Annotated in this window: 42 protein-coding genes and 1 pseudogene; 25 read left to right on the forward strand and 18 right to left on the reverse strand. The window is 51.6% G+C overall.

The genetic code is table 11. The features are described 5' to 3' along the window. Window positions 1-139: 139 nt before the first annotated feature. Complete coding sequence (locus tag ACN0YN_RS29125) at window positions 140-1,435, reverse strand: hypothetical protein (protein ID WP_145187069.1); 1,296 nt, start codon at window positions 1,433-1,435, stop codon at window positions 140-142. Between the two features lie 125 nt (window positions 1,436-1,560). On the opposite strand from ACN0YN_RS29125, the gene ACN0YN_RS29130 reads away from it, so the two are divergent. Continuing rightward, window positions 1,561-1,782 (forward strand): helix-turn-helix domain-containing protein, encoded by a 222-nt coding sequence (locus tag ACN0YN_RS29130; protein WP_145187067.1) that lies wholly within the window; start codon window positions 1,561-1,563, stop codon window positions 1,780-1,782. A gap of 6 nt (window positions 1,783-1,788) precedes the next feature. Here ACN0YN_RS29130 and ACN0YN_RS29135 read toward each other — a convergent pair whose 3' ends face one another. The 4 genes from ACN0YN_RS29135 to ACN0YN_RS29150 all read right to left on the reverse strand — a co-directional run bounded on the left by ACN0YN_RS29135 (window position 1,789) and on the right by ACN0YN_RS29150 (window position 6,810). Continuing rightward, on the reverse strand, window positions 1,789-2,103 hold the full coding sequence (locus tag ACN0YN_RS29135) for a hypothetical protein (RefSeq protein WP_145187065.1): 315 nt from the start codon (window positions 2,101-2,103) through the stop codon (window positions 1,789-1,791). 210 nt (window positions 2,104-2,313) lie between these two features. Next, the gene (locus tag ACN0YN_RS29140) at window positions 2,314-2,505 is read right to left on the reverse strand and encodes a hypothetical protein (protein ID WP_145187063.1); all 192 of its coding nucleotides are present in this window, start codon (window positions 2,503-2,505) and stop codon (window positions 2,314-2,316) included. A 154-nt stretch (window positions 2,506-2,659) separates the two neighbouring features. Beyond that, window positions 2,660-5,062, reverse strand: a complete 2,403-nt coding sequence (locus ACN0YN_RS29145; RefSeq protein WP_194242561.1) for a recombinase family protein — start codon at window positions 5,060-5,062, stop codon at window positions 2,660-2,662. Window positions 5,063-5,460: 398 nt separating this feature from the next. Then, a complete protein-coding gene (locus tag ACN0YN_RS29150) occupies window positions 5,461-6,810 on the reverse strand; it encodes a winged helix-turn-helix domain-containing protein (protein WP_145187059.1) in 1,350 nt (449 codons plus the stop codon). A gap of 375 nt (window positions 6,811-7,185) precedes the next feature. On the opposite strand from ACN0YN_RS29150, the gene ACN0YN_RS29155 reads away from it, so the two are divergent. Further along, the gene (locus ACN0YN_RS29155; protein ID WP_145187057.1) at window positions 7,186-7,488 is read left to right on the forward strand and encodes a helix-turn-helix domain-containing protein; all 303 of its coding nucleotides are present in this window, start codon (window positions 7,186-7,188) and stop codon (window positions 7,486-7,488) included. A gap of 104 nt (window positions 7,489-7,592) precedes the next feature. Here ACN0YN_RS29155 and ACN0YN_RS29160 read toward each other — a convergent pair whose 3' ends face one another. Together ACN0YN_RS29160 and ACN0YN_RS29165 are read right to left on the reverse strand one after the other, a co-directional pair. Further along, window positions 7,593-8,726 carry a tyrosine-type recombinase/integrase gene (locus ACN0YN_RS29160; RefSeq protein ID WP_145187055.1) on the reverse strand — a complete coding sequence of 378 codons (1,134 nt, stop codon included), beginning with the start codon at window positions 8,724-8,726 and terminating at the stop codon, window positions 7,593-7,595. A gap of 15 nt (window positions 8,727-8,741) precedes the next feature. Then, entirely contained in the window at window positions 8,742-9,989 is a 1,248-nt protein-coding gene (locus tag ACN0YN_RS29165) for a tyrosine-type recombinase/integrase (RefSeq protein ID WP_145187053.1), read from the reverse strand. A gap of 122 nt (window positions 9,990-10,111) precedes the next feature. Between ACN0YN_RS29165 and ACN0YN_RS29170 the strand changes: the two genes are divergently transcribed. The 3 genes from ACN0YN_RS29170 (at window position 10,112) to ACN0YN_RS29180 (ending at window position 16,128) form a co-directional block, all read left to right on the forward strand. Then, window positions 10,112-11,776, forward strand: a complete 1,665-nt coding sequence (locus ACN0YN_RS29170) for a sulfatase family protein (RefSeq protein ID WP_417388414.1) — start codon at window positions 10,112-10,114, stop codon at window positions 11,774-11,776. 315 nt (window positions 11,777-12,091) lie between these two features. Further along, entirely contained in the window at window positions 12,092-14,701 is a 2,610-nt protein-coding gene (locus tag ACN0YN_RS29175) for a DUF1553 domain-containing protein (protein ID WP_417388415.1), read from the forward strand. A 2-nt stretch (window positions 14,702-14,703) separates the two neighbouring features. Then, a complete protein-coding gene (locus tag ACN0YN_RS29180; protein ID WP_417388416.1) occupies window positions 14,704-16,128 on the forward strand; it encodes a DUF1501 domain-containing protein in 1,425 nt (474 codons plus the stop codon). Between the two features lie 15 nt (window positions 16,129-16,143). Here ACN0YN_RS29180 and nrdR read toward each other — a convergent pair whose 3' ends face one another. The 3 genes from nrdR to ACN0YN_RS29195 form a co-directional block, all read right to left on the reverse strand. Beyond that, the gene (gene nrdR, locus ACN0YN_RS29185) at window positions 16,144-16,599 is read right to left on the reverse strand and encodes a transcriptional regulator NrdR (RefSeq protein ID WP_417388417.1); all 456 of its coding nucleotides are present in this window, start codon (window positions 16,597-16,599) and stop codon (window positions 16,144-16,146) included. Window positions 16,600-16,781: 182 nt separating this feature from the next. Next, window positions 16,782-16,952, reverse strand: a complete 171-nt coding sequence (locus ACN0YN_RS29190; RefSeq protein WP_417388418.1) for a hypothetical protein — start codon at window positions 16,950-16,952, stop codon at window positions 16,782-16,784. A 22-nt stretch (window positions 16,953-16,974) separates the two neighbouring features. Next, window positions 16,975-18,510: a sodium:solute symporter family protein gene (locus tag ACN0YN_RS29195; protein WP_417388419.1), complete on the reverse strand. Its 1,536-nt coding sequence runs from the start codon at window positions 18,508-18,510 to the stop codon at window positions 16,975-16,977. A gap of 300 nt (window positions 18,511-18,810) precedes the next feature. Between ACN0YN_RS29195 and ACN0YN_RS29200 the strand changes: the two genes are divergently transcribed. Together ACN0YN_RS29200 and ACN0YN_RS29205 are read left to right on the forward strand one after the other, a co-directional pair. Further along, window positions 18,811-19,014: a small basic protein gene (locus ACN0YN_RS29200; protein WP_291176382.1), complete on the forward strand. Its 204-nt coding sequence runs from the start codon at window positions 18,811-18,813 to the stop codon at window positions 19,012-19,014. A 103-nt stretch (window positions 19,015-19,117) separates the two neighbouring features. Continuing rightward, window positions 19,118-20,803 (forward strand): GH3 auxin-responsive promoter family protein, encoded by a 1,686-nt coding sequence (locus tag ACN0YN_RS29205; protein ID WP_417388420.1) that lies wholly within the window; start codon window positions 19,118-19,120, stop codon window positions 20,801-20,803. A 6-nt stretch (window positions 20,804-20,809) separates the two neighbouring features. Here ACN0YN_RS29205 and ACN0YN_RS29210 read toward each other — a convergent pair whose 3' ends face one another. After that, complete coding sequence (locus tag ACN0YN_RS29210) at window positions 20,810-22,315, reverse strand: hypothetical protein (RefSeq protein ID WP_417388421.1); 1,506 nt, start codon at window positions 22,313-22,315, stop codon at window positions 20,810-20,812. Between the two features lie 392 nt (window positions 22,316-22,707). Here ACN0YN_RS29210 and ACN0YN_RS29215 point away from each other — a divergent pair, with 392 nt between their 5' ends. Further along, entirely contained in the window at window positions 22,708-23,280 is a 573-nt protein-coding gene (locus tag ACN0YN_RS29215) for a GNAT family N-acetyltransferase (RefSeq protein ID WP_417388422.1), read from the forward strand. A gap of 3 nt (window positions 23,281-23,283) precedes the next feature. Here ACN0YN_RS29215 and ACN0YN_RS29220 read toward each other — a convergent pair whose 3' ends face one another. Next, entirely contained in the window at window positions 23,284-24,711 is a 1,428-nt protein-coding gene (locus tag ACN0YN_RS29220; protein WP_417388423.1) for a N,N-dimethylformamidase beta subunit family domain-containing protein, read from the reverse strand. A 133-nt stretch (window positions 24,712-24,844) separates the two neighbouring features. After that, a complete protein-coding gene (locus ACN0YN_RS29225; protein ID WP_417388424.1) occupies window positions 24,845-26,011 on the reverse strand; it encodes a substrate-binding domain-containing protein in 1,167 nt (388 codons plus the stop codon). A gap of 184 nt (window positions 26,012-26,195) precedes the next feature. Between ACN0YN_RS29225 and ACN0YN_RS29230 the strand changes: the two genes are divergently transcribed. From ACN0YN_RS29230 to ACN0YN_RS29255, 6 genes are all read left to right on the forward strand, one after another. Further along, window positions 26,196-27,497, forward strand: coding sequence for a TIGR03364 family FAD-dependent oxidoreductase (locus ACN0YN_RS29230; RefSeq protein ID WP_417388425.1), 1,302 nt, complete (start codon window positions 26,196-26,198; stop codon window positions 27,495-27,497). Then, window positions 27,494-28,852, forward strand: coding sequence for an MFS transporter (locus ACN0YN_RS29235; RefSeq protein WP_417388426.1), 1,359 nt, complete (start codon window positions 27,494-27,496; stop codon window positions 28,850-28,852). Before ACN0YN_RS29230 ends, ACN0YN_RS29235 begins: the two co-directional genes overlap by 4 nt. Next, window positions 28,839-29,423 (forward strand): phosphonate degradation HD-domain oxygenase, encoded by a 585-nt coding sequence (locus tag ACN0YN_RS29240; RefSeq protein WP_417388427.1) that lies wholly within the window; start codon window positions 28,839-28,841, stop codon window positions 29,421-29,423. The genes ACN0YN_RS29235 and ACN0YN_RS29240 overlap by 14 nt, the downstream gene beginning before the upstream one ends. Window positions 29,424-29,431: 8 nt before the next feature. After that, window positions 29,432-30,226, forward strand: coding sequence for a phosphonoacetaldehyde hydrolase (gene phnX / locus ACN0YN_RS29245; RefSeq protein ID WP_417388428.1), 795 nt, complete (start codon window positions 29,432-29,434; stop codon window positions 30,224-30,226). Between the two features lies 1 nt (window position 30,227). Further along, complete coding sequence (phnW, locus tag ACN0YN_RS29250) at window positions 30,228-31,358, forward strand: 2-aminoethylphosphonate--pyruvate transaminase (RefSeq protein ID WP_417388429.1); 1,131 nt, start codon at window positions 30,228-30,230, stop codon at window positions 31,356-31,358. A gap of 216 nt (window positions 31,359-31,574) precedes the next feature. Further along, window positions 31,575-32,627 (forward strand): zinc-binding dehydrogenase, encoded by a 1,053-nt coding sequence (locus ACN0YN_RS29255; RefSeq protein ID WP_417388430.1) that lies wholly within the window; start codon window positions 31,575-31,577, stop codon window positions 32,625-32,627. Window positions 32,628-32,661: 34 nt separating this feature from the next. Here the strand turns inward: ACN0YN_RS29255 and ACN0YN_RS29260 are convergent, their stop codons facing one another. The 3 genes from ACN0YN_RS29260 to obgE form a co-directional block, all read right to left on the reverse strand. Beyond that, complete coding sequence (locus tag ACN0YN_RS29260; protein ID WP_417388431.1) at window positions 32,662-33,864, reverse strand: hypothetical protein; 1,203 nt, start codon at window positions 33,862-33,864, stop codon at window positions 32,662-32,664. 411 nt (window positions 33,865-34,275) lie between these two features. Further along, window positions 34,276-34,545: a hypothetical protein gene (locus ACN0YN_RS29265; protein WP_417388432.1), complete on the reverse strand. Its 270-nt coding sequence runs from the start codon at window positions 34,543-34,545 to the stop codon at window positions 34,276-34,278. Window positions 34,546-34,547: 2 nt separating this feature from the next. Beyond that, window positions 34,548-35,549 (reverse strand): GTPase ObgE, encoded by a 1,002-nt coding sequence (gene obgE, locus ACN0YN_RS29270; RefSeq protein ID WP_417388433.1) that lies wholly within the window; start codon window positions 35,547-35,549, stop codon window positions 34,548-34,550. 601 nt (window positions 35,550-36,150) lie between these two features. Between obgE and ACN0YN_RS29275 the strand changes: the two genes are divergently transcribed. From ACN0YN_RS29275 to ACN0YN_RS29325, 11 genes are all read left to right on the forward strand, one after another. Next, the gene (locus ACN0YN_RS29275; RefSeq protein ID WP_417388434.1) at window positions 36,151-37,194 is read left to right on the forward strand and encodes a KpsF/GutQ family sugar-phosphate isomerase; all 1,044 of its coding nucleotides are present in this window, start codon (window positions 36,151-36,153) and stop codon (window positions 37,192-37,194) included. A gap of 66 nt (window positions 37,195-37,260) precedes the next feature. Further along, window positions 37,261-40,404, forward strand: coding sequence for a hypothetical protein (locus tag ACN0YN_RS29280; RefSeq protein ID WP_417388435.1), 3,144 nt, complete (start codon window positions 37,261-37,263; stop codon window positions 40,402-40,404). 125 nt (window positions 40,405-40,529) lie between these two features. Further along, a complete protein-coding gene (locus ACN0YN_RS29285; RefSeq protein WP_417388445.1) occupies window positions 40,530-42,161 on the forward strand; it encodes a DUF1570 domain-containing protein in 1,632 nt (543 codons plus the stop codon). A gap of 267 nt (window positions 42,162-42,428) precedes the next feature. Next, a complete protein-coding gene (locus ACN0YN_RS29290; protein ID WP_417388436.1) occupies window positions 42,429-43,367 on the forward strand; it encodes a DUF1559 domain-containing protein in 939 nt (312 codons plus the stop codon). Between the two features lie 27 nt (window positions 43,368-43,394). Beyond that, window positions 43,395-43,811, forward strand: a complete 417-nt coding sequence (locus ACN0YN_RS29295; protein WP_417388437.1) for a carboxypeptidase-like regulatory domain-containing protein — start codon at window positions 43,395-43,397, stop codon at window positions 43,809-43,811. Between the two features lie 188 nt (window positions 43,812-43,999). Further along, window positions 44,000-45,199 (forward strand): SGNH/GDSL hydrolase family protein, encoded by a 1,200-nt coding sequence (locus ACN0YN_RS29300; RefSeq protein ID WP_417388438.1) that lies wholly within the window; start codon window positions 44,000-44,002, stop codon window positions 45,197-45,199. Then, window positions 45,192-45,515, forward strand: coding sequence for a hypothetical protein (locus ACN0YN_RS29305; RefSeq protein ID WP_417388439.1), 324 nt, complete (start codon window positions 45,192-45,194; stop codon window positions 45,513-45,515). Before ACN0YN_RS29300 ends, ACN0YN_RS29305 begins: the two co-directional genes overlap by 8 nt. Before the next feature lie 286 nt (window positions 45,516-45,801). Next, a complete protein-coding gene (locus tag ACN0YN_RS29310) occupies window positions 45,802-46,764 on the forward strand; it encodes a DUF1559 domain-containing protein (RefSeq protein ID WP_417388440.1) in 963 nt (320 codons plus the stop codon). Window positions 46,765-46,873: 109 nt separating this feature from the next. Next, window positions 46,874-47,311, forward strand: coding sequence for a carboxypeptidase-like regulatory domain-containing protein (locus ACN0YN_RS29315; protein WP_417388441.1), 438 nt, complete (start codon window positions 46,874-46,876; stop codon window positions 47,309-47,311). Between the two features lie 231 nt (window positions 47,312-47,542). Further along, window positions 47,543-49,960 (forward strand): cytochrome oxidase, encoded by a 2,418-nt coding sequence (locus ACN0YN_RS29320; RefSeq protein WP_417388442.1) that lies wholly within the window; start codon window positions 47,543-47,545, stop codon window positions 49,958-49,960. After that, entirely contained in the window at window positions 49,954-51,519 is a 1,566-nt protein-coding gene (locus ACN0YN_RS29325) for a hypothetical protein (RefSeq protein ID WP_417388443.1), read from the forward strand. The genes ACN0YN_RS29320 and ACN0YN_RS29325 overlap by 7 nt, the downstream gene beginning before the upstream one ends. Before the next feature lie 126 nt (window positions 51,520-51,645). Here ACN0YN_RS29325 and ACN0YN_RS29330 read toward each other — a convergent pair whose 3' ends face one another. Together ACN0YN_RS29330 and ACN0YN_RS29335 are read right to left on the reverse strand one after the other, a co-directional pair. Continuing rightward, window positions 51,646-52,179 (reverse strand): hypothetical protein, encoded by a 534-nt coding sequence (locus tag ACN0YN_RS29330; RefSeq protein ID WP_417388444.1) that lies wholly within the window; start codon window positions 52,177-52,179, stop codon window positions 51,646-51,648. 60 nt (window positions 52,180-52,239) lie between these two features. Beyond that, window positions 52,240-52,771, reverse strand: a pseudogene (locus ACN0YN_RS29335) (hypothetical protein); the annotation flags it as partial.

The raw sequence follows: 52,771 nt of genomic DNA on the forward strand, positions 1-52,771 counted from the left end.
TTTCTCAAAAGATTTCAAGTTCTGTAGCTGGAACTTAACCCACCTAAACCTGAAATGGATCACGTTTTCGTGGAACTTTATGTTCAAGAGACCATATTAAAGGTTGTCTGAGCGATTGAATGAAATTTTGAAGGGGAATTCATTTACCAGATTCCGTATCGACATTGAGCGTCGTTTTATATTTGTAATTAGTGTGGGGAAAAGAGATTTCGAAGTCGATCCTGTCTGGATCGAAATCCAGTCCTCCCTTTGGTGTATTAAAACTCTTTGTTTCTCCTTTCATCCAGGAATCATGATTCCAGAACCAGACTTTCGATTGGTCACCTTTTCGAAATGCAACATCAACTCGACATTGGGGAAGCAAGGAAACTCCGTTTAAGGTAAGTTGAACGCCACGCTGAGTGTCCCAGACTATTCCCGCTTGATACGGTTGGTAGGAACCTTGAAAACTCAGGTCTTTACAGATTTGAGCAATGTCTTTGTCTTTTTCCGCTCCCTGATAAACATAATGAATCTGCGTGGCAAACTGCGGTGAATAGATTGTAATGTCCAATTCTTGCACGTGTGTGACAGTCGTCTTTTCCACTGTTCGTCCCAAGACTTCCTCTCCGCTTTGATATCGCCCCCACATGCTGGTATTAGCTGGCCATGTTTCTAGGAAATGTACGTTTTTTCGAACCTTTCCGCTTGCCCCAGTCAATTGCACCACAATGGTACAATCTTTAAGTGTTTCCCCACGGTTCTGAAGTACAAGCCAATCATTTGGTCCGGAGTCTCCCCAGGACTCATTAAAATCGACTACGATACGACCAGCCGAATCACTTAAGGTTGCCGAATACTTTTCAGCAACTTTGGGAAGCAACAGTAGCGCTGCTTCAAGTTGATCGACTGCGGCAATAGCTGACTGTAATTCTACATTTAAAGCGTTCTGCTTCGCCTCTGCATCAAGGCCACGGTGATAGCTACCCAAAAAATTACCAAAGAATCCATCAAGCATCGAACCTACAAACAGTGTTCCCTCATCGGCAGGCTTTGGCAGGGCGTTCAAATTGTTAATACATTTCAAGAATAAGGTATTCGCATTTTGGACTTGATCAGAAAGATACATAATCTCTTTATCGTTCGATTTGATCTCACGTAAGTCTAATAAGGTGGACTGTACATCCGCCATAATTTCCGCTATCTCGCGATTATCCCGAAAATGGCCTGGATCAGATTTCATCTCCATACTGAGGTGTGAAGCAAGCACTCGGTATTCTTCAGGCAAGGGTTTACTGGAGGGGGTTGAGTTTTTAGGGAGGTTACTTGCTGTTGTGTCGCCGCCACATCCCGAAAGTGTGAGAGCCAACGGTATCACGTATACAAATGCAATTATTTGATTCACCGAAATGATGCTTTCGATGGTGTAGCTGATTCTCCTTGATAGTTGCAACATTGATTTTCTCCTCTTTTAATGGCGAATGTTTTTGAATACCTGCACTCTGATTGTCCAAGTTTACACTCAATAATGATACTTATAATCCGTGGTGTTATCGTCATTGTCAAGTGTTAAATGCTCGTATGACTAAACGAGCAGACATATTGATGAGATTTGGAAAGCGAGTCCGCAAACTGCGCAAAGAGCAAGGCTACTCTCAAGAGAACTTTGCTTATGCCTGTGAGCTGGACCGGACTTACGTCGGCGGGATCGAACGGGGGGAACGAAATCTTTCATTACGGAATATCGAACGGATCGCCGATACACTCGAAATCAGCCTGGCAGAACTGATGGATGGGGTTTGAGGGAGTTTAGACCTCTGGTTCAGCAACCAGGACGACTCCCAGTTGGTCAGAGTCGTCGTTTTTTTCCAGTATTGCATCTGCCGGGTTTTCAAACAGACGGGGATTCTTTACCGTTGTCGCATCATGCTGGCATACAGCATACCGTAGTCGCGCTGTCAGAAGCTGAGTCTGCAGCCGTTGGATATCTTCCTGCTCCCATTTCTGATTTACTGCGGGATCACCGGCATAAATTGTGAGCAGATTTGAATCTTCGAGATCCATTTCTTCACACCAGAACTGCAGGGCAGCTCTGATCAACATGATTTCTTGTCTCGTTAGCATTGATCTCCTTTCTTGACTTTATCAATTCGATCAAAGAGGATTTGTGTGTTTTCCCCTGGAATGAACTGGGAGGCTGGCTGCCACAATGATGAAGTTCGGATTTGCCGATGGCTGGTATCAATGCATTGGATTTTACAGTTGTTTCCACTGACCCTAAGTTTTGACATGTTTGTTGCATCGTCAATACACCTTAGTTTCGATTTGCTATTTTTAGATCGGCTTATCCGCTGAACCTGTGGCATCCCTGGCATCAAAATCTGCTGGATGTTGGTTTTTCAACCAGATACGAGCAATCAGGTGCCCAATCAACTGAGCCAGTTCTTGACGCCTGTCAACAAGATCATTCTTGACTCCCGGCTCTGCAGATTTGACTTGGGATGTAGAATGTATCTTCTGTTTCATTCACATCTCCTTTTTACATGAATACATAAAAAAAGCCCGATAAGAAATGAAATCCAATATCGGGCAAGTTCAACACGAAATGTCACAGTGCGACCAGCGGCCGCAAAAACATCTTTCTATAAATTCTCCTTTCTAAGAATCAGCTGGGCACATATCAGTTTTTAGAATTGCCATTCACCGGCTCACCAGACCGTGCATTACCGCGTCGTGAGCGACCGTCTGGCATGGTTTCTCCCAATTCGGCGTAAAACTTCCTCAGCGCTAGTGTCAGGCCTCGTGGGCCGTAATCAAAGTCGGGTGCCATATCCTTAATAAGTATACCTTGTTCATAAAGCTCCTTTGCTTTTGATAATGTTTTTTTACGACGGTCGTCCGCCGTGGGAACGGGAAGGTTTCGTGAAGTATGCCACCATGAAATCGCTTTACCGATGATAGTATCATTCGTCTTCAGTTTTCTGGCGATCACAAGGTAAGGCAGCCCCTGATCTGCCAACTGCACAGCTTCATCGGCCAGTTGCCGGTAAAGCGGCAACGATTCCTGTTTATTAGGCAGTTGCTTACGACGTCGACGTCCGTCAGGGACAGGCAGTCCGCGAGACCGAAACCAGTGCTTGATAAGAACCGTAATGTAACTACGTGACTTACCCATCTCTTTGGCTATCTGCTTACAGAGCAGCCCCTCATCAGATAGGGCTTTTGCTTCTTCAGCCTGTCTATCGATCAGCTTTTCTGCTTTATAGTCGATAATCACTTCTTTGCCCTGCCGCTGTCCTGCATCGGCAGTCAGACCTGTGAGCTGACTGGAGACGGCAGAAACTACATCCACAACGAACCGGCCCTGTAACCACCCTTTATTCTGTCTGCGCTCCCCCATCTGATATAGGTCTATTTGACCCCCAGTCAGCAGATCGATGATACGGCGGGCGATTCGAAAATCAGTTTCATCTTCAGAAAATGAAGCAGATGCGATTAAATTGCCAAACTCATCAAGTAAAGCAGTTACTTCCTCAGCTGTCGGTATAACGACACCTTGACTTTGTGCAGTTTCCAGGGAAGTCAGTTCTACTGAAACGGCAGCGTACTGTCCCCGTAACTCTTTCAGAAGCAGCTCTGTCTGTTTTTGCTCTGCATCCGATTCACCTGGAGAACGACGATTGAACTCAATTTTACTCATCAGCTTTTTCGCTTCAGAGCGTAATTGACTTAAACGTTCTGGATCAGGCTTTTGAACCGATTCAGCCGCCTGCTGACAGGCAACGATGATTTCCAGCACCAGCTCAGAATCAGATCGGATCAATTCTACAAGTTTTTCACACGTTAATTGTAACGCAAGCTCCCGGTTGAGATGCGTATATAGGGGGCGATCCTCAGCTTTAGTAGCACGACATAATGGACAAAGCAGGCTCCGGCCGTATGGGCCCCCTACGACGAGCTTACGACCATGCTCAGGGCAAACAAAAAGTTGCCGTAACAAACGCGGCCTTGCCTCTTGAACTTTATCCAAGGGCTTTCGACCGGATTTTTGCTTTTCGTTTGCCAGAAGGTCCTGGACCCGGTACCACTGCTCGTCTGAAATGATCCGTAGATATTCAAACTGCTGTGACTTGAGGGGCTCATCGCGTTCGACCTGTTTGGCATAATCCTTTTTGCTCAACCATTCGGTCTCTTTTGCACCATAACACCAAAATCCCCGGTAGGCTGGACGCATCAAATGCTTTCGTACCAGCTCATGCGTCCAGATGCCTGTTAAGGATTTATTGGGAGCAGGTGCATTGGGATCACCATTCAGGTCTTGAGCAATACGGTCCATACTTTTACCTGCCACATACCAGTCAAAGATCTTTTTGATCCAGGGTGCCGTTTCTGGATCTATGACTATCTTCTGTCGCGGTCGCTTTTGTTTGGTAAATTGACCTGGAACATCTTGCCCCGTATAACCCAACGAAAGTGAAGTACAGACCATCCCTTGCAGAAACAAAGTCTCATGTGCTGCCTGTATATGAGCGCTATGCATTCCTGCATAGATTTCATCCAGAAAAGAGTACATCTGGAGCATCATTCTCCAGTTATCTCCATCTGCTGTGTCCAGTCCCGACTTCACAAAAATGGCACGAAGCCCGCGTTCTACCAGTTCTTCTTCAACAAACTGCATTGATTTGTAGTTTTTGCGATACAGCCGGGACGTCGTAAATACCAGGAGAACTTCGAACTCTTTATTTTCAATGGCCTCTTTTAGCTGGTTAAACCCGGAACGGCGTTCTTTCTTGCCGCTCACAGCCAAATCATAGAAGATTTTTTCGCGTGGTATGAAAATTCCAGCTTTGATCGCTGCCTCAAAGATAACGCGAATCTGATCAGCAATCGATTCCTGAAAGCGGGAAGAAAATCTCGCATAAGCGGCCCCTATCGATTCTGCTTGTTTGCGAGGAAGTTTGGCGTGGTATTCTGCCACGATCGCATCAATTTCTCCCGCTGTCTTAAGTACTAAATCCTCGCGTTCTTGAGCAATCTGCTCACGTGTCCGAGTTACCTTAGTTTTGTAGTTTGGCTTTAACATGAAAGCACTCCTTAAAAGAGGTTTTGCCACCCAGCCAACAGACATATTTCTTCGAACGTCGAAGACTTCAAATACAAGTCGCAGGTGGTACGAGTGCTGAGCATAAAAATGGAATGTCGCACAATTGTCGCAGCGTGCGACATTGAAAGAAAAAATGGCGGGACCGTAGAAAATTTTTCGAAAACCAGAAAAAGCCCGTACTATCCTTCACCGATGGGAGCGGTTTTCGCTAACGGGCGCCCTGTAATCGAGCAGTCAGGACGATGAAATGGCCATAGAATAGCGTCCTGAATGCTAAATATTCCCTACTTATTATGACACAAAAAGCGTATTAATTTAGCCTATGATGCGGTTAATGCCAGCACATCAAGAGGAGAGACTGCCGACTGAAGCTTACTTTAAGAATTAATACTTCTAGATTTTCTGGTAGGAACTCTGTTTAAACCTCCAAGTCCATCAGACTGCAGTAAAATAATGTTGTCACTATCTAATTCCAGACGATATCCTTGGCCGCGAATAGTTTTAATCAGTTGGTTTAATGCTTCGCACCCGTTGAGCAATTCTTTGAGACGAGTACGTCGCGAACTAATTTTCTGACCCTGAGGCTTATATAGCATCTCTTTATCAACAGTTCTTCCCGGGTTGCATGCCAGAATCCATAACAAATTCCATTGAACAGTTTCAGTGTCCCATTTTTGGACAATAGGTTCTCCATCCCAAAAGACCTGTCGCGGTGAATGATCAACTAAAACCAGACGGGATTGAGAGCAAGCCCAGTCGATCAAATCCTCAGGGCTATCCGGAACTTCATAAATAGGCTTGATGTCCATCAAAGCTTGAGCAACTTTTCGGATTACTGCAGGATTACATAATGAAGCAGGCTCTTTCTTTATAAGTTTGAAAGTACCATCTAACTGCTTCTCAACATGTTGGATTTCTCCGGGAGGTCGTACGACACATCTTCGAAAAGATCGTGATCTCACTTCTACTTCACTTGAATCTTCCACGAGCCAATTCAATTCAGGACGATCCGCGTAAGACAAATAAATTAATGATAAAGTTGTGCAAGCATCTCGGAGAGTTTTTTGCTTGGATTTCAGACATACTTTTTGTAATTCCTTGACTGAGGAATCTAATTGCGTCACACAATCCATAAGAGAAGAAAAATCTTTCATACTTTGCTCATCATCTATCCGTATATTCGCAAAGAAGAGTCTATATATTTGATCTAAAATTTCTTTCCAATATTTTATGCGGGCAAACATGCTGTCACAGACATGATCAGCTGGTGTTTTATTCTGCTTGTAATTTCGAAAATTATTTGTGTGCTGATTATTGAAATCCTCTAATAACAATTGCTGTGTCGGCTGATAAAAATCCTCTGCATGGACAAGGTCGAACCAGCGTCTCTGAGCAATGAAACGTATATCATTAATGTGGTGTATGGGAATCCTAGCCTGATAAACGTAGGGAAAGCAGGCTTCCAATTGAACTGCAAATTTAACCAAGCAATCATCGACATACTCCACAAGTTTGCGTTCTCGCGTCTCCGTACCTTTACTTAAGTGTGAAGCAGACCAAAGAGTATTTGACTGAAAAGTCGTTAAATCGACCAACTCTTCTACAACAGGACAAACACTCTCTTTTAACCACGCTTCAATAAGATCTGATTTCTCCTCCGTCATATTTATTTCTTGAAGCGGACCTAAATCCTCAAACCCCTGTAATGCCAACAATAATTTATTCATCAAAGTATCAGCTCAAAATTAAGATCGAGATAAAACGGATCACTTACAACAGAATCCGGTTCCATTCCAACGCATATTAGTCCAATCGAGATCATTAGACAGCAATATTTTTCTATCGAACCTAGTTCGTTCCTTGATATCTATGCCCACTGTTGAAAGGCAAGGGTTCATATTTACAGTGAGGAAGTTTTTTAATGCCCGGCTACACGAACGCTTATCAGGCAAATTATTTAACTTTTTTCTCAAAAATCTTCCCCAAGCAGTCAATTGTCGCGTCATGCGACAATTGTGCGACCCTCAATTGCGACAATCTGATGATCGAGATGACCACTGGGTCAACAATATCATCACTTTGTATCGACATTCGGGTCGGACATGGCAACAGACTGGTTAACAGCACAGCAGGCAGCAGAAGAACTCGGGATCTCAGTCCTGACGTTTTACGACTGGCTTGCGCAGTCAGACTGTGGTGAGTTTGTACTACGCGGAACCGCTGTGGAAATCAAATACTTTCAGGGAGGCCGGAGAGGACAGGGGCGGATTCGTATCGAAAAGAGTGAAATCGGACGCATCAAAGAAGAAATGCGTGTCAAACCTCAGACTAGGATACACCGTCACAGGGCGACAAATTCCAAACAGTTTCCAGGCATTACGGTACCATTGGGGCGACCAGATTAGCTCAAAACACTTACGTTGAGTCCTATTCTTGTCTACAGAGGCGGCAGATACTGAGTATTTTCAGCTGAGTAATATTCAAACTAAAGCTGATTTTGGAGCGTGGTTTACATTCCAATTGCCGTCCACAGAGGCTCCTGATAATGCTGTCCCCACTCACGGCCATAATGATCAAAGGCCACTTTGGGAGTATCCCCCATCAACTCTGCTAAAACTTCAATGGAACATCCCTGTCCCTCATTCCAGTAGCCGGCGAGCATCCGATGCGCGAATGTATGACGGCAGGTATAAGTCGAATACTGCTTGCGGACAGGATCATTGAGCCATCCTAGGTCCTGTCGTATTTTACGGAAACGTTGCACGCCAGCCACTTTCGTCCAGGCACCTCCTCGCGAATTCCGAAAAAGAGTAGTTGTGGGATCAGCTCCCACTTCCTCAATCATTTGTCGTGTCAATTCAGCGACCTCAGACCGCACAGGAATGGTACGTGTCTTCCCAGTCTTGCTGGCATAGACCCGCCATTGCATACCCCGCTCAGATTCAATGACATCATTGGCAGTAACACGGGCCAGTTCACAAAAAGGACGTAGTCCTGTATGAATTCCAGCAAACAGGAAATTGCCAAAATAATCATCGGTAGCAGAATACAGCAATTGCTCATCTTCTTCACTGAAAGAATGGAGTCGTGGGCACTGCGGTGGTTTTTGCATTCCCACCAGGGGATTGTGAATGGAGCCGACTTCCTCTGTGTAAAAATTAAAGGCTGCCATCACGATACTCATCGCATTCCGCTGTGTCGCCGTCGACTTCCAAGTAGGATGGCTTTCCACCCAATGTTGTATGTGCCCTTTCTGTAATTCGTCCACGGCCAAAGCACCACAATAGGCGCACAGTTCATTCAGATACCGTGCCACTTCAGCATGGTAATCCGAGCTGAGGTTTCCATGTTTAAATCGAGCTTCACAATGTTCAAGATACCGCGAGCACACCATGGCAACTTGTATCACCACCTTACTCTTCTGTTCTGGAGTCGGCAACCAGTCCCCATCAGCTTTCACCCGGGCCAGTGCCAGTTCTGCAAGTTGACTGTTCTCTTTCCCGCGAACAGGACGCCCTGTGGTATCAACAAGACGCAAACGTTTTTTCGTTCCCGGTGGCGTGAAATACCAGGAATCCGTCTGTTCCCAATACCAGGCACGTCCGCGGGAACGCCTTTGACGGGATTTTGATTTTTCTGCCATTGATCAACATGGTCCTTATTTTGTCTTCGTTGAAGCAACTTTACGTCTCGAGTTTGTACTACCTGACCTGCTCGTTTTCTTAGTAGCTTTGGTCTGCTTTCGTTTTGTTTTAGACTGACTGTCTTTGGGTCCAGTAGAACTTTCACCAATGGCATTCCATAAGGGGTCCTGGTAGTTCTGAGCCCATTCTCGACCATAATGCCGAAAGGTGGTCGTGGGTGTGTCACCGATGAGTTCAGCCACTGTTTCGATTGAGGCACCTCTTCCATCCGTCCAATACCCGGACAACATTCGATGTACGAACGTGTGACGGCACGTATAGCAGGAGTACTTGCCTTTGACTGGATCATCATTCCATTTCAGTTTTTTCTTTAATCCGATAAACCTCAGCACACCATTCATGCGTTTCCAGGGATTTCCTCTTGTATTTCTGAAGATGGGTTTCCCTGATCCCTGAGGGGCAGTTTTCATCAACTGACGAGTGAGCTTTGCTATCTCCGGTCGGACAGGGATTTTCCGCGTCTTATCAGTCTTACTGGCGTACACCCTCCACATCATGCCGCGATCGTGTTCCTCAATATCATCGGCCGTCAAACGGGCCAGTTCACTAAAAGGACGAAGTCCAGTATGAATCGCAGCAAAGAGGAAATTGCTGAAGCAGGGCTCACAAATATCGTATAGTGCCTGCTCTTCTTCGGGGGAGAGAGAAGCCAAGCGTGGATTTTCTTTCGGCTTCTTGAGCCCTTTAATCGGATTGACTACTCCGAACATCTCTTCAGCGCGGTTAAACGCGGCATTCACAATCGAGATAACACTCCGACGTGTGGCCGGGCTCTTCCAAGTCTCGTGACTATCAATCCATTCCTGCACATGTCCTTTTTTGAGATCAGAAACTGGAAGCGCTCCACAGTAGCCACAAAGGTCATTCAGCCAGGCAACTGAGTTAATACAATGCCCTTTGCTCATTGTGTTTTTTTCCAGACTGCGTTCACAGTACTGCAGATATTCAGAACAAACCCGTGCTACCAACCAGGGACCATGATTTGCATGAATAGTTGTTTCATCAGACCAGGTTAGTTTTTCTCTGGCCAGTGCGATTTCGGCTTCGCGTTTCTGTTTTTTACCGCGAAGTCGCTCGCCTTTTTCGTCGAACAGCGCAATCCGTTTTTTGGTACCTGGCTGGGTATAGTACCAGCAGTCCGTCTGCTTCCAATGCCAGGCGGAACCATGTGTTTGACGTCGTTTTGTGCGTTTTTGTTTCATGCTGTTCCGCTTCATCAAAAATGATTCGGGTAATGATTTGCTTGACCCGCTGGTTCCATTGGCTGATACTAAAAGGTAATAACTTGCAATCCCCGAGAAGAATCACTTTGATTGGAGCCATTATGCAACCTGCAGCAGTAATTTCCGGGCTTGATGAAAAATCATCAAATAGATATTTACTACATAATATTACTACACTCATCCTTACAACACTGACATTATACATTGTGTTTGGTTCGCTTAATATAGCATATTCCTCTGAAAAGAAGAGTGTACCTAATATTGTATTTATACTTGCCGACGATATGGGTTACGGCGACATTCGGGCGCTCAACCCGGAATGCAAAATTGCGACGCCGCACCTCGATCAACTCGCGCATGGCGGCATGATTTTTACCGACGCCCATTCCAGTTCGTCGGTCTGCACTCCCACACGCTATGGGATTCTTACCGGTCGCTATAACTGGCGCTCACGTCTCAAAAGTGGCGTGCTCTGGGGATTGTCCCGAAGGCTGATCGAGCCGGATCGCGAAACCGTCCCCTCCATGTTGAAAGGACATGGCTACTACACGGCAGCGGTGGGGAAATGGCATCTGGGCATGGACTGGTCTCTCAAAAAAGGGGGCTTCGCCACGGAAGCCGGCTACGATAAAAAAACCAATCCGGGCTGGGACGTCGATTATTCCAAACCAATCCAGAACGGACCGAACAGTGTGGGCTTCGATTACTTCTTTGGCATCAGCGCCTCACTCGACATGCCCCCGTATGTTTATATTGAAAACGACCGCAGTCAGGGTATCCCCACAGTCACCAAGGCTTTCTTTCGAGATGGGCCCGCACATAAAGATTTTGAAGCCATCGACGTCCTGCCTCGCATCACCGACAAAACCGTCCAGCTCATCGACGAACACGCCGCCTCTTCCAAACAGGGCAAACCGTTCTTCATTTACTTTCCCCTCAACGCACCGCATACGCCTATCCTGCCGACTCCCGAATGGCAGGGCAAAAGTGGCATCAACGCTTACTGCGATTTCGTCATGCAGGTGGACGACACTGTCGGTCAGGTGATGCAGGCACTCAAGAAACAGGGCATCCATGAAAACACACTGGTCATCTTCACCGCCGACAATGGCTGCTCACCCGCTGCCAACTTTAAAGAGATGACCGATAAAGATCATCAGCCCAGTTACCGGTTTCGCGGACACAAGGCCGACATCTATGAAGGCGGACATCGGGTTCCTTTCATCGCCAACTGGCCCGCGCGGATTAAAGCGGGCACGCATTCGGATCAGCTCACCTGCCTGACCGATCTGTTCGCAACCGCCGCCGACATCGTAGGCGCGAAGGTTCCCGATAATGCCGGCGAAGACAGCGTGAGCATGCTCCCGGCGATGGAAGGCAGAGCAGACACGCCTCTCAGAGAAGCCGCCGTCCATCATTCCATTCGGGGTGCGTTCTCGATTCGCAAGGATCACTGGAAGCTCGAACTCTGTCCGGGATCGGGAGGCTGGAGTTTCCCCAAGCCAGGCAAAGACGATCTGAGCGACCTCCCTGCCATCCAGCTGTATGACCTCAATGCGGATGTCGGCGAGCAGAAAAACGTGCAGGCCGAACATCCCGAAGTTGTCAAAGAACTGACGGAATTACTGCAGAGCTATGCCGATCGCGGGCGCTCCACGCCGGGCAAACCGCAGCAGAATACGGGCGAAGTGGATATCTTCAAAGCGGGAAAATCGGCGCAGACCATGAAAAAGCCCGCAAAGAAATCCCCAAAGAAGAAATCTTAAGTCATACTATGTCAGGACTTTAGCAAACCGGCGGTTCCACAATTGCCGGTTATGCGAATGTCCGGCGTGCATCTGAAAAAACTTGAATTTTATCAATGCGTCCGTTATTCTGAAGTATTGATTTTTTCCGATAGGAAAAGAAGAACATCGAACGACTCTCCCCAAAATGAATTCAGCCCGTCAGACAATGGTGTCTGACTACCGTCCCCCGAATTCGGCGGTTCTGACGGACCGGCATTACTTTCAATTATCTCACCAGGTTCCCTCTTGAGATTCTTAAAGTCTTACGGGTGGCCTGACAGGGATTGAACGCGTATGTATGGTTCTCAAGTTCCACGCACTGTCTACAGCAGCATCGCGGTTCTCTGCTCGCTTTTTTTGAGTACGTCCGCTGATTCATACGGTGCACCTGCGACGACAGAAAAACCGGCGGCTCACAAAATCGACTTTGAAAAATCGATCCGGCCTCTGTTTGTCAAACATTGTCAGGACTGCCATGGTCCCGATGCCCGCGAAGGGGGACTGCGATTAACCAGTCGTAAAAATATTCTGCTCCGCAACGATTCGGGTGAGCCGGCCATCATTGTCGGTAACAGTAAAGAGAGTCAGCTCATCCATCGCGTCTCCACAAAAGACGAGAGCGAGCAGATGCCTCCCGCGGATGCCGGCACTCGATTGACCGCGCAGGAAATTCAGACACTCAAACAATGGATCGACTCTGGTGCAGACTGGCCAACCGAATCGGAAGAACCGAAACACTGGGCCTACATCCCACCAGTCAAAAGTCCGTTACCGCAGGTTGACTCTGCATTTCGCATCAACAACGTTATCGATGCGTTTGTCACTGAGAAATTATCTCAACAGGAACCGCCACTCGCTCAGTCTCCACAGGCCAGCCCCGCCCGACTGCTGCGACGCGTTTCTCTCGATCTGATTGGACTGCCCCCTTCTCCCGAAGATGTCATCGCGTTTGAAAAAGATCCTTCCCCCGCCGCTTATGAGAAATATGTCGACAAACTCCTCAAGTCACCCCGCTATGGTGAAAAATGGGCGCGGCAGTGGCTCGATCTGGCCCGCTATGCCGACTCCAACGGATTTCAGGCGGACCAGCTGCGCGAGATGTGGCTCTATCGTGACTGGGTCATTAATGCACTCAATGCGGATCTGCCCTTCGATCAATTCACCATTCAACAGATTGCCGGCGACCTGATTCCCCAGGCAACCCTGGAACAGAAGATCGCGACCGGCTTTCATCGCTGCACCACCTGTAACGTCGAAGCGGGTGTTGATCCTGAAGAGAATCGCGTCAACCAGATCTTCGACCGCGTCAATACCACCGGCCTCGTCTGGCTTGGTTCCACTTTCGAATGCGCCCAGTGTCACAATCACAAATACGATCCCTTCTCGCAGCAGGACTACTACCAGATCTTTGCCTTCTTCAATAACACGCCACTCGAGGTGGAACAGGTAGGCAAGAGTGTCACGTTCGAAGTGACCGGCCCCAAACTGGCGGTTCCGCTGGCGAAAGAAGAACTCAAAACCAAAGATCAACTGACGGCCGAACGCCTGGCACTGCAGAAGCAGATCAATCAGCGTCAGAAAGATCTCAAAACCGCCTGGTCCGAATGGGAAGAGACCACCCTGGCACTGCTGGAGAACAGCGAAGAAGCCGGCAAAATTCCCGCCGACGTCCGGAAGGCACTGCAGACCGAAACAGAAAAACGAACCAAAAAACAGAACAATGCGTTAACCCAGTTTCAACAGCAGCAGGATGCGGAGTACGCAGAACTGGACAGGAAACTGAGCCGCGTCCGCCAAGAGCTGACGGCGCTCGAACCCGATTCCACACTGGTGATGGTGGAAATGCCGGAACCGCGTATGAACAACATCTTCAAGCGTGGCGATTTCCTCAGCAAAGGGGCCGAAGTCACACCCCACACACCCGACGCCCTGCATCCCCTCAAAACCAAAGACCAGCCCAGCCGACTCGAATTTGCCCGCTGGCTTGTCGCGCGTGAGAATCCACTGGTCGCGCGGGTCACAGTGAATCGGTGGTGGGCCCAGTTCTTCGGGCAGGGCATCGTCGCCACCCAGGAAGATTTCGGCAGCCAGGGTGATGCCCCCACGCATCCCGAACTGCTCGACTGGCTGGCAGTAGAATTCATGGACCACAACTGGTCGATGAAACACGTTCACAAACTGATCGTGATGTCGGCCACCTACCAGCAGTCAGCCCGCATCACGCCGGAACTGCTCGAAGCAGACCCATACAATAAACTCTACACCCGTGGCCCGCGTCTGCGACTTTCAGCAGAAGCGATTCGCGATAACGCGCTGACCATCAGCGGCCTGCTTTCGACGAAGATGGGAGGCCCGCCAATCTATCCGCCTCAACCGAACGGACTCTGGAGACACGTGGGACGCAATGCACCCAAGTATCTGACGTCGACTTCCGAAGACCGCTACCGTCGTGGCGTCTATGTCATCTGGCGACGCAGCGCACCCTATCCGAGCTTTACGAATTTCGATGCGCCCGACCGGGGAGCCTGTGTGATCAACCGTTCGCGCACGAATACCCCGCTGCAGGCACTCACGCTGCTGAACGATCCCGCTTATGTGGAGATCGGCGTTGGCCTTGCGAAACGTCTGGCAACCCGCGGCCTGAATTCCGAGATGACCGACCGCGAACGCATCGCGTATGCGTTTCGGCTCTGTGTCGCCCGCGAAGCGAAGCCTGTGGAAATCGATCATTTAACCAGAGTCTTCGAACAGGAACTGAAATATTTTCAGGATCATCCCCAGGCAGCTCAGAAGCTGATTGCAGCGGACGACCGACCGGAAGGGGTCGGTGCTTCACGCATGGCAGCCTGGCTGTATGTGGCCAACATCCTGTTGAATTTAGATGAAACCATCACGAAGGGATAATCATGAACGCGCATCTGCAACAACTGTTGAATTATACCCGACGTGAATTTTTCCAGCGGGCCGGCATGGGGGTCGGAGGCGCGGCGCTCACCACGCTGCTGGCCAACGACTTACAGGCGGCACTCCCCACAGCCGCCAACCCGATGGCGGCCCGCAAATCACATTTCGCCCCCAAAGCCAAAAATGTGATCTTCCTGCATATGGTCGGCGCACCGTCGCATCTCGACCTGTATGATGCCAAACCGAAACTGCAGGAACTGGACGGCGAACTCGTTCCCGACAAACTCTGGGAAGGACTGCGGCTGGCGTTCATTCGCGAACAGCCCAAACTGATGGGCAGCCCGTTCGCGTTCCGTCAGCAGGGAGAAGCCGGCCTCCCGATCTCGGAACTCATGCCTCACCTGGGCTCGGTTTCCGATGAACTCTGCATGATCCACTCCCTGAAAACCGATCACTTCAATCACGCGCCCGCCCAGCTCTTTTTCCAGACCGGCTTCTCGCGCTTCGGACGTCCTTCGCTGGGCTCGTGGGTCAACTATGGCCTGGGATCGGAAAACAGTAACCTGCCCGGCTTTGTTGTTTTGATTACCGGTAACGTCGCAGGCGCCGGCAACAGCCTGTGGGGCAGCGGCTTTCTGCCCAGCATTTATCAGGGGGTCGAATTCCGTTCGTCCGGCGATCCCGTTCTGTTTCTCTCCAATCCCAAAGGCATGACCGGCGAAGACCGCAGACGGATTATCGACAGTGTGAATCATCTCAACCAGGTCCAACTGGCCGACGTGGGAGATCCGGAAATTGCCACACGCATCAATCAATACGAGATGGCTTATCGCATGCAGTCCGCTGTGCCCGAGTTGATGGATATCTCCAACGAACCGAAACACATTCACGAACAGTACGGCACACAGCCGGGCAAAGCCAGCTTCGCCAACAACTGCCTGCTGGCACGACGACTCGTGGAACGGGGCGTGCGATTCGTGCAATTGTTCGACCAGGGCTGGGATCATCACGGCAGCATCGTCAAAAGCCTGAAGAATAAATGTCGGCAGGTCGATCAACCCATCGCCGCACTCATTAGAGATTTAAGACAGCGTGGCCTGCTGGATGACACGCTGGTCGTCTGGGGTGCCGAGTTCGGTCGGACTCCCATGGTCCAGGGAGATCGCAAGGCCCCTGGTCGCGATCACCATAAAGACGCCTACACGGTCTGGATGGCAGGTGGCGGCGTCAAACGCGGATTCGCCTATGGAAAGACCGACGATATCGGTTTCAATGTGGCGGAAAATCCGATGCACGTCAACGATTTTCACGCGACGCTGCTGCATCTGCTGGGCATGGACCACGAACGGCTGACGTTCAAATTCCAGGGACTCGACATGCGGGTCACGGGAGTCGCCGGCAATGTAGTACCGGACATCATCGCCTGATCTGCAGACACTCGATCAGTCGTCGGCTCGCAGCATCGGTTGAATTTCAGTCACGAAGTCGTTTGCATCGGTGAAATTGCGATAGACCGAGGCAAACCGCACGAAAGCGACCTGATCGACGTCCTTTAAGACTGTGGAAACCCGTTCGCCAATAAAACGCGAGGGAACTTCACGGTCAAAGTTCTCGTAGATTTCTGCTTCGATCTGCGCGACGATCGATTCGATCTGATCGGGACTCACCGGTCGTTTATAGCAGGCGGTTTCAATCCCGGTGACCATTTTCATACGGTCAAAGGGAACCCGTGCACCATCTTTTTTGACGACTTTGAGAGGCGACTCTTCGATTTTTTCGTAAGTCGTATAGCGTTTTCCGCAGGCCAGACACTCTCGTCGTCGGCGCACACTGAAAGGTTGACTCAAACGTGAATCAATTACTTTCGTCTCACCATCACGACAAAAAGGGCACATCATAAACGACGCGACTCCTGTACGGAACCAGCAGAAGGGCCTCTTCACATTCAGAGAGTTTCTGCAGACTGATGTTTAAAAATAGCATGATCGAAACTGTGGCACCAGTCTATTGTTCCGAAATCCGCAATTTTTATCGCTTTACGACGCGTGATCGTAAACAGCAATCTTGACCATTTCGGCATCTATTCCACGGGACGATCCAGAATTTCCTGATGGGCCTCCGATTCATTCACGTCGGCTTTCAAATCATTGAGCGTGTCGCGCAACTCGGCTTTGACGCCGAAGGAAACGAACGCGAGCACCGCCAGAAACGCTAACCCGCTGATCAACAGCAGCAAGATCCAGATGGTCATCCAAAAATACATGTTTCACCTCTCATACATCGGCGACAGGATTGAGCGGAGTTTCGTTCGTCCTACGAGGCTGATCCGGAAGAAGCAGCGACCCCAGCACATACACAACCGCGGAAAAGGTAAACGTAATCAACGTCAGATGGGTCCCATTGAGGTTTGATGAAAACCAGCCATTGATCCTGTCGACACACGGTCCCATGGCAGACAGTCCCAGCAGGCCTCCCAGAATCGCCGCCAGTGCACCGGCCTGACTGCCTCGTGACCAGTACAAACCGCCGACCACTGTAGGAATCGCTCCTGCCAGATAGACGGTACCTGTCACCGCCAGATAGCCCCATAAATCGCTGCTGACTTCATACCACAGCCCCCAGATCAGCAACATCGCCCCAATCACAAAGATGGCAATCCGAGTCACTAAAATTCGCGCTCGCTGACTCATTGGGCCGGCCAGCGGGGCGACAATATCCTGTGTAATCACACCACTCCAGCACAGCAGGTAACTGTCGTGCGTCGACATGAATGCGGCGATCATGCCTGCCGTCACCAGTCCCAGTAAACCGGTGGGCACCACTTTGGCCAGAAACAGAGGCATGGCTGACAGAGACGTGATCGAGTTGTTCTGTTCCACCGCTTGATTGAACTCAGCGAATAACTCCGGTTGAGACGCGAAGAACGCAAACGTCCCTATTCCCCAGAAGACCGGCAGGGCCCGCCGCGCCAGGAAGGAGATCGAACTCAACGTATACAGTCTCTGAGCAACTCGGGCACTCTGACAGGAGAGTGTCCGCGCTGCACTGGTGGGCCACAACATGGCGGCGGAGCCGATTACGACAGTCATCTGAATGATCTGCAGCCAGCCGATCCCGCCCCCTTTTCCGGACGGGTTCTCCGAACTGGTCGGATCGAAGTACCCGTTCTGTTCGGTCACAATCGCAGAAAAGCCGTCCCAGCCAATCGACCAGAAGACGACCCCCGTCACAATCACCATGCCGGTTCCCAGGATCAGAAACTGGATCAGGTCGGTAATCACGACCGAGACCATCCCTCCCAGTACGGTATAAAACAGAACCAGCAGCAGCAGTCCGGTCATAATCAGCTTGAGGTACATCTCATCCTGCAGCCCGGAGATGGCCGTCAGAAACTGGGAACCCGCTTTCAGAAACAGACCCATATTGAGGACGCCGGAGACGACCATCACACTGGCCCCGACAACACGAACTTTCTGGGAATAGCGTTTTTCGTAATATTCGGGAATCGTCATGATCGAGGAATCCCGCAGTCGATAGACGACAAAACCGGTCAAACCGATCACCAGTACCGCCCCCGCTTCCAGGAAAGCCAGATACAGCGACGCGTACTGCTGCATAAAGCCGAGTTCCGCCATGTACATGACGGTGACCAGCCCGAGTTCGGTCCCCGTCATGGTTGCCAGAGCGAGTCGGATCCGCAGTTTGCGACCGGCGACCAGATAATCAGATAAATTTCCGACGTAACGATTGGCCCACAAACCAATTACGATCGATGACAGCAGATAGCAGACGACGATCGACCAGTCCAACAGGGTGAAATTTGTATCGTAAAGAGAAATGGCGGGGCCCCCTCGACTCTCGTTTGAGCGACGAAAATCGGATTTTCACGAAAAACAGCGGAAAGGAATCATTTACCAGCGGTTGCAATCAATGAGCATTCCATTTACCATATGTCGCTTCGCAAATCGTCACGGGTCTCGAAATCCGTTTGACCAGCCCGCTGAACACAGCGCTTCTTGCGAAAGATACACCACTATGCCAGTTTTGACAGTCAATTTCCATAGTAAATGGCTGTCTTCGAAATAACATCTAACAAAGGGGATGACACCGTGTCACTCGACAAAAGTTTAAAGAGCAAAAGTACGCTGGTCCGTGCACGTAACGTGTTAAAGCGGGCGGAACGTATCGAAAAGTTGAAATTCGAAGACCGCTGGGTCGATGGCCAGGGTGCCCTCGGTTTACCCAAAGTACGCGTCGAAAAGATTTCGATTGGTAAGAAGAAGAAAAAGAAGAAAGACGACGACGAAGATTAATCGTCTGTCTCTGTAGGGGGGAGGAGAGCCCACGTCTTTTTCAGACTCTCCTCCACAGTTCCCCTGTTCTTAAGCGCAGCAATCATCGACCGGGGAGCAAGGAATGCGTGCCCTGAATCTGCTACGGGCTGCCGGCGGCACTTTCACACGACGACGCTATCGTCGCGCCGCGTTTTCGTTTCTTGCCCAGACCTCACGCTGCCACGAAGTCCAGCAGCAGACACTGCAGCGCATTCTGCAGTTGAATGCGGACAGCGATTTCAGCCGCGAGTGGAAGCTGGATGGTTCCTGCACGATTGAAGATTTCCAGAGCCGCTTTCCGGTCTCCGATTACGAACGCTTTCGCCCCTGGATTGATCGTGTCAAAAACGGAGAGACAACCGCGCTGCTGGGAGCCGCCAACCGTCTGCTGATGTTTACGCTGAGCAGCGGCACCACTGCGGATTCCAAATTCATCCCCATCACCGAGCCGTTTCTGAAAGATTACCGCCAGGGCTGGCAGAACTGGGGCATCCTGACCTATGACGATTTTCCCCGCCTGAAATATCAGAACATCGTTCAACTCTCGAGTAACTTCGATAAGTTCCGCACTCCCGGAGGAACACCCTGTGGCAACATCAGCGGCCTCGTTGCCGCCATGCAGAGCCCCGTGGTCAAACTCCTGTATACAGTGCCCGGCGAAGTCTCACAGATCGAAGACCCGCACCTCAAATATTACACTGCCTTGCGACTGGCGATTGCGGATCGGGAAGTCGGCATGATCACCACCGCCAACCCGAGTACGCTCCTGCACCTGGCACAGTTTGCAGACCAGCAGCGTGAATCGCTGATCCGCGACATCGCGGACGGACGGCTCACAGGGGCTGCCTCTCTGGAACCTGCGATCCTGAAAACACTCCAGTCAAAACTCCTGCGCAAAAACCGCGGGCGGGCCCGCGAACTGGAACACATCATCGAACATACGGGGCACCTCTATCCCCGCGACTTCTGGCCCGGACTTTCACTGCTGGCCGTCTGGATGGGAGGGTCCGCCGGCGCATATCTGTCGCAACTCACACCATACTATGGCACACCCCCGGTCCGCGATCATGGACTGTCGGCCAGTGAAGGACGTATGACGATCCCCCTCGAATCGGGAACTTCAACGGGCGTTCTTGATATCACTTCGCATTTCTTTGAGTTTGTACCCGAAGACGAAGACCCACTGACGACATCGAATATTCTCACCGCCGATCAGCTGGAAGTAGGGCACAACTATTTTATCCTGCTGACGACTCCTTCGGGGTTATACCGGTATCACATTTGTGATGTCGTCCGCTGCACCGGTTATTATAGCCAGACCCCTTTACTGGAGTTTCTGCACAAGGGCGCGCACATTTCCAACCTGACGGGGGAAAAGATTACCGAGTCACAGGTTGTGAACGCGGTTCGAACTGCTGTGAAAAAGACGGGCCTGGAAATCGGCCAGTACACGCTGATCCCCCAGTGGGGAGAGCCCCCTCGTTATCAACTGCTGTTGGAGACATCTCAGCTATCGTCAACCGATTCCCTTCCGACTCTGCTGGACCAACTCGACAGGAGTTTACAGGAAACCAACTGTGAATATGCAGAGAAGCGCCAGTCTGGTCGCCTCGCTCCCCCGGTGGCCTGTGAACTGACACCGGGAACCTGGAGACGGTTTGCCGTGGAACGACAGCAAAAGCTCGGCGGCAGCATTGAACAGTACAAGCATCCCTGCCTGATCCCCGAGCTTGATTACGCGCAGCAGATCCTGAACCGCTTTTCCTGAGTACGATTACTGCGAAGCTTTTTTCCCTGCCTGAAAGGTAAACAGGTCCGCATTCTTCAGATAGATTTCCAACCGGATGGTCTGCCCCTGCAGCGCAGCAATTGATGTGCTGTTCCATTTAACTTCGTGTCTCAAGCGGTCTGTCTTCAGCGGGATACAGTCCTGGTAATCAAAGCCGTCCAGAATTTTCCGTTTTGAATCGGAAATGCGAACCTTGATCTCTCCCTGACTGGCATCCGCATTGAGAAGCAGTTGCTCTCCCTGCCAGCGTAATTTGCGGGTGATGACCACACCTCCGCCGCGCGGGCCATGCAGGGAGATTAACCGTTCTTTTTTGATAGTCGCCAGGCCAATGCCCGGTTGACGGCTGGCAGGATCGCCGTGCGGCCCATCGTAGCCACAGTAGTAAAACCACCATTCATCTCCGACATCAACCCAGTCGGTGCCAAATACCATGCCGTCATCCCAGCTGCCGTCTTCTCCCAGCGCGAACAGCTGCGGGCGCTCCGGCAGGCGCTCAAACTGAATTCCGTCACGACTGAAAGCCAGCTCGGTCACGATATCGGTATTCATCTTGAACGGCCATAATGCACCCCAGAAAATCCCCGCATGATAGCGGACCGGCATGCCATAGAAAAAATGAAACTGCTTCTCTGCATCCAGCCGATCGGGTATGAGGATATTCTGTGGTTCGGAAGTCCACTCGTTCCACAGTGTATCGCCGGTCATCCGCGCGACTCTTCTTGAAGCACCGGTATCGAGGATGGCACCGGAAAATGTGCGGTAAATATGCTTGGCCCGACAGTACATGACGTACTGCGCCGCGACCGGATCGTAGACAATGCTGTTTAAAGTATCGCTGTGAAGTTCCGCCAGCAGCGAATCGCTGGACTTGTCCCAGTGGATCCCATCTTGTGAACCGACAACCCGGATGCCATTCACTCCCTTGCCGGCTCCCCCGGTGTGATAGGACATCAGATAGCGATACCCTTTCCGCTCGGCCACCGGAACATCCAGCAGACAGGGGCCACTGGCACGATCGTCGGTGATCCCTTTCCAGACGATGTTATTCTGGCGGCTCCCTTTCCACTCCAGCAGATTCAGCTGCGGGCGGTTCCACTTGATTCCATCTGATGATTCCGCATACGCGATAGCATAGTCCGAGCCCTTCTGATTTCCCTGCGAGTCCAGACGGGGTGTATGAGTCTGGTACCACATGCGAAACTTCCCGTCCTCGGGGTCGCGGCGGACTGAGACGTAGCCTCCTTCGCCAGCAATCAGCGGATTGGATGGATGCTTTGTCGGCGGATGGAATACGCGTTCCACGGTTTCACGCTTGTATTTCAACGCGTAATGATTATCGACGATGTACGTATCGAAAACGAATTGAGGCGTGAGTCCGATCTCAACCGGTTCAGCAGGCAGGCTCCGCGATTGTGCCTGGGCAGAAACCCCTGACGCCAGAGTAACCAGGCAGCTGAAAATCAATCGGACAGCAATGGGGTGATGCATGATCCTGACGCTCCCTGTTCATGGAGGTTTTCAGACAGGTTCTTTTAAGCAGCGGGACGACGTTTCTCAAGAACGGAAACCTGATGAACGTTCAACGAGAATACGCCAGGCGAACGCATGTTGTTGCTGTACTAACAAGACTTAGGAAAATTAGGGTTGTTTATATATTTGATCAGTACGAAGAGCGCATTTCAAGCTTGATCCCGGAGATTGACATCAATTCCAGCAGACTCCCGTTTTCCCCGCAGTGACTGGAGTACGGATTATAAGGAGTAGAAAGGGGGACTCACCAGTTGATTTGAGAATAGATTAATTTTCCTTGAAATATTCTCAGTATTTTTTCGTTAGGTTCGTAGTGAAACCCAACAATAAAAACTCAGAGAACCAAAGCGATGCGAAACACCCTGGAGAATAAGACCTTGGAAACATCTCGACTGATACTGAGACAGTGGCGCGAGGAAGATATCGCCCACTTCGCAGAGATGAATGCCGACCGGAAAGTCATGCAATACTTTCCGGAGACCCTCTCATATAATGATAGCGCATATCTGGTAGAACGGTATCAAAAGCATTTTGACGAGTACGGTTTTGGACTCTGGGCAGTTGAGCTCAAAGATCAGGCAGCGTTTGCTGGTTTTATAGGCCTGGCGGTCCCTCAGTTTACTGCGTATTTCACTCCCTGTGTCGAGATCGCCTGGCGGCTGGCGACTCAGTACTGGAATCAGGGTTATGCAACCGAGGGTGCGCAGGCAGCTCTCGATTTCGGATTCAATCAATGTAACCTCAAAGAGATCCTGTCGTTCACCGTCCCGGCCAATATCGCTTCGCGACGCGTGATGGAAAAAATCGGGATGAGCTACATCGACAACTTCGATCACCCGGCGATTCCAGCCGATGCCCCGCTGTGCCGCCATGTCCTGTACCGGATTACCAAAGAAGAGCGCGATGCACTTCAGGCAGTTTGATCTTTATTGTGACAGCCGGTCGAGAATATTTTTCGTCACCTGCTGAACAACCGGATCTTTCCCGCGTAAGCCATGTGCCCAGTCGGTGCTGCCAACCGTAAAGACGGTCCCCCCTCTGGTATACATCCCTAAGATCGCGGCTCCCACACGATCCTGATCAAACCGGTCATACCACAGACTGTCGCCGGGCGCCCATTTCGCCGGACAGGATGCCAGGATTTCAAACGTGCGTGGAGTCCCGTCTTTAAACGTCGGCACCGGGAGACCATCTTTGATTTCAAACTGACAGCCATCACACTCGTAGCCGACGATGCTGTCTTTACCGCCAAATTCGTCCCCCCGTTTGATGCCTGTCTTTTCAAAGACCCAATGCGCGGGACGATGGACCTGGTATGCGCCGGATCCATCCATGAACTGCCCGTGGCTTTTATGATAACCGCCATACAGAAAGCCGACGCCCGTTAACTGATTTTCAGGTCGGTTCACCAGGTGATGACTCCAGAGCGTCGACAGCAGACGATGATCACCGTCCGGAAACAGGGGGTCCATGTTATACCATTGTTTCCAGCAGGTCAGTGACCGTCCGTCGTCTTCACTGCGCACCTGCCAGCAGACCGAGTTGCCACTGAAGAACGCCACGTTACCTCCCTCGCTGATGAACTTCTCCAGATGATCCCGCATCGGAGCCGACCAGTATTCATCATGGCCGACACTCAAGACCAGTCGATAATGCTGCAGCATCTCCGGATGAAATTCCAGATCACTGTTGGCGGCGTAATCGAGCTGATACCCGTTGCTCTCGGCCCAGATGATAAACGGCAGTTCCCAGTTGGCAAACTGTCCTGCCAGAGGACGATTGAAGGAAACGCGATGCCCCTGCAGGTTCGCCCGGCCATGATAACTGTAAAGACTGGAGCCGCCCCAGTTGTTATAGGCGTTGTAGGTATTCGTGCTCAGTTGAATCAAAATCTTCGTCTGACTGCCCGGCTGTTTCGCTCTCACGATGAAAAACAGATTCGATGCCGCAGAACGCGAATTGCGCTGAATGAACTTTCCGCCCCCATCAGAAACCGACAGGCGGACATTGTAATAACCGCTCTGCCAGGAATCGGGAATTGTCAGCTCAAACGCGGACGGCCACTGACAACCGTGGGACGAGGCATTTTCCGGCACCGGATAAGCGGCACCGTTCTTACGTGTCTCTTTGAAAACCGTTTTATTCTCAGGTCCCAGTCGATTGATTTCGACGGTGTACTGTGGCTCGGAACTGGAAAGATGAAAAGCAACCTTCTCACCAGGCTGATAACTCAGTTGATTCGTGTAACCTTCAATAAAAATCGATCCGGCATCATCCTCGGCTGCAGCCAGCGGAGCCGCGAACATGCCCGCAATCAGTAGCATCAGGAATACTCTCAAGCTGCATGAAATCATTGTTGTCTTCCTCTGTCTATGGAACCAGTTGCTAATCAGCGGTATTCAGATCTGTTGATCCTAACAGGACGGGGAAATGCTTTCTATTCCGGCGTCGAGAATTCACTAGCGGCAAGGGAGCAGAAGTACAGAATTACGGACGGCTCTGATTCTGCTGTCGATACTCGCGAGGTGACATGCCCGTCACACGTCCGAACATGCGGATCATGGCTTCCTGATGCTGGAATCCACAACGGGCAGCGATCTGCGAAATCGTCAGATTGGTTTCCTGCAGCAGTTTGATAATCCGCTTCAGCTTTTCCTGGCGGATTTCCGCCGCCGGGGAACGATGCAGGGCTTTCTGAAAACGATGCTCCAGAATCCGCCGCGACACATTCAGATGATCGGTCAGATCGGAAACCTGCAATGCGTCCTGCGCATGCTGGCGGATGAACTGAATGGCTTCGCGAACCAGACTGTCATCAGCAAACAGCGTGTCAGTCGAAGCACGTTCTTCAATTGACAGCGGCGGTATCCGAATCGGTTCCACAGGTGGTGCCTCTCCCTGAATCAACCGGTCCAGCAGTTGTGCTGCCTCATAACCCACAACATGCGGTGCCTGATTGATACAGGAAAGAGGGACGGGGGAGAGGGCCGACATCAGCGGATCATGTTCGATGCTGAGAATCGCCACCTGATCGGGAATTTCCAGATGATGGTTCACACAGACCGTTGCCACTTCACGCCCGACCTTGCTCGACCAGACCAGTAGCGCCACCGGCTTAGGCAGTTCCCACAACCACTCCTTGAGACGTTTCTGCTGTTTATCATAATCGTCTTCTTTCGTCAGTTCATAATACGGGAAACGATAGCAGACCCCCTCCCCCTGCTCGATGATTTCCTGGAATTCGTTCTCGATGGTCGGCAGATACTTCAATGTCGGATCAGGGCCGATATACCCGCAGGAACGAAATCCTTTTTGTAAAAAGAAGTCCGCCGCCAGGCGGGCACACGCGTGTTCGTCCGAAACCACTTTGGGAATCTTTTCAGAATGTTTTCCCAGCCACGAGACATTCACCGCAGGCAACTTTCGTCGCACGATCGATTGCTGAATGCGGGCATCGGTCAGACGGCAGATCGTGCCATGCCCGTTCCAGGAAGCGGGAAATCGCAGTTGTTCCTGCAGCCCGCGGAACTCAATCCAGAAATCCCAGCCCCCCTGCTCGAGTGCATAGTCGGCAATGCCCTGGATGATCTGGCGGCTCCAGTCGCTGGAAGTCTGTACGAGTAAGGCAATTTTGCGGCGTTCAGGAAATCTCACGGTAATTCATTTCTGCATCAGGGTTCAAAGAGAAGACGATTTTTTCAGACCGGTATGATAAATTCTGCCCGTTTACCGATGTTAAAGAAGCGATGAAGAGCATGTAAATATTATCAATTATACTGCGTATTTTGTCATTGTATTTTGATAAAATTCCTCGATACTTTTCCCTGTACAATGAAGCTTGCGACAGGTCTGGCGGGAAGTTCCTCCTGTTTTCCCGCCAGACCGTCAGCGGGATTGCTTCCTGTTTCCAGGCGATCGCGGGGCGGCCCTGTCCCGTTTTCTCAATACTCACCCTGTTTCTGAAATCATGTCGACTCAAACTTACCAGCGTAAATACGATGTCATTGTGATTGGCGGCGGTGTCCTGGGTGCTTTCCATGCCTACTTCGCCATGTGTCAGGGGTTCAAGACATTGCTGATCGAACGCAACGTCTTTCCTCAACAGGCGTCCGTCCGCAACTTTGGATTGATCATCCCCAGTGCCATGCCCGCAGGCCGCTGGCGCGACCGGGCGATCGCTTCCTGTGAAATCTATTCCGAACTCTCTGAGTTACTCGGAGTTCCACTGCGACGGGTGGGAACTCAGTACCTGGCTCACACGGAAGCAGAAGCAGAATTTCTGAAACAGATGGCATTGTCCTGTGAAGACTCGTTATGCCCGGCGGAATTCTATAATGCCGAAGAAACCGTTCGTTCCAGCTGCTGCCTGAATCCGGAATTCTGTCAGGGCAGCCTGTTTTTTCCACAGGATCTGCAACTCGATCCCGACCAGTTTTTCCGAGCCTTCATCAACTGGATTGCGTGCACCTCGGACTGTGACTATCTCCCGAATACCACAGCGATCTCGGTAGAACCGCAGGGGAGCCTCAACCGGATCAGAACATCCTCAGGCAGAGAATTTCAGGCGAACCATGTGTTTGTCTGTTCCGGCGCAGACCTGCAGACCCTGTTTCCGGATGTCTACATCACGCGGAACCTGCAGTACTGCAAACTGCAGATGCTGAAACTCTCCAATCCCGAAAACCGTACGCTGGGAACCAGTATCGCGTCTCCCATCGCACTCACGCGCTATCCTGCATTTCTGAACGCACAGTTTCTACAGGGGATTGCTTTGCCGCCTCCTGACCCGGAACTGCAGGAGCTGGGTATTCAGATCTGGATCACTCAAAATCAGAACAACGAATTTATTCTCGGCGATTCACATGCTTACTCGACTGACCCGCCTGTGGAGTTTCTGTCAGCCGAAGTGGAAGCGCAGATTATTAATTATGCGCGAAAGATGTTCGTCAAACTCGACTTTCAGGTGATGGACCGCTGGTGTGGTATTTATACTGAAGAGAAGTCCGCAGGGCTGTTCCAGCAGACTCTTGATGACCGCATCCATTTAGTCACGGGAATCGGCGGTAAGGGAATGACGACCGGCCCGGGACTTGCCAGGGAAAATATCAGCCAACTCTCTCTTTCAAAAAGTCGCGCATGATGTCGAAGTCTCCAAACCGCAACTGGCAAATCATGACTCTGCTGAGTCTGTTTCTGGGTTATGTCGGCTATTATATCTGCCGCTCGAACCTGGCCGTCGCGACTCCGCTGCTGCTCAAAGAGTACGAAGGGGCCGGGATCACCAAAGTTGATATTGGTACGGTCGCTTCCGTCGGTGTGATGTTGTATGCCCTTGGAAAAATCATCAATGGCTATCTGGCCGATTTTCTCGGCGGGCGGCTGATGTTCCTGACAGGCATGATCGCATCAGTTTTATTTTCGATCTGGTTCGGACTGGCGGGGGGATTAACCCTGTTCGTGATCATCTGGGCCGGCAATCGGTTTTTTCAGTCGATGGGCTGGGTGGCGCTGGTGAAAACCGCCTCGCGCTGGTTTCCCGTCCAATGGCATGCGACCGTGATGGCTGTCCTCTCGCTTTCGTTCCTGTTCGGCGATGCGTTTGCCCGCTTCTACCTGGGTCGCCTGATCATGCTGGGCGAACATGATTCTTCCCTCAGTTTTCTGGCTGACTGGCGTACGATCTTTTTTATCTCCGCCGGCACACTGGGCCTGATTACGGTCTTTGTTTATTACAGTTTGAAGTCCAGCCCTATCGATGTCGGTCTGGAAGAACCGGATGCGAATCCACTCAACGTCTATGGAGCAGAAGGCAATCATGCACAGCGTATCTCCATCAAGGAAGTACTCAAACCGCTGTTTACCAGTCCGCTCTTCTGGCTGATCTGCATCATGAATTTCAGCCTGACTCTGGTCCGCGAAACCTTTAACTTCTGGACTCCGACCTTTCTGAACGAAGTCGCCAATTTTGAAATCGGCCAGGCCGCTGTAGGCAGCATGCTGTTTCCGCTGGTGGGAGGCTGTTCGGCCCTGCTGGCGGGAGTGACCTCGGATCGCCTTAAAGGGAGGCACGGACGTGTTGTCCTGCCCAGCCTGATTCTGCTGGTGCTCTCACTCATATTACTGACTACGATTGATGTCGCGGGCAAGCCCTATCTGGCGCTCACACTGATCTCACTGGTCGCCTTTTTTCTGATGGCCCCCTATTCGTTTCTCTCGGGTGTCATGGCGATCGATCTCGGCGGCAAGCGTGGCTGCTCGACTGCCGCTGGCCTCGTCGATTCCGCCGGCTACCTGGGCGCCATTCTGTCCGGTCACACCATCGGATTAATCGCGCAATATTATGGTTGGAAGATGGCGTTTGGCGGGCTGGCCGGAATCTGCTGCACGGCCGTCATTGCCGGTCTGATCTACTGGCGGATCCAGGAACGGCAGATGAACCTGGCACAACTCTTACCTGCGGAACCTGAACGGGAGGTGTCCCATGCCCCACAATGATCCCACATCAATCGTCGCTGAAATCAGGCAACGCTTTCAGGAAAAAGGGACTGACATGTACGCCGGCGAAGCGATCTCGCAGACAGAACATGCGTTGCAGGCGGCCTTCGCTGCCGAACAGGCGGGTGAGTCGGCAGAACTGATCGTGGCTGCATTACTGCATGACATCGGTCACCTGTTGCACAAATACGATGAAGACTGTGCCACGCAGGGAATTGATGATCTGCATGAACGCATCGGCGCACAATGGCTGGTGCGCTACTTTCCCAAAGAGGTTACCGAACCCATTCGGCTGCATGTCGACGCCAAACGCTATCGCTGTGCCACTGATGCCGAATACGCGTCGCGACTTTCCCCCGCCTCGGTTCTCAGCCTGCAATTACAGGGTGGCCCCTTTGACTCTGCAGAACAGACGGAGTTCGAACACAACCCCTGGTCAAAGGCTGCGCTCCGACTGCGCAACTGGGATGAAGCCGCCAAAGTACCGGACTTCAAAACTCCGGAACTCGAATATTTTTTAACTTATGTCCAGAGAGTTCTGCAGCAGCAGGCTTCGGATACAGATGAATGAAGGAAATTATGAAACCTGAAACGATCAAACTTGTGATCTTCGACTGGGCCGGCACCACGATTGACCACGGCTGCTTTGCCCCGATCTCTGCTTTTATCAAAGCTTTCAAAGCGTGTGGCGTGGATTTGACGCCACAACAGGCGCGCGGCCCGATGGGCCTGCATAAGCAGGATCACATTCGCAGCCTGTTTCAACTGGATGAGATCGCCGCACAATGGGAATTCATTCATCAACGCAGCTGGACCGAAGACGATGTCAAGCACATCTATGAAACGTTTATGCCGCTGCAGATTGAAGAAGCAAAACTGTTTACCGATCTGGTTCCCGACCTGTGTGAAACGATTTCGATTTTGAGAGACCAGGGAATTAAAATCGGCTCCACCACCGGCTATCCGCGGATTGTGGCAGATTCCGTTCTGGAAGCAGCGAAAGCCAAAGGTTATGCACCCGACTTCAGCATGTGCGCGGATGAAGTCCCTGCAGGACGGCCTGCGCCCTGGATGATCTATCGCAACATGGAAGCGCTGAATGTCTTCCCCCCTTCGGCGGTCGTCAAGGTGGGTGATACGGTTCCCGATATCGAAGCCGGGCTGAATGCGGGCACCTGGACAGTCGGCCTGACCCAGACGGGGAGTGAAGTCGGTCTGACCGTCGCTGAGTTTGCCGCTTTAAGCGATGAACAGAAAGCCGATCAATTAGCCATTGCAGAAACGAAACTCAAAAATGCCGGTGCCCACTTCGTGATTCCCACGCTGCAGGGACTGCCTGACATCATCGAACAACTTAACTCCAGAGAGAACTGAAATGGACGCCGACATTCTCTACCTGTTATTGACCCCCGGTCCTCTGACGACCACCCGCAGTGTGCGCGAAGCCATGCTGGCCGACTACTCGACCTGGGACGTGGATTACAATCAGCGCGTGATGGAAATTCGAGAACGGCTGGTGCGTCTGGCGACAGACTCAACCGAATACACGGCGGTCCTGATGCAGGGGAGCGGTACGTTTTCTGTGGAAGCGACCATCGGTTCGGTCATCCCGCCTGACGGAAAACTGCTGGTCATCTCCAACGGTGCGTACGGCAGCCGCATTGCTCAGATCGCACGCTGCCTGAAGATCCCTCTGCAGGAACTGGCATTTTCCGAAACGGAACCTCCCGATCTGCTACAGATCCGCGCAACACTGGCCGCTGATTCAGCCATCACCCATGTAGCGATGGTGCACTGCGAAACCACGACCGGTATGATCAATCCCGCTCAGGAAGTCGGCAAACTGGTACACGCCGCCGGAAAGGATTACATCCTGGATGCCATGTCTTCTTTCGGAGGCATTCCGCTTTCCATGCAAGACTTCCACGTCGACTACCTGATCTCCTCGGCCAATAAATGTATTCAGGGCGTACCCGGTTTTGGGTTTGTGATCGCGGATCAGTACAAACTGGAACAGACAAAAGGGTTGGCCCGATCATTGAGCCTGGATCTTTACGACCAATGGTATGAAATGGAACACAAGGGAGGCAAATGGCGATATACATCACCCACGCATGTCGTCAATGCCTTCCTGCAGGCGCTGAATGAACTGGACGCGGAAGGGGGTATTTCCGCCCGACACGCACGGTATCAGGAAAATCAGACCACGCTGGTGACCGAGATGCAGAAAAGGGGCCTGCAGACTCTGCTGCCACGGGAATTACAGTCGCCAATCATTACTTCATTTTATTATCCCGAGTCTCCCGCGTTTCAGTTCAATCAGTTTTATGATGAATTAAAAAAGAGGCGTTACGTGATTTATCCGGGGAAAATCAGTCAGGCGGATACGTTCCGGATCGGCAATATTGGTCATGTTTTCCCGACAGATATTGTGGACCTGGTCGCACAGATTGAACAAACGCTCAATCATTTAGACGTCCGTATGACGAACCCTTCCATTCAGTAAGTCTGAAAATTTTTAAATCGTTCACTTTCGGTTTATCAGAAAGCCGTTTATAAAAAATGAGACCATTCTGACCCGCCCGTTACACCATTTTCTTTGTCAAAAATCCAGCTATCTGAATAAGCGGTTCCATCAGATAGTGTTATCTGCCAGCAGCCTTAGTGTTTTATGATGAGCGATCAATGCACTTCTGTCATCCTGCAAGAAGATGACCGAAAGTTGGAATATACCAGAGTCGACCGGCCTCAATTGAAACCGGGTGAAGTACTGGTTGAAATCTTGTGTTGTACGATCTGTGGAAGCGACCTGCATACCTTCGAAGGCACGCGCTCTACCCCCTGCCCGACGATACTCGGACATGAGATGGTGGGACGTGTGGTCGATATGCATCCCGAATACACGGTCAAAGATTTTCTGGAGCGTCCGGTCGAAATCGGTGACCGGATCACCTGGTCGGTCGCGGTTTCCTGCAAACAATGCGAATTCTGTAAACGCGGGCTCACACAAAAATGCACGCGGCTGTTCAAATACGGTCACCAGCGATTGAACGAACAGAATTACCTGAGTGGTGGACTGGCCAGCCATTGTCATCTGGTCAAAGGCACGACCATTTTTAAAGTCCCCAAATCACTGCCCGATCTGATCGCCAGCCCGGCGAACTGTGCTACCGCAACCGTCATGGCGGCATTCCGCCTGGCAGGCGACATCGCAGAGAAATCCGTTTTAATTCTGGGAGCGGGCATGCTGGGAGTCACGGCCTCAGCGGTCGCCCATGCGAAAAACGCCGACACCGTCTTTGTCTCAGATATTGATCCGGAACGTGTCCGCCGCAGCCTGGAATTCGGGGCGCGACATGCATTGCTGGTGAAAAAGGAACAGCCACTGCATCAGGAAATTCTGCATCTGACAGAAGGGCGTGGCGTCGATATCGTGTTCGATATGACGGGGGTTCCTGAAGTCATCGAGAGTGGCCTGGAAGCGATGGCCATTGGTGGATCCATGATTCTGGTGGGCTCCGTCTATCCCGCCCGACCGGTTCAGCTTTCTGCAGAGACAATTGTCCGGAGATTACTGCGAATCGAAGGCATCCACAATTACGTGGATCTGGATCTGGCGAATGCTCTGAATTTCCTGGAGCGGTTCCAGAACCAGTATCCTTTTTCCAGACTCTGCGAACAGACGTTTCAACTGAGTGACATCAAAGCAGCTTTTGAAGAATCGGCTAACCGTCGCTCCTATCGTGTGGCGGTCCTGCCTGATTCCAGTTCCTGAAATTCAGCAGCACAAGCCGACGGTTCGCGAATTCTCAGAAGTCGATCTCGGCAGACTGACCCAGATCGATTCCGCCTCGGGATGAACTCGCTCCGCGGTTATAGCGGGCTGCGGGTCTCTGTTGAGGACGCATCTGCTGTGCAGGACGAGCGACAGGCTGAGGTCGTGTCTGGGGAGCAGCAACAGAATCCTGATGCAGTGAAGTGCGAGGCAGACGTTTGGCTTCCGGTACGAAGGCAACAGACTCCTTTACCTGTCGTTTTTCTGCTGGTCTGCCGCTGAAAGGAATGCGAGAGTCGATGGGCAGAGGCCGTGACTCACGCTGCATCTCTTCAGCTGGTTCTGCACTGGCCAGAGCGGTCTGCTCAGGCAGTTCCGCCACAAAGTCGGCTTCCACCTGATCGGGACTCTGTGAGCGAATTACCAGGTCTTTGTTATCAACCGCAGAAGCCGGTTGTGGTTCTGCCGCTGCCAGCTGCTGACCAGCGGGCAGATTCAAAGACGGGCTGCCTGCCATAATCCAGCTGCCCCAGCGTTGTTCCAGCGCTTCGACGTTTTTGATTTTGTACATTTTGGCGATGGCTTCGTCCCAGCCATTTTTATGAGCATGTTCCAGAAACATCAGATAGCGTTTTTTGCCGCCCGTCTGCAGCAGGTAATCTGCCAGGGAATAACCTTCAGCGTACAATGTCAGAACCTGTTGCATCTCAGACGGGTATTCAGTCATCGAGAGCAGATTTCGCAGTGGGATCCGTTTATTGGTTCCCATCACCTGGCGATTCAGCAGGCGTTGACGTTGTCTTTCTGATTCGTGTTCCACAATCGTTGCTGCCCCTTCATCGGCCCAGCGAGGCAGCGGTCGACGAAAGTGGCAGGCAAAGATCGTATGATTGATTTCGTGCGGCAAGACAGAATCCAGGATGCGTTCCAGAGAACCTTGGATCTCCATGTTCCAGCCGAACACTTCGCCGCCGTCAAATGAGAAGGTGGTCGCGCCGCCAGCACCCATTTCACCGACTTTGACTTTGATCGGACAGGGGGAAAACCATTTGGGAAGCTCGTATCCCAGCCACGTGATCGCCAGTTCTTTGCGATAAATCTCAGCAGCATCACCAACCTGTTTCGCGATTTCAGGTGTAGGTGCGTGTGTTACGAAGTTGGAAGTTTTGTAAGAAGCACCCAGCGAGATGAATGATGCCAGGAATAAGACGAGACAGCGACTGATTTGAGCTTCCATGCCCTTGGGATCCTTTTCGTTGCAGCCACAGGCGGGTCTGTGACTGACAAGCTCAGCAATTTAGTAACGGGATAGTTTTGGGTCGATCACTCGATTTGGGGTTTTGAGATATGATCTTGGTTGAACCGGAAACGATCTTTGGTGAATTCCTATCAAGCTCAGAGGTCGTTTCAGGTGAGGAAAGTTTATTGCAAACAGAGGACCAATGAGAAGAGATTTTTCCGGTTCCAATATGTGAACATCGAGCAATCCTGGCCCTAAGCTCTTTTATAAAAGCGGCTTAGAATATCACGATCCTGGAAAATTTTTCCCGGTGCGACCTGAAAACCGGTTGTAGATATTGCAAATTCGGCTCAAAAAAGTGGCGAGATGCAAAAATTACAATTCTGTTTCGCTTAAGCCGGATCGGCATCAGAAGCGAATCCGGGCGAAGCCCCAGCCCAGAATAAAGCCGATACCCATCAGGATTCCCAGCTCGGTAATTCGCTGCGTCTGATTGGGTGTGAGATTGAAAACTGCCTGGATCAGGAAGCAGGTCACCATCATCACACCCGCACCATACAGACCAAAACGCACACGGACTTCGCCGGGCGTACTTTCCCGCGCGCCGGGTGTTTGAGAAGCAGGAACGACAGGCTGCTGGCGGTTTTCTTCTGTTTCAGCAGGGGGCTCCGACTCCACGCTTACGCCTCAACTTCCAGTTCCTGAAGTTCGTCAATAATCATGCGTACGAGTTTTTCGAGATTGGAACCGGTGGCAGAAGAAATCTGCATGACGGGTCTTCCCAGCTCTTCTCCCAGCAGTTCAGCGACCGTTTCTGCATCAGGCAATTCACTTTTAGTCACAACGATGATCTCCGGTCGTTCCATCAGACTGGCATCATACAGACGCATTTCTTCCCGAATCTGGCGGTAGTTCTGAATCGGATCGGTCTGATCCATGGGGGAAGGCTCGACCAGGTGGACGAGGACCCGTGTGCGTTCGACATGTCTGAGGAATTCGTGCCCCAGACCAACGCCTGCATGGGCACCTTCGATCAGACCGGGAATATCCGCCATCACAAACTGATGGTCAAAGCCCACACGCACCAGCCCCAGATTGGGATACTTGGTCGTAAACGGGTAATCGGCGATTTCCGGATGAGCTTTCGAAAGTCGACTGAGCAGAGTCGATTTACCCGCGTTGGGCTTACCCACCAGTCCCACGTCGGCAATCAGCTTGAGCTCCAGCGAAATGTCTCTCAGTTCGCCTGCGCCCCCTTTTTCGAATTCGCGGGGAGTCTGATGGGTCGCTGTCGCGAAATGGCGATTGCCACGCCCCCCTTTGCCTCCTCTGGCGACCACGACTCTGTCGCCACTCTGCTTCATATCGCGCAACAGATTTCCGCGTTTACTGTCAATCACCAGAGTGCCCGGCGGTACCATAATAATGGCATCTTCGCCGCACTTACCGGTTTTCAGGCTGCTCGAACCGTGTCCGCCACGTTCGGCATTCCAGTGCTTATGGCCGATAATATTTCCCAGGCTGCTGACATTTTCATCGGCGATGACAACCACATCACCCCCCTTACCACCATCGCCGCCATTCGGACCGCCTCGGGGTACGTGTGCTTCTCTGCGGAAACTGGCACATCCATCTCCGCCGTCACCGGCTTTACAATAAATATCGACGCGATCTACAAACATGATATTCCGACTACTGTTTCTACTCTGCTAAGTTTACGACCTGGTTCCTGTAGAGAATGAATCTACCAGATACAGGAACAACTCTGTTTCAATCATGACACTGACCGGCTGCAGCATCTGCATACCGTTTGGTATCAGGATGTTGTGAATTTCAGAACATGGATCACCATCGTGGCTCTGAATCTTTCAGCCTCGGTCCAGAGGCCCCTGGCGACACTACAGAAAAACTGGACACAGTCTAAGGCACGTACTCGACGGCGGTTAGAAAAATTCCTGTAGCTATCAACGGAACATTGCAATGAGCCCAGATGAGACGACCGGCGTCCCCATTGCCGCTCCTCCTTCTATTGTAGATTCTTATGCTGAAAATACGAGTGCCCTCGGTTCCATTCTTGGACAATCGCCTGCTTCCTCGCTCCTCCGACCTGATTCTCTCATGGAATTGCAAGTAAGCCCTCACACGCAGAAAACCATAAGCCATTTACACACAACACCTTACAGCTTATTCCAGACGCCAGATTCGCATTGACCTGCCTGAGGGATCTCTTTATACTCCCGCACCCTGAACATGCCCGCAAGGATGCGATAAAGGAATGGCGTGATGAGTTCCCTGCCTGCCAGGTCGGTAATCGAGTTTTCTCAATTTGATCAATTACGAGATGCGCGTGAAATTATCTTCAGCGAGGCAGACGCCTTGCGCCAGATGGGACGTGCACTCGGTACGGAACTTTGCGACGCGGTAGATCTGATCATGTCGCGTAAGGGCGCGGTCATCTTAACCGGCATGGGGAAAGCAGGACTGATCGGCCAGAAGATCTGCGCCACACTCTCCTCTACGGGAACGCGTTCCCATTTTCTGCATCCCGCGGAAGCCATTCACGGCGACCTGGGTTGCCTGCACCCCGAGGACACCATTCTTGCACTCTCCAACAGCGGCGAAACAGAAGAGATCCAACGCCTGCTGCCACTCATACAAAAAATGAATCTGCCCATCATCGGAATCACAGCGCGAACCACGAGCACGCTGGGCGCTGCCTGCCAGGTCGTCTTATGCCTGGGAGATCTGAAAGAAGCAGGCCCGCATCAGCTGGCACCATCGACTACCACCACAGCCATGCTGGCAATGGGCGATGCGTTATCGCTGGTCATCAGCAAAGCACGAGGCTTTTCGCCATTACAGTTCGCAACATTTCATCCGGGCGGCAGCCTGGGACGACGTTTAACAAAGATCAATGAAGTGATGCGTCCCCGGTCGGAAATTCGAGTCACCGGAGAGACCACTTCGATCCGTGATGCCTTTGTGAAACTGAGCCTGCCGGGACGACGCAGCGGTGCTGTGATCATCGTGGATGATGCCAACCGCATCACAGGTATTTTCACTGACAGTGACCTGGCCCGACTGCTGGAAGAGCGCCGGGAGGAACAACTGGATCAACCCATTTCCCGGGTCATGACCGAAAAACCAACCACCATACTGGATGATGCTTCCCTGGAAGAAGCCATCAATTTATTAAAGGCCCGCAAGTTGAGCGAGCTGCCCGTCGTGGATCAAGAAAAACATCTGGTCGGGCTGATTGACATTACAGACGTAATTGGCTGGCAACCCGGACTGGAATCTTCCAGCACCAGCAGACAATCAGGTTAAACTGATTTCCCTTTTCATTTCTGACCGACATTTCACTTCCACTATTAGAAACATTTTTCGATTCGTATGACCGGAACCATTCGCGCTGACAGGAATGGATTTTTCGATCGCCTGATGGCCAACCACCTGTTGCTGACCTGGTTCACAACAGCTGTGTTATCCGGCGCCTACCTGATGTACGCGCAGGCCATGCGGACTGTGATTAAAGAACAGGTCGTCCGTCAGGAGTTCCCCGAAGAAGTCTTCACGTCTCCCGCTTATGCCTCGGGGAATAATGAGAAAGCGAAAACCTTTCTGCCCGAACATGAATGGGCCGCCGATGCACGCTATCAGTTCAAAGACGAAAACGTCTTTGTCTACACCGAACAGTGGGAGCAGGAAGAAGACGATAAAGCCGCGCGTCTGAAGCCCTTCGCCATGTTGATGTTCGACCGGAAAAAAGGGGAAACTGAAGCCCCCATCGCGCTGGTCAGCGAAGAAGCTCTGGTCCGCTTTGAGTACCCATTTGGCGTCAAACACACCGATCCGGGACGGATGATCGCCGGTTCCCTGGAAGGTCGTGTAAAAATTACAGGCCCGAATGGACTGATCATCTGGGGCCGCAATTTCTGGTACGATGAAGCGTCGATGAATATCTATAGTGACCACGAAGTCCAGTTTGCCTATGAAGATCATCGCGGCAAAGCGCGCGGCATCGAACTGAAACTGATCCCTGCCACTACAAAACTCAAGGAACTCAAACCTGCAGTGGAGGGCATTCGCGAAATCGTGTTACGCCACGATGTGCACATGAAACTGGCGATCAAGAAAAACCCCCAGCCCTCCGAGACAGGCCCCTCCCGGTTCGCTACTGTAAGCTCTGGTAGCTTCACCTTTAACCTGGAGACAAACCAGGGCGTATTTAAGGACGATGTACGGGTCTATCATCCAACCAGTCCCCAGTATGCAGACACCCTGCAATGCGATAACCTCCAGCTGCAATTCGTCCGGAAAGATGAAACGGGAAGCACCGTCAAAGACGTCTCACCCTCACCGGGCCACTCCAGTGGAAAACTGACCTTTGAGGAACTCATCGCGACAGGCAGTACAGTCACGCTGATTTCAGAAGAAAATCAGTTTACCGGTACGATGACCCGCCTGTTATATAACGAAGCGACAAAGACGATCGTGCTGCAGGACCAGCAGGCCGTGCGCATCTACCAGCAATCTTCAGAACTGCAGTGCCCGGACATCACAATCAACCAGGATCAGGACGGGCGTCTGGAAACCGTATTCTGCAAAGGGGTCGGCTTCATCAAACACCGTGATCCGGCCAGCGGGCAACTGCTGATGGCAGCGCAATGGGTTGACCATATGAAAAAGTCAGTTGACCCGGAAACCACACTGGAAATGGTGGAACTGGAGAAAGAATGCATCGTCAGAAAACCGGATGCAGAATTTGCACTCGCCGCGCATAAGATCCGTCTGTGGCTCAAGGGTGAACTCCCTTCAGCCAGACAGCCACACAACTTGAAACCTGCGGCAGCTTCGTCCGGCAGCGACGGCTCACAGAAGATGCAGAAAAAAATTGATCCGCATAAAATGATCGCCGAACAGGACGTGGCGATCTACAGCCCTCAGCTGCGCGGGAAAACGAAACGCCTCGAAGTCTGGTTCGATGAAGAAAATAAACCTCAGTCTGCCCCCAATGCGCCAATCGGCGTGATGGCACCTCAAACCGTTTCTCCCGTGAAACATGCCGCCTTCGCTGTGGAAGATATACTGCCTGCGCAGCAACAGCGTGCTGCGGATAACCAGGCAGGTCGTGCCGAAATTGCTCAAAACCGGAACGCGCGACCTCCTGAGAAAAAGGAAAAGGACTTGTCAGCAGAGCCGATCATGGTGGTTGCGGAGCTAATGAAAATTCGCATCAAAAAAAATGACGTCGGCAAAGAGGAAGTCACCGAAGTCTGGACCGAAGGTGCTGTGACTGTCGACCAGTTTAACGAGGAGCAGGACCAGCCTCTGCATATTACAGGCAACCAGTTGCACATTCAGAACAAAGGCAGTAATGATCAGATTCTGCATGTCATTGGCAGCCCTGCCAAAATCAATGCGCAGGGCTCTCAGATTGAAGGCGAACACATCTACCTGTATCGCCTGGCAAACCGGGCGGAAGTCCAGGGGAAAGGCCTGCTGTTGCTCCCGGTTCGTGGAGGGCAAAAAGCGGCCGGCGGTTTACTGTCCGGAGCGGAAAGCATCACAAAAGAAAACAACCTGATGGCTTCCGGAAACAATGACGCCCAGGACAACCTGTTGGAGATTCACTGGGAACAGGAAATGATCTTTGATGGCTTGACCGCTAACTTTTTCGGAAAAGTCAGAACCAATCTGGGTGACAATCGACTGCGTTGCCAGGAGATGGAAGTGATCCTGTCTGACCGGGTCTCCTTTACAGAAAAAAATTCATCCGAACAGAAGCCCGACGTGCATTTCATTACCTGCCGCGACGGCGTCGAAGTGGAAAGTAATGAATACCTGGATAATCGGCTGGTCGGTATTCGCCGCGCCAGTTTCTGGCAGATGAACGTGGACCAGAAAACCGGTAACGCCGAGGCACGTGGTCCCGGCTGGCTGGTCTTGTGGCGACGGGAACATCCGGAGAAGACCAGTTCGCAGTCCAAAGTCTCCCAGGCAAACCTGCCTCAAAAAACCGAAAGTGACAGCTGGAATTATACCCGCATCGACTTCAACGGAAAAATGGCCGGTAATGTTTCACAACGGAGCACCACGTTTGACGATCGCGTGCAGATCACCTACGGGGGAGTGAAGCGTCCCCTGGATACGATCGACCCAGACAGAATGCCCCCCGGTGCGGGTTCCATGCGGAGCAACAGCCTGAAACTGATTCAGCATGATATAGAAGGGCAGAAAAAGAAATTCATTTCGATGCTGGCGAAAGGGAATGCCGAAGTCGAAGGCAATACTCTGATCAAAAGCAAACAGACTCCCACCAGCCAGGAGTTCAGTGCCAGCGCAGATACCATCAGCTTTGATCAATCGAAGGATCAGTACACGCTGCGTTCTTTTGGAAACCGCAAAGCAACACTCCGTAGATTCTCACGCTCCGGGCAGACTCCGACCAGAAGTGTTTCACAACAGATTGAGTTCTCTCCGTCCCATGATCGAGTCACATTACACGGTGTAACCGAAATACAGGGGTTGCCTTAAGTCAATTCCGCTCGAAATCAGAGATTATTTCTTTTTTCCCCCCACGATCTCACCTACAATCGAATAAGAGTCTTTGCCTGCCACTCTCATCTCTGGTGGACTTCAAACAAGGAACAACAGTGAATATGCCTGTCATGCAGCAGCAACATTCCCGAAGCACACTTCGTCCCGGCACCTCGAAACAGGCGCCGGTTGAGTGGTCAGCCTGGCGCTCCAGGTTGTCTCGAGGATTCTGTCTGCTGACCCTGATTGTTTTACAGTTGGCGCTGACAGATCGCGTGCAGGCACAAAACCCGCGTGCGCTGGAGGCGTATCAGAAACAGTATCAGATTCTGCAAACCAACTTTCGAAACGAACTGATCCAGCTGGCCCGGAAATGTCAGAGCGAACAACAGCAGGCGGGCGTGCAGACGATTGCCGAAATCATCAAAGAGCTGCAGGAATTCGATCCGCAGGCGAATCCGCTGCCGCGTGAAGTTCGTCCGGACCTGCCAGTCAGTCTGCCTGCCGATGAACGCGGCTGGCGATTGAAGCTGAGAAATCTGCAGGAGGAACAGGCCAACGATCTGTTTGTCTTCTCCCGCAAAGTGCTGCATGCCGGCTTCCCCAGTTATGCCTACGATCTGATTCTGGAAACCGCATACCACAACCCCGATCAGCGTTCCGTGCGACAGATCCTGGGCTACGTGCGAAACGGCGATGAATGGGTGACCCCATTTGAAAAAGAGATGCACGACCGCAAACAGCAATGGCACCCCCGATTTGGCTGGTTGCCCGCGGCTCATATCGCCCGGTACGAGCAGGGCGAACGGTATGTCAACGGACGCTGGAAATCGGCGGCACAGGAAGCAGAAATCCGGCGCGACTTCCGGAATGCCTGGGAGATCAAAACCGAACATTTTCTGATCAAAACCAATCACAGTCTGGAAATGGGTGTGAAGCTGGCCACGGAAATGGAAGACTTTTACCGCTATTTCCACCAGACTTTCGCCGCCTTCTTCAATACGCCCGAACAAATGCAGAAACTGTTTGAAGGAGCCCGCAATCCGTTTCAGCGTCGTAATAAAAACGATCAGCACGTGATGCATTATTACAGCACTCGTGAAGAATATCTGCAGCGACTACAGAAGGACATTCCCCAGATCGGACTCACACACGGCATCTATCTGTTCGGCGATCGAATCTCGCACTTTTATCATCGTCCCGATGCAGAAGGCGATCTGGGAACGCTGTATCATGAAGCAACCCACCAGTTGTTTTATGAATCCAGCTTTCAAGGCAGAGGCCGTCAGGTCGGCGAAAAGAATCATTTCTGGGCCATCGAAGGGATTGCCTGCTACATGGAATCCTTTGAAAAGCAGGGCAACAAGTTTCGCGCCGGTAATCCCAATCACATCCGCTTCAACGCGGCACGCTATCGGCTGTTGAAAGATGAGTATTATGTCCCCCTGGAAACATTTGCAGCGATGGGCCGCTACGCTTTTCAGCACAGCCCGAACATGAGCCCCAATTACAGTCAGGCTTCCGGGCTGTCTCATTTCTTCATGCATGCAGCACGCGGAGAATACCGGGACGCATTTATCAATCAGTTGACGCAGCTCTACAGCGTCAATTCCCGGGTACGCAATAACCCGCAAACGCTCGCAGAATTACTGGATATCTCATACGCTGACCTTGATCAGCAGTACAGAGAATACTCGGCAAGCCTGCAGAAAGCCCTTAATGAACGCGCTTTGAGCCTGCAGTCCAGCCCGTGAATCCGGATCCGCTTTGAACCGGAATATGCATCGAATTTACGGTCCCTGTTCACTTCCCGCACCTGCTAACAGACTTCGTTTTCCCCAACACAATAGCGCACAAATATTTACACTTCTTAATTAACATATGGCATGTTAATTAGATTTGCTATTAAATTTTCTTGCTTCCGTCGTTTAAATCTGGCTAAAATAGTAGCTTCACTTCAAATTCATTTTTTAATTTAGTTTTACTTATCCTATCATCCTCTTCTATAAGGAAATGAACTAATGGCACTCAAGTTCGAAAGCGGTACAAAACGAGGTTTTACACTCATCGAGTTACTGGTGGTCATCGCGATCATCGCCATTCTGATTGCCCTGTTATTGCCAGCCGTCCAGCAGGCACGTGAAGCGGCCCGGCGGTCTACCTGCAAAAATAATCTGAAACAACAGGGGTTGGCTTTGCACAACTACCACGATTCTCACCGCATCCTTCCCCCGGGAGATGTCAATGGCGGTGGTTATGATTGTGCCTGGCTGGGAAGCCAGGAGACTCGCAACCACACGGGTCAGTTATATATGCTCCCTTTCCTTGACCAGGCGAATATTTACAATCAAGTCAACTTCTCGATGGCTACCGGACTGGGTGATGGGAATGGGGTCTGCACAGGTCCTACCGCAGGAATCCAAACGGCAGCCACTTCACACTCCATCGCGGTGTTTGAATGTCCCAGCGATTCCTACTCACATGGCCCTTATACCTATACCTCAAACCTGGCTTACGCGACGAACAAGGATTATCGCACGAGTTACACTTTTATTTATCTCACTTATTCAGCGGGTGTCTCTTATGAATCTATCTTAGGAATCAAAACGGCCTTCGGACACAACGGGGCAGCCAGGATGCGGGACTTCAGCGACGGTACCAGTAACACCATGGTGATGATGGAAACCCCCATGGAAAAAGACTCGGCGATTCGAGGTCCGTTCTGGGCAACATGGGTGGCCACAGCCGCAATTATTGCAGCCCCTTATCGGAAGATTAACCAGCCCACCAGCGCAACGAACCCTCTGGTCAACTGGGGATCTCCAGGCAGCGAACACGTGGGTGGTTGTCATGCACTGATGGGTGATGGCGCAGTACGCTTCGTCTCCGAGAATATTGACATTACTCTTCTCAGATCAGTGCAGACAATCAACGGCGGCGAAGTGGTCGGCGAATTTTAATTCTTAAACGAATGGCAAGTGATACCAATGCAAATCAATTTTCATAAGTTTTTATGCGCGATCTGCCTGCTGACAACCACCCTGATCGCAGGTTGCTCAGGCGGAGGAGCTGATACCCCGAAACTGGGTCAGGTTTCCGGTACGATTACTCTCGATGGTCAGCCGCTGACGCAAGCCTCTGTGACGTTTCAACCGCAGTCGGGCGCACCTTCAGTAGGCATGACGGATGCAAGCGGGAAGTATGAGTTGGCTTATACCCCTGATACAAAGGGAGCAATTCCAGGCCAGCACACAGTACGCATCAGTAAGATGGGAGAGCCAGGCTCGCCCAATGACACTGAAGATCAGGTTCCGGCAAAATTTAATCAGAACTCGAAACTTACTGCGGAAGTCAAAGAGGGTGAAAATACGGTGAACTTCGACCTGGACTCCAAAGCCAAATAACTCCCGGATTTGCGTTACTCGCAATCACTCAGAAAAAATCAGCAGACCCTGTTCCTTCGGGAGCAGGGTCTGTTTCTGTTTCACAGACAGCTGGCTTAAAGCCTTTCTTTCTGGACCCGACCCCGGACGTGCGATAGGATGAATGTGTTTCGTTTCCTGTCCTGCATTCCTGTCAAACAGAGATCTTCGTGATGCCCCCTGCATGTCATCCGAAAACCGAACCGCCAGCTACCCTCCGGCGCGTCCGTCATCCGCTGCTGTTTCGCGGTGCAGCGATTCTGCTGGGACTCTCTCTACTGGTACTACTGGAACTGGCACTCCGTTTGTGTGGCGTCCAGCCTCTACCCGACAGTCAGGACCCCTTCATTTCCTTCAGCTCTGATGCCACACTGTTTGTCAAAGATCCTGCAGGAACGAATTATCAGACCGCTCCGGAACGCATCGACTTCTTTCGCCCGCAATCCTTCCCCGTCAACAAACCTGCAGATACGTTTCGCGTCTTTGTCCTGGGTGGTTCGACCGTCCAGGGCCGACCCTATGCCGTGGAAACATCATTTACGACCTGGCTGAAAATCAACCTGCAGGCGGCTGAACCGAAGCGTCATATCGAAGTCATCAACTGTGGTGGAGTTTCATATGCCAGCTATCGCCTGGTTCCCATTCTGCGGGAGACGCTGCAGTACCAGCCCGATCTGTATATCGTTTACACCGGCCATAATGAGTTTCTGGAAGAACGCACTTATGGTAACCTCAAACAGAGTTCTTCAATCTCGCTGGCTACACAGAAATCGCTGCGGGATTTACGCATCGCCTCCCTCATGCAACGATTACTGCCAAAAACGCAGGAAGAAACAGCAGTCTCCCCGAAAACCGTGTTATCTGCAGACGTGAATGCCCGACTCGATTTTCAGAAAGGCCTGGAGGGTTATCATCGTGACGCCGAGACACGTCGTGGAATCATCGAACATTTCGAATACAACGTCAGGCAGATGATCTTACTCGCGAAGCAGGCTGATGTGCCTCTCGTACTCGTCAATCCGGTCTCGAATCTCAAAAACTGTCCCCCGTTTAAAAGTGAATTTGCAATCGGACTTTCACAGGAACAGCAGGATCAACTGATCTCCTGCTGGAATGCAGCTAACGACTGTGACTGGAAAAAGGCCGACCGCAAAATGCAGCTATGGGAAGAAGCCGTGCGCATTGATCAGCAGCACGCCGGCCTGCTTTATAGCGTAGGAAAAACCTGCGAACATCTGCAGCGTTATCCGGAAGCAAAAGACTGGCTGACAACAGCTAAGGAAGAAGATATCTGTCCGTTGCGCATCCTGGAGCCGATGCATGAGGCGCTGTCTGACATGGCGCAGGAATATAACGTACCCCTTGGTTGATATCCGCCGATTAATTGAGCAGCAGACACCGAATGGCATCCCAGGGAGTGAATGGCTCGTCGATCATGTGCACCCCAGTATTGAGGGACACCAGCTGATTGCGGATGCACTCTTTGAAAAACTGGTGGCCTTACAAATCTGCTCACAAACGGCTGACTGGGAGTCGAATCGGGATCAGCTCCGCCAGACTCATTTGAATTCGCTGCCGGAAGAATATTTCCTGCGCGGCGCACTGCGCAGTAGAAGACTGGAAGGCTGGAGCCGGGGTCACAGTCAGAAAATTCCCCCTGCCTCAATTCCTGCTTCAACAAATTGACAACGGACCAGAAAAACCGCTGTAACATATTTCACTGCAATAACTTACAGAACAATGACCACCAGAAACTCATCCCCTGCCTGAATGCCAGACATAGGGGCTTTTGACCAGACCCCTTCAAGCCGCATACTTGATCTAGTTTGCCTCACTGCATACGATTCCTTTAACCTCAAAATGTAGTCCCGCCACATCAGGTTATATGAACTATGTTGAAATATAACCTCTTACGTTCGAGTTCACTTACCGAGCTTCCTTCCTTTTTCCCGTTAATTGATTTGGAAAACCCATGAAAAGCGCATCATCATTAACCTCCAGACGAGGTTTTACTCTCATTGAATTGCTGGTCGTGATTGCGATTATCGCGATCCTGATTGCATTACTGTTACCTGCCGTTCAGCAGGCCCGGGAAGCAGCCCGCCGCAGCACCTGTAAAAACAACCTGAAACAGGTCGGTCTGGCCTTACACAATTACCATGAGACCCATAGCGTTTATCCTCCCGGAGGACTTGGTACCCATGGTCCTTCCGCCTGGGTCCATCTCCTGCCCTTCGCCGATCAGGCGAACGTTTACAATCAACTGGTTTTCGAAGGAACTTACTTCTGGTTTGGAGGCGCTTCCAGCGTGCCAAATTCGCCTGCCATTAATAATACGAAACCACCTTATATGGCTTGTCCTTCCAGCGCGCTGCCACAAAGCGTTAATGCTACCACAGGCAGTACCACCACCAGCGTATTCATCTCATCCTATATCCTGATTTCAGGTGCAACCGGGATCAGTCAGATTCAGGACGATACCTACTCCAAAGGAGGATTCAGTAATAAAGGGATTCGCTCTAACGGAGGTTCCTTTACCTTCCGTCAATCATTCCGTATTCGCGATTTTCTGGATGGAACTTCCAACGTTGCCATGGTGGGAGAGCAATCTGGCTGGGGACAAAATGCAACCGGAAGCCAGACGGATATTCGTTCCGCTTATGCAAGTGGTGCCTGGATGAGCCCCAACACTCCCATCGATCACGATCCACGCTGTTACAACACAACCACACTCCGCTATCCCATCGGCTATCAGAGCACCGGAGTTGGAATTGCTAACGACGCCTGTAACAACCCCATCCAGTCCCAGCATACAGGCGGAGCGCACATGCTGCTCGGAGACGGTGCCGTCCGGTTTGTCTCTGCCAATGCAGACTTCAACACGCTTCGCCACCTCTGCTGCCGTGCAGACGGAAATGTTCTTGGCGAATTTTAATTGACGATGATCTCTCTGAGCTGAAGTCGTAAAACTGCATGTGGTGTCCTCAATCATGGGGGACACCACATCTATTTTGAGATCACTTTCCCTTCCTGGAACCAAAACCATGAAACAGCTTGCCCTTTCTCTTTTGACTCCCCTGTTCCTTTCAGGTGCATTATTCTTTTTCCCCGGCTGCCAGGGCACAACGACCGATTTTGGTCCCACCGGAGCGTTATCGGGAAAAGTGACCTATAAAGGCGAACCTGTTAAAGAAGGGCTGGTGCAGTTCAATAACCCGGAGAAAGGTTTTGGCGGCCAGGCTGTGATCGATGAAGATGGGACCTATACCGTCACCAACAGTTCGGGAGGGCTGGTGACCGGAACCTATCAGGTCAGCGTTGTTCCTCCCACGATTGAAAAATCGTTTGGCCCCGACACGCCTCCCTCCGAGGTCCTGAAGGAAATGCCCAACATACCGCAAAAGTATCATTACCCCAAATCCAGCGGATTGACCGTCGAAATCAAAGAGGGTGAGAACACCTTCGATATCGAGATGCAATAAACACGCCTGACTTCCTCCCAGACTCTGACGTAACTACAAAATATCTCACAGTTTATGCTGAGGACAACAGCCGCATTATTGCAGTAAAAGGATACAAATCTGACGCATACTCTGATTGATTCGAGTCGGCCGCTACTCTATGATCGAAGATCAATGTCTACTTATGTTGACGTTGATCTTGTCTTTCCTGAATCTGACCTGTGACGCCGCTCAACATGAAAGAGACACCTGATGAGACAATGCTGGACTTTCACATTCCTGGGGCTGGTCTTCCTGATCGCCGGACAGCCGGTGCAAAGTGAAACGCAAACGCCGCCGTTTGTAGCCGGTTTCGATCGCTTCGCCCGCCATGACGAACTGGAACCGCATGCGGGAGGCCAGTTGCTGATCAGCGAATTGAGTTGCGTCGCCTGTCATCCCTCACAACGCTCTGAACTGCAACCCAAGCGCGGTCCCCGCTTAACGGGAGCCGGCAATCATCTGCAGCAGCAATGGATTCGTGAATTTCTCGCCGCACCGCAAAATGCCAAAGCGGGCACAACGATGCCCGATGTGCTCCATGGTTTGCCTGCCGAAAAAAAACAACAGGCGATTAACGCATTGACTGCGTTTCTCACAGCGCAGCAGTCCGCCTATCCCGAGATCAAAGCGACCGGCGCTAACCCGGTGCCTCACGAATTCTGGAAGAAAGGCAACGTCAAATCAGGTCAGGAGCTGTATCACAAAATCGGCTGTGTGGCCTGCCACGAACCTGACACTGAGTATGAACCGGGAGAAACAAAAATTTCTCCCTCTGATAAAATGCTCGCCCAGCTTGATCCTGAAGACATCAAAGAACTGGGACTGGCGGCCGCTGTCCGTCCCGTCAATTCGGTTCCCCATGGCAACCTGCCGGCTAAATACACGGCAAAGTCATTAACGTTTTTTCTGCTCAATCCCGAACAGACACGCCCTGCGGGACGGATGCCGCAACTCAAACTCAAAGCAGTCGAAGCGGCTGACATCGCCGCCTACCTGCTGCAGAAACAGACGGCTGCACAGGCTGTGGAAGAAAAAAACAGCGACGCAGACTTAGTCGCGACGGGAGAGCGTTTATTCGTTGAACTGAAATGTGTGAACTGTCACGATGCCAAAAAACTGAAACCAGCACAGTTTGCTCAACCACTGGCTAAACTGAAACCGGCTGCTCCCTCCAGCTGCATGCATGCCGCTCAGAAAAACATGCCCGCATATCCGCTCGACCAGCAGCAGCAGACGGCAATCCAGCAGACCCTGGCCAGTCTTCCCGACCAGAAAACTGCCAGCCCGAAGCAGCAGCTGGATTTTCAGGTACTGCAGCTTAACTGTTATGCCTGCCATGAACGGGACAAACAGGGGGGCGTCGGCTTCAATCGTAAACCCTATTTTGAAACCGCCGCCCACGTCGACCTGGGTGATGAAGGTCGCATTCCTCCCACACTGACCGGGATCGGCTTTAAACTGCAGAAGAAATGGCTGTCGAAAGTTCTGAACGGAACCGGCGACATCCGCTTTCACATGCAGGCCCGCATGCCCGTCTTTCCCAAACAACAGGTCTCAACATTGCCCACCGCTTTTGAAAAAGTCGACGGTAAAGCGCAGCAGCCTGACACCAGAATTTTTCCCGAGCATGACAAACTGGCTTCGTCAGGCCGCATCATGCTGGAAACCGGTTGCATCCAGTGTCATCCGATTCGAGGCGAAAATATGCCGGGCGTGGTCGGCACCGATTTGGGTGATGTCACCAACCGCGTACATCCCAGCTGGTTCCGTGCATTCCTGCTCGACCCTGCTTCCCTGAAACCACGCACCCGCATGCCCACCTTTTTCCCGGGTGGAAAAAGCCAGAACAAAGATCTGCTCGACGGCAACGTGGATCAGCAGATCGCGGCACTCTGGGGCTACCTGAAAGCGGGATCCAAACAACCGCTGCCTGAAAAGATCCTGGAAGCGAAATCCAAAAACTACGAACTGGTTCCCGATAAACGTCCGATTGTCCTGCGTACGTTCATGCAGGAGGCAGGCACACACGCCATCGCGGTCGGCCTGCCGGAGAAGGTTCATTTCGCCTTTGATGCCGAACAGGTCCGCCCTGCGCTTGCCTGGAAAGGTCGCTTCCTGGATGCACAGGGAACCTGGTTCATCCGCTTTGCTCCTCCCGCCGACCCGCTGGGGGGTAATGCAGTCCTGTTTCCTGCTGGGGCACCGGTGGCGCTCCTGAAAAATCGGCAGCAGTCGTGGCCCGTCTATTCACCGGATGCGAACGAACTGCAATTTCGAGGATACCGCGTCGATGCGGAAGGCGTTCCGACCTTTCTGTATCGTTGTGGAAAGATCGACATCGAAGACCGGTTCGAAGCTACCGAAAAACAGGCACTTAAAAGACGACTGACCATCAAAGGCAGCCCACAACAGAGCAATTCAGAGAAACTCTGGTTTCGTGGCCTGACCGGTAAAACTTTAAAACCACTGAATCCGACAACCATGCAAAACCAGGCTGGGCTCCAGGTTTCGATCTCACCCGAACTGGCAAAAGCCGGCCTTCTTCGCAAACACGACAAACAGTCAGACTGGATCATCCCTGTACCTGCCACAGAGAATACGACAATCGAGGTGACCTACCAATGGTAATACGCGCGCTCCCGTTCCTGTTAACACTGCTCTTTTTCACATGTTCTGCGAACAGTCAATCCGTTTTTGCAGAGAGTGAAGAGGACTATTACCGGCTCGTTTCCATCATGACGCCCAAAGCGCAAACCGAATCGCGGGCCGCCAACTGGAAGCCGGCCCCCGGCGATCTGGTACTGGAAGTCAGCGGCATCGCAGTCCTCGATGATCATCGGATTGCCGTTGCCATCCGCAAGGGGGAGATCTGGATCATGGATGGCGTGTATGAAGAACCTCCCAAAAACGTCACCTACAAGCGCTTCGCAACCGCCTTGCATGAACCATTGGGTCTGATCTGGAAAGACGGCGCATTCTACACGGTACAACGCAGCGAACTGACACGTATCCGCGACACCGACGGCGACGACATCGCCGATGAATACCTGACGGTCACCAAAGGCTGGGGTGTCACTGGTCATTACCACGAATATGCGTACGGCCCCGTGCTCGACCACGATGGCAACATGTGGCTCACGTTAAACATCGGACTGGGTCTGAAGAAAGAACATAAATCGCGGGCCGTCACCGATCCGACGCTGGGCTTTTCGCAGGGCCGCTGGCGCGGCTGGGGGATGAAGTGTACTCCAGACGGAGAGCTGATTCCCGTCTGTGCGGGCATGCGGTCTCCGGCCGGTCTGGGAGTGAACCGTGCCGGCGATGTATTCTACACCGACCAGCAGGGTAACTGGGTCGCCACCAACTCGCTGCATCACATGCGCGAAGGCGCGTTCTTTCATCATGTCGAAGCTCTCGCATCAATGAGTCTTCCCGGCTCTCCCGTTAAGGGCATCAAAGAAATCCCCAACGGTCTGCCTTTACCGGAAGCCCTCAAACGCATGCCACAACTCAAACCGCCGGCAGTCTGGTTCCCGTATAAGAAAGCCGGCCAGTCGGCGACCGACATCATGCTCGATGACAGCGGCGGAAAATTCGGGCCCTTCGATGGTCAGTTTTTTGTCGGCGAATTTACACAGGCTTCCATCCAGCGCGTCTTCCTGGAAAAAGTCGACGGCGAATACCAGGGGGCCTGTTTCCCGTTTCGAAGCGGCTTCGCCTCTGCTGTACTCCGCATGGCTCAGGGAACTGACGGCAGCATGTTTGTCGGCCTGACCAACCGGGGTTGGAGCAGTCTGGGAACGGCCTCTTACGGTCTGCAGCGACTGGTCTGGACGAAAAAAATGCCGTTCGAAATCAAAGAGATGCGGGCACAACCTGAAGGATTTGAACTGGTCTTCACGAAACCGGTTGACCGCAAGACAGCTGCAGACCCGAAGTCGTACAAGCTGCAGAGCTACACCTACACCTATCACTCTTCCTACGGCAGCGATGAAATTCTGCCTCGTAACCTGGAGATTGAAAACATCACTGTTTCGGACGACGGTTTGAAAGCGGAACTCAAAGTGAAAGGCTTGCGCGAACTGTATGTGCATGAACTCAATGCAGACGGGGTGAAAAGCAAAGAGGGTCAGTCACTACTGCATCCCGCTGCTTACTACACATTGAATCGCATTCCGAAAAAATAACCTGAGTTCAAAACGACCGGTTGTTTTCGGGATATTAGTGCGCATCACATTTAACCATAGCGTCTGTCATTCTAATATACTCGGTCCAAATGGCCCTGGAGACGCTACAGTAAAACGGGACACCGTCTAATTCAGAAAGCCGCGCTCGCGTAATTCCTGGATATTGCCGGGCGCACTTTCCCAGACCCGTTCCGCCGCATAACGCATCACCGCAATGCCTCCCATGCCGGGCGGTGCACTGAGGATGGCAACATGCTCTTCCTCTTCGTCGTCCAGCTGTCGATTCAGTTTGGCGACCGCTTCTTCAATGCTGTCACTCACGATCCGCTCGGGGCCACTGGTATTGGTAAACTTCAGATTAGAAAAACCGGCCGTCCGCGAAAGCAGAAAGGCAGCCAGGTCGGCTTCTTCCTGTTCTTCGAAGAAATTGCGAAACTCGGGCTCCATCCGATCAGGGGTAATGATCATCGGCCGGGTAATACTGACTTCCCCCTTACGAATAGTCACCGTCGAACCACGCTCCGCAGCCCCACATACCAGATAATAAGGCAGTTTCTGATCGCCGAAGGTGAATAAAGAAAAATGGACCGGACGTTCAATTCGTACGGCAGTCCAGATTTCGAAGAAGCGCTGTTCATCGAACTCGTGTGAAAAATTCATCAGGTTCCAACCGGGTTGAATAATATTGCGGCGAGTAAAACGATTATGATCAGCGGGTGATTAACTCAGCTTTTTCAGTTTACTGACACGTCCGATGGAAACCCATTCGGTCACAAACAGGTTCCCCTCCTGATCGAAGCAGGCATCATGTGGATGAACGAATCGGCCAGCCTGCCAGGTTTCAGGCTGCGTGCGCACTTTAAAGCCATCCAGGACTTTGTTCGTCCAGTCCTGATCGTACCCCAGATGTGTGATGACTTTGTTCTGCTTATCAAACAGGGTGACGCGCGCGTGCAGATCAGAGACAACCATGATGTCGCCCTGAATATCAATATCGGCTGGAAAGCTGACCGTATTGACAAATCCCAGATGTTTTCCGTCGAGCGAGAAATACTGCAGACGGTGGTTGGCCCGATCGCAAACCGCAACTTTGGGTGTGCCGTCCCGTTCATCCAGCCACATCCCATGCGGCGTTTTCATTTTACCAGGCTCGGTTCCACTACCGCCCCAGAAGAATTCGGGCTTATCTATGAAGAGCATCTTGTCAAGTGGTTTTATTCTTCGCGCATGGGTACCTTTCTGAGACTGAATC

The organism is Gimesia sp., assembly GCF_048260065.1.
GTDB lineage: Bacteria > Planctomycetota > Planctomycetia > Planctomycetales > Planctomycetaceae > Gimesia.

What these genes read in the sequence shown, in the direction of transcription:
- ACN0YN_RS29290 (WP_417388436.1), top strand. Translation starts at nt 42,429, where the DNA reads ATGGCACTCAAGTTCGAAAGCGGTACAAAACGAGGTTTTACACTCATC.
- phnX (WP_417388428.1), top strand. Translation starts at nt 29,432, where the DNA reads ATGAAACCTGAAACGATCAAACTTGTGATCTTCGACTGGGCCGGCACC.
- ACN0YN_RS29325 (WP_417388443.1), top strand. Translation starts at nt 49,954, where the DNA reads ATGGTAATACGCGCGCTCCCGTTCCTGTTAACACTGCTCTTTTTCACA.
- ACN0YN_RS29190 (WP_417388418.1), bottom strand. Translation starts at nt 16,952, where the DNA reads ATGACCATCTGGATCTTGCTGCTGTTGATCAGCGGGTTAGCGTTTCTG.
- nrdR (WP_417388417.1), bottom strand. Translation starts at nt 16,599, where the DNA reads ATGATGTGCCCTTTTTGTCGTGATGGTGAGACGAAAGTAATTGATTCA.
- ACN0YN_RS29310 (WP_417388440.1), top strand. Translation starts at nt 45,802, where the DNA reads ATGAAAAGCGCATCATCATTAACCTCCAGACGAGGTTTTACTCTCATT.
- ACN0YN_RS29180 (WP_417388416.1), top strand. Translation starts at nt 14,704, where the DNA reads ATGAACGCGCATCTGCAACAACTGTTGAATTATACCCGACGTGAATTT.
- ACN0YN_RS29215 (WP_417388422.1), top strand. Translation starts at nt 22,708, where the DNA reads ATGCGAAACACCCTGGAGAATAAGACCTTGGAAACATCTCGACTGATA.
- phnW (WP_417388429.1), top strand. Translation starts at nt 30,228, where the DNA reads ATGGACGCCGACATTCTCTACCTGTTATTGACCCCCGGTCCTCTGACG.
- ACN0YN_RS29150 (WP_145187059.1), bottom strand. Translation starts at nt 6,810, where the DNA reads ATGAATAAATTATTGTTGGCATTACAGGGGTTTGAGGATTTAGGTCCG.
- ACN0YN_RS29210 (WP_417388421.1), bottom strand. Translation starts at nt 22,315, where the DNA reads ATGCATCACCCCATTGCTGTCCGATTGATTTTCAGCTGCCTGGTTACT.
- ACN0YN_RS29220 (WP_417388423.1), bottom strand. Translation starts at nt 24,711, where the DNA reads ATGATTTCATGCAGCTTGAGAGTATTCCTGATGCTACTGATTGCGGGC.
- ACN0YN_RS29285 (WP_417388445.1), top strand. Translation starts at nt 40,530, where the DNA reads ATGCCTGTCATGCAGCAGCAACATTCCCGAAGCACACTTCGTCCCGGC.
- obgE (WP_417388433.1), bottom strand. Translation starts at nt 35,549, where the DNA reads ATGTTTGTAGATCGCGTCGATATTTATTGTAAAGCCGGTGACGGCGGA.
- ACN0YN_RS29155 (WP_145187057.1), top strand. Translation starts at nt 7,186, where the DNA reads ATGGCAACAGACTGGTTAACAGCACAGCAGGCAGCAGAAGAACTCGGG.
- ACN0YN_RS29140 (WP_145187063.1), bottom strand. Translation starts at nt 2,505, where the DNA reads ATGAAACAGAAGATACATTCTACATCCCAAGTCAAATCTGCAGAGCCG.
- ACN0YN_RS29135 (WP_145187065.1), bottom strand. Translation starts at nt 2,103, where the DNA reads ATGCTAACGAGACAAGAAATCATGTTGATCAGAGCTGCCCTGCAGTTC.
- ACN0YN_RS29205 (WP_417388420.1), top strand. Translation starts at nt 19,118, where the DNA reads ATGCGTGCCCTGAATCTGCTACGGGCTGCCGGCGGCACTTTCACACGA.
- ACN0YN_RS29295 (WP_417388437.1), top strand. Translation starts at nt 43,395, where the DNA reads ATGCAAATCAATTTTCATAAGTTTTTATGCGCGATCTGCCTGCTGACA.
- ACN0YN_RS29175 (WP_417388415.1), top strand. Translation starts at nt 12,092, where the DNA reads ATGTATGGTTCTCAAGTTCCACGCACTGTCTACAGCAGCATCGCGGTT.
- ACN0YN_RS29315 (WP_417388441.1), top strand. Translation starts at nt 46,874, where the DNA reads ATGAAACAGCTTGCCCTTTCTCTTTTGACTCCCCTGTTCCTTTCAGGT.
- ACN0YN_RS29320 (WP_417388442.1), top strand. Translation starts at nt 47,543, where the DNA reads ATGAGACAATGCTGGACTTTCACATTCCTGGGGCTGGTCTTCCTGATC.
- ACN0YN_RS29125 (WP_145187069.1), bottom strand. Translation starts at nt 1,435, where the DNA reads ATGTTGCAACTATCAAGGAGAATCAGCTACACCATCGAAAGCATCATT.
- ACN0YN_RS29145 (WP_194242561.1), bottom strand. Translation starts at nt 5,062, where the DNA reads ATGTTAAAGCCAAACTACAAAACTAAGGTAACTCGGACACGTGAGCAG.
- ACN0YN_RS29240 (WP_417388427.1), top strand. Translation starts at nt 28,839, where the DNA reads ATGCCCCACAATGATCCCACATCAATCGTCGCTGAAATCAGGCAACGC.
- ACN0YN_RS29330 (WP_417388444.1), bottom strand. Translation starts at nt 52,179, where the DNA reads ATGAATTTTTCACACGAGTTCGATGAACAGCGCTTCTTCGAAATCTGG.
- ACN0YN_RS29165 (WP_145187053.1), bottom strand. Translation starts at nt 9,989, where the DNA reads ATGAAACAAAAACGCACAAAACGACGTCAAACACATGGTTCCGCCTGG.
- ACN0YN_RS29235 (WP_417388426.1), top strand. Translation starts at nt 27,494, where the DNA reads ATGATGTCGAAGTCTCCAAACCGCAACTGGCAAATCATGACTCTGCTG.
- ACN0YN_RS29130 (WP_145187067.1), top strand. Translation starts at nt 1,561, where the DNA reads ATGACTAAACGAGCAGACATATTGATGAGATTTGGAAAGCGAGTCCGC.
- ACN0YN_RS29280 (WP_417388435.1), top strand. Translation starts at nt 37,261, where the DNA reads ATGACCGGAACCATTCGCGCTGACAGGAATGGATTTTTCGATCGCCTG.
- ACN0YN_RS29170 (WP_417388414.1), top strand. Translation starts at nt 10,112, where the DNA reads ATGCAACCTGCAGCAGTAATTTCCGGGCTTGATGAAAAATCATCAAAT.
- ACN0YN_RS29275 (WP_417388434.1), top strand. Translation starts at nt 36,151, where the DNA reads ATGAGTTCCCTGCCTGCCAGGTCGGTAATCGAGTTTTCTCAATTTGAT.
- ACN0YN_RS29260 (WP_417388431.1), bottom strand. Translation starts at nt 33,864, where the DNA reads ATGGAAGCTCAAATCAGTCGCTGTCTCGTCTTATTCCTGGCATCATTC.
- ACN0YN_RS29160 (WP_145187055.1), bottom strand. Translation starts at nt 8,726, where the DNA reads ATGGCAGAAAAATCAAAATCCCGTCAAAGGCGTTCCCGCGGACGTGCC.